General features: G+C 65.8%; 56 protein-coding genes (1 of these 56 cut by a window edge). 33 read left to right on the top strand and 23 right to left on the bottom strand.

All coding sequences use genetic code 11. From position 1 onward, the window contains the following. Positions 1-111: 111 nt before the first annotated feature. The 3 genes from N2605_RS35010 (at position 112) to N2605_RS35000 (ending at position 2,907) form a co-directional block, all read left to right on the top strand. Positions 112-804: a glutathione S-transferase family protein gene (locus N2605_RS35010; protein WP_036024387.1), complete on the top strand. Its 693-nt coding sequence runs from the start codon at positions 112-114 to the stop codon at positions 802-804. Continuing rightward, entirely contained in the window at positions 753-1,928 is a 1,176-nt protein-coding gene (queG, locus tag N2605_RS35005) for a tRNA epoxyqueuosine(34) reductase QueG (RefSeq protein WP_260345237.1), read from the top strand. The genes N2605_RS35010 and queG overlap by 52 nt, the downstream gene beginning before the upstream one ends. A gap of 181 nt (positions 1,929-2,109) precedes the next feature. Further along, a complete protein-coding gene (locus N2605_RS35000; RefSeq protein ID WP_260345236.1) occupies positions 2,110-2,907 on the top strand; it encodes a thioesterase family protein in 798 nt (265 codons plus the stop codon). 129 nt (positions 2,908-3,036) lie between these two features. Here the strand turns inward: N2605_RS35000 and N2605_RS34995 are convergent, their stop codons facing one another. After that, positions 3,037-3,504: a nuclear transport factor 2 family protein gene (locus N2605_RS34995; RefSeq protein ID WP_260345235.1), complete on the bottom strand. Its 468-nt coding sequence runs from the start codon at positions 3,502-3,504 to the stop codon at positions 3,037-3,039. 194 nt (positions 3,505-3,698) lie between these two features. Then, positions 3,699-4,487 (bottom strand): alpha/beta hydrolase, encoded by a 789-nt coding sequence (locus N2605_RS34990; protein WP_225114666.1) that lies wholly within the window; start codon positions 4,485-4,487, stop codon positions 3,699-3,701. 251 nt (positions 4,488-4,738) lie between these two features. Here N2605_RS34990 and infC point away from each other — a divergent pair, with 251 nt between their 5' ends. Then, entirely contained in the window at positions 4,739-5,278 is a 540-nt protein-coding gene (gene infC, locus N2605_RS34985; protein WP_074447655.1) for a translation initiation factor IF-3, read from the top strand. Between the two features lie 67 nt (positions 5,279-5,345). Here infC and N2605_RS34980 read toward each other — a convergent pair whose 3' ends face one another. Further along, positions 5,346-5,741, bottom strand: a complete 396-nt coding sequence (locus N2605_RS34980) for a hypothetical protein (RefSeq protein WP_036024380.1) — start codon at positions 5,739-5,741, stop codon at positions 5,346-5,348. Positions 5,742-6,016: 275 nt separating this feature from the next. Here N2605_RS34980 and rpmI point away from each other — a divergent pair, with 275 nt between their 5' ends. The 6 genes from rpmI to N2605_RS34950 all read left to right on the top strand — a co-directional run bounded on the left by rpmI (position 6,017) and on the right by N2605_RS34950 (position 12,400). Further along, entirely contained in the window at positions 6,017-6,217 is a 201-nt protein-coding gene (rpmI, locus tag N2605_RS34975) for a 50S ribosomal protein L35 (RefSeq protein ID WP_008539890.1), read from the top strand. 80 nt (positions 6,218-6,297) lie between these two features. Next, entirely contained in the window at positions 6,298-6,657 is a 360-nt protein-coding gene (rplT, locus tag N2605_RS34970) for a 50S ribosomal protein L20 (RefSeq protein ID WP_027550107.1), read from the top strand. A 214-nt stretch (positions 6,658-6,871) separates the two neighbouring features. After that, positions 6,872-7,954: a phenylalanine--tRNA ligase subunit alpha gene (gene pheS, locus N2605_RS34965; protein ID WP_260345224.1), complete on the top strand. Its 1,083-nt coding sequence runs from the start codon at positions 6,872-6,874 to the stop codon at positions 7,952-7,954. Continuing rightward, positions 7,951-10,359, top strand: a complete 2,409-nt coding sequence (gene pheT, locus N2605_RS34960) for a phenylalanine--tRNA ligase subunit beta (protein WP_260345222.1) — start codon at positions 7,951-7,953, stop codon at positions 10,357-10,359. Before pheS ends, pheT begins: the two co-directional genes overlap by 4 nt. After that, complete coding sequence (locus N2605_RS34955) at positions 10,356-11,126, top strand: sulfite exporter TauE/SafE family protein (protein ID WP_260345219.1); 771 nt, start codon at positions 10,356-10,358, stop codon at positions 11,124-11,126. The genes pheT and N2605_RS34955 overlap by 4 nt, the downstream gene beginning before the upstream one ends. A 323-nt stretch (positions 11,127-11,449) precedes the next feature. Beyond that, positions 11,450-12,400 carry an IS110 family transposase gene (locus N2605_RS34950; RefSeq protein ID WP_260345218.1) on the top strand — a complete coding sequence of 317 codons (951 nt, stop codon included), beginning with the start codon at positions 11,450-11,452 and terminating at the stop codon, positions 12,398-12,400. A gap of 217 nt (positions 12,401-12,617) precedes the next feature. Here N2605_RS34950 and N2605_RS34945 read toward each other — a convergent pair whose 3' ends face one another. Then, on the bottom strand, positions 12,618-14,006 hold the full coding sequence (locus tag N2605_RS34945; protein WP_260345216.1) for a flavin monoamine oxidase family protein: 1,389 nt from the start codon (positions 14,004-14,006) through the stop codon (positions 12,618-12,620). A gap of 188 nt (positions 14,007-14,194) precedes the next feature. Between N2605_RS34945 and N2605_RS34940 the strand changes: the two genes are divergently transcribed. Then, the gene (locus N2605_RS34940) at positions 14,195-15,160 is read left to right on the top strand and encodes a YiiX/YebB-like N1pC/P60 family cysteine hydrolase (RefSeq protein ID WP_074447580.1); all 966 of its coding nucleotides are present in this window, start codon (positions 14,195-14,197) and stop codon (positions 15,158-15,160) included. 153 nt (positions 15,161-15,313) lie between these two features. Here N2605_RS34940 and N2605_RS34935 read toward each other — a convergent pair whose 3' ends face one another. Beyond that, a complete protein-coding gene (locus N2605_RS34935) occupies positions 15,314-15,589 on the bottom strand; it encodes a metal-sensitive transcriptional regulator (protein ID WP_036003300.1) in 276 nt (91 codons plus the stop codon). 63 nt (positions 15,590-15,652) lie between these two features. Between N2605_RS34935 and N2605_RS34930 the strand changes: the two genes are divergently transcribed. The 3 genes from N2605_RS34930 to N2605_RS34920 all read left to right on the top strand — a co-directional run bounded on the left by N2605_RS34930 (position 15,653) and on the right by N2605_RS34920 (position 19,553). Next, a complete protein-coding gene (locus N2605_RS34930; protein ID WP_260345215.1) occupies positions 15,653-18,103 on the top strand; it encodes a heavy metal translocating P-type ATPase in 2,451 nt (816 codons plus the stop codon). A 124-nt stretch (positions 18,104-18,227) separates the two neighbouring features. After that, positions 18,228-18,674: a nickel-responsive transcriptional regulator NikR gene (gene nikR, locus N2605_RS34925; protein ID WP_109141916.1), complete on the top strand. Its 447-nt coding sequence runs from the start codon at positions 18,228-18,230 to the stop codon at positions 18,672-18,674. Positions 18,675-18,812: 138 nt separating this feature from the next. Then, positions 18,813-19,553 (top strand): sulfate transporter family protein, encoded by a 741-nt coding sequence (locus N2605_RS34920; RefSeq protein ID WP_036024354.1) that lies wholly within the window; start codon positions 18,813-18,815, stop codon positions 19,551-19,553. A gap of 20 nt (positions 19,554-19,573) precedes the next feature. Here N2605_RS34920 and nth read toward each other — a convergent pair whose 3' ends face one another. Continuing rightward, positions 19,574-20,326 carry an endonuclease III gene (nth, locus tag N2605_RS34915; protein ID WP_192893023.1) on the bottom strand — a complete coding sequence of 251 codons (753 nt, stop codon included), beginning with the start codon at positions 20,324-20,326 and terminating at the stop codon, positions 19,574-19,576. Between the two features lie 22 nt (positions 20,327-20,348). Between nth and N2605_RS34910 the strand changes: the two genes are divergently transcribed. Both N2605_RS34910 and N2605_RS34905 read left to right on the top strand, forming a co-directional pair. Next, positions 20,349-20,882, top strand: a complete 534-nt coding sequence (locus tag N2605_RS34910) for a DUF2244 domain-containing protein (protein ID WP_260345213.1) — start codon at positions 20,349-20,351, stop codon at positions 20,880-20,882. 54 nt (positions 20,883-20,936) lie between these two features. Next, positions 20,937-21,833, top strand: coding sequence for a methylated-DNA--[protein]-cysteine S-methyltransferase (locus tag N2605_RS34905; RefSeq protein WP_036024351.1), 897 nt, complete (start codon positions 20,937-20,939; stop codon positions 21,831-21,833). A gap of 151 nt (positions 21,834-21,984) precedes the next feature. On the opposite strand, the gene N2605_RS34900 is transcribed toward N2605_RS34905, so the two are convergent. From N2605_RS34900 to dnaK, 8 genes are all read right to left on the bottom strand, one after another. After that, positions 21,985-22,608: a 2,3-bisphosphoglycerate-dependent phosphoglycerate mutase gene (locus N2605_RS34900; protein ID WP_036003261.1), complete on the bottom strand. Its 624-nt coding sequence runs from the start codon at positions 22,606-22,608 to the stop codon at positions 21,985-21,987. A 26-nt stretch (positions 22,609-22,634) separates the two neighbouring features. Continuing rightward, positions 22,635-23,450, bottom strand: coding sequence for a 4-hydroxy-tetrahydrodipicolinate reductase (dapB, locus tag N2605_RS34895; RefSeq protein WP_109141920.1), 816 nt, complete (start codon positions 23,448-23,450; stop codon positions 22,635-22,637). A gap of 291 nt (positions 23,451-23,741) precedes the next feature. Next, positions 23,742-24,053, bottom strand: a complete 312-nt coding sequence (locus tag N2605_RS34890) for a DUF1330 domain-containing protein (RefSeq protein ID WP_036003256.1) — start codon at positions 24,051-24,053, stop codon at positions 23,742-23,744. A gap of 25 nt (positions 24,054-24,078) precedes the next feature. Then, a complete protein-coding gene (pyrF, locus tag N2605_RS34885; protein ID WP_036024347.1) occupies positions 24,079-24,789 on the bottom strand; it encodes an orotidine-5'-phosphate decarboxylase in 711 nt (236 codons plus the stop codon). Positions 24,790-24,795: 6 nt separating this feature from the next. Beyond that, a complete protein-coding gene (locus tag N2605_RS34880; RefSeq protein ID WP_260345212.1) occupies positions 24,796-25,374 on the bottom strand; it encodes an NADPH-dependent FMN reductase in 579 nt (192 codons plus the stop codon). 55 nt (positions 25,375-25,429) lie between these two features. Further along, positions 25,430-26,029 carry a class I SAM-dependent methyltransferase gene (locus N2605_RS34875; protein WP_225144152.1) on the bottom strand — a complete coding sequence of 200 codons (600 nt, stop codon included), beginning with the start codon at positions 26,027-26,029 and terminating at the stop codon, positions 25,430-25,432. A gap of 88 nt (positions 26,030-26,117) precedes the next feature. Further along, on the bottom strand, positions 26,118-27,254 hold the full coding sequence (gene dnaJ, locus N2605_RS34870; protein WP_225142479.1) for a molecular chaperone DnaJ: 1,137 nt from the start codon (positions 27,252-27,254) through the stop codon (positions 26,118-26,120). Positions 27,255-27,526: 272 nt separating this feature from the next. Continuing rightward, positions 27,527-29,428, bottom strand: coding sequence for a molecular chaperone DnaK (gene dnaK / locus N2605_RS34865; RefSeq protein ID WP_036003245.1), 1,902 nt, complete (start codon positions 29,426-29,428; stop codon positions 27,527-27,529). 394 nt (positions 29,429-29,822) lie between these two features. On the opposite strand from dnaK, the gene N2605_RS34860 reads away from it, so the two are divergent. Beyond that, entirely contained in the window at positions 29,823-30,764 is a 942-nt protein-coding gene (locus N2605_RS34860) for a hypothetical protein (protein WP_225186467.1), read from the top strand. 230 nt (positions 30,765-30,994) lie between these two features. After that, on the top strand, positions 30,995-31,717 hold the full coding sequence (gene pncA, locus N2605_RS34855) for a bifunctional nicotinamidase/pyrazinamidase (protein ID WP_036003240.1): 723 nt from the start codon (positions 30,995-30,997) through the stop codon (positions 31,715-31,717). A 151-nt stretch (positions 31,718-31,868) separates the two neighbouring features. On the opposite strand, the gene grpE is transcribed toward pncA, so the two are convergent. Together grpE and hrcA are read right to left on the bottom strand one after the other, a co-directional pair. After that, the gene (gene grpE, locus N2605_RS34850) at positions 31,869-32,486 is read right to left on the bottom strand and encodes a nucleotide exchange factor GrpE (protein ID WP_036003237.1); all 618 of its coding nucleotides are present in this window, start codon (positions 32,484-32,486) and stop codon (positions 31,869-31,871) included. Between the two features lie 94 nt (positions 32,487-32,580). Further along, positions 32,581-33,669: a heat-inducible transcriptional repressor HrcA gene (hrcA, locus tag N2605_RS34845; RefSeq protein WP_036003234.1), complete on the bottom strand. Its 1,089-nt coding sequence runs from the start codon at positions 33,667-33,669 to the stop codon at positions 32,581-32,583. 168 nt (positions 33,670-33,837) lie between these two features. Between hrcA and rph the strand changes: the two genes are divergently transcribed. From rph to hemW, 3 genes are read left to right on the top strand one after another with little or no spacing between them, the layout of a single operon-like run. Beyond that, complete coding sequence (gene rph, locus N2605_RS34840; RefSeq protein WP_036024340.1) at positions 33,838-34,551, top strand: ribonuclease PH; 714 nt, start codon at positions 33,838-33,840, stop codon at positions 34,549-34,551. 11 nt (positions 34,552-34,562) lie between these two features. Then, on the top strand, positions 34,563-35,198 hold the full coding sequence (gene rdgB, locus N2605_RS34835) for an RdgB/HAM1 family non-canonical purine NTP pyrophosphatase (protein ID WP_260345210.1): 636 nt from the start codon (positions 34,563-34,565) through the stop codon (positions 35,196-35,198). Continuing rightward, the gene (hemW, locus tag N2605_RS34830; protein ID WP_036024335.1) at positions 35,185-36,342 is read left to right on the top strand and encodes a radical SAM family heme chaperone HemW; all 1,158 of its coding nucleotides are present in this window, start codon (positions 35,185-35,187) and stop codon (positions 36,340-36,342) included. The genes rdgB and hemW overlap by 14 nt, the downstream gene beginning before the upstream one ends. Positions 36,343-36,442: 100 nt before the next feature. Here the strand turns inward: hemW and N2605_RS34825 are convergent, their stop codons facing one another. Further along, a complete protein-coding gene (locus N2605_RS34825; RefSeq protein WP_051056860.1) occupies positions 36,443-37,675 on the bottom strand; it encodes a penicillin-binding protein activator in 1,233 nt (410 codons plus the stop codon). 355 nt (positions 37,676-38,030) lie between these two features. Here N2605_RS34825 and rsmI point away from each other — a divergent pair, with 355 nt between their 5' ends. The 7 genes from rsmI (at position 38,031) to N2605_RS34790 (ending at position 45,025) form a co-directional block, all read left to right on the top strand. Then, positions 38,031-38,981: a 16S rRNA (cytidine(1402)-2'-O)-methyltransferase gene (rsmI, locus tag N2605_RS34820; protein WP_260345208.1), complete on the top strand. Its 951-nt coding sequence runs from the start codon at positions 38,031-38,033 to the stop codon at positions 38,979-38,981. Beyond that, positions 38,968-39,369, top strand: a complete 402-nt coding sequence (locus N2605_RS34815) for a YraN family protein (protein ID WP_036045010.1) — start codon at positions 38,968-38,970, stop codon at positions 39,367-39,369. The genes rsmI and N2605_RS34815 overlap by 14 nt, the downstream gene beginning before the upstream one ends. Before the next feature lie 10 nt (positions 39,370-39,379). After that, entirely contained in the window at positions 39,380-40,324 is a 945-nt protein-coding gene (gene gshB / locus N2605_RS34810; RefSeq protein ID WP_036024326.1) for a glutathione synthase, read from the top strand. A 284-nt stretch (positions 40,325-40,608) separates the two neighbouring features. Continuing rightward, positions 40,609-41,430, top strand: coding sequence for a Flp pilus assembly protein CpaB (cpaB, locus tag N2605_RS34805; protein ID WP_057030543.1), 822 nt, complete (start codon positions 40,609-40,611; stop codon positions 41,428-41,430). A 10-nt stretch (positions 41,431-41,440) separates the two neighbouring features. After that, positions 41,441-42,958, top strand: a complete 1,518-nt coding sequence (locus N2605_RS34800) for a type II and III secretion system protein family protein (RefSeq protein WP_225113139.1) — start codon at positions 41,441-41,443, stop codon at positions 42,956-42,958. Positions 42,959-43,007: 49 nt separating this feature from the next. Beyond that, complete coding sequence (locus tag N2605_RS34795; protein WP_260345207.1) at positions 43,008-43,739, top strand: CpaD family pilus assembly protein; 732 nt, start codon at positions 43,008-43,010, stop codon at positions 43,737-43,739. Then, the gene (locus tag N2605_RS34790; RefSeq protein ID WP_036003204.1) at positions 43,736-45,025 is read left to right on the top strand and encodes a CpaE/TadZ family protein; all 1,290 of its coding nucleotides are present in this window, start codon (positions 43,736-43,738) and stop codon (positions 45,023-45,025) included. Before N2605_RS34795 ends, N2605_RS34790 begins: the two co-directional genes overlap by 4 nt. 119 nt (positions 45,026-45,144) lie before the next feature. Here the strand turns inward: N2605_RS34790 and N2605_RS34785 are convergent, their stop codons facing one another. Together N2605_RS34785 and N2605_RS34780 are read right to left on the bottom strand one after the other, a co-directional pair. After that, positions 45,145-45,942 (bottom strand): tetratricopeptide repeat protein, encoded by a 798-nt coding sequence (locus tag N2605_RS34785; RefSeq protein ID WP_260345206.1) that lies wholly within the window; start codon positions 45,940-45,942, stop codon positions 45,145-45,147. 80 nt (positions 45,943-46,022) lie between these two features. Continuing rightward, positions 46,023-46,268, bottom strand: coding sequence for a PilZ domain-containing protein (locus N2605_RS34780; RefSeq protein ID WP_018644993.1), 246 nt, complete (start codon positions 46,266-46,268; stop codon positions 46,023-46,025). A 227-nt stretch (positions 46,269-46,495) separates the two neighbouring features. Between N2605_RS34780 and N2605_RS34775 the strand changes: the two genes are divergently transcribed. The 5 genes from N2605_RS34775 to N2605_RS34755 all read left to right on the top strand — a co-directional run bounded on the left by N2605_RS34775 (position 46,496) and on the right by N2605_RS34755 (position 52,927). Beyond that, on the top strand, positions 46,496-48,034 hold the full coding sequence (locus N2605_RS34775; protein WP_260345203.1) for a YifB family Mg chelatase-like AAA ATPase: 1,539 nt from the start codon (positions 46,496-46,498) through the stop codon (positions 48,032-48,034). 108 nt (positions 48,035-48,142) lie between these two features. Continuing rightward, on the top strand, positions 48,143-48,610 hold the full coding sequence (locus N2605_RS34770; RefSeq protein ID WP_036003195.1) for a hypothetical protein: 468 nt from the start codon (positions 48,143-48,145) through the stop codon (positions 48,608-48,610). A 228-nt stretch (positions 48,611-48,838) separates the two neighbouring features. Beyond that, the gene (locus N2605_RS34765; protein ID WP_225148195.1) at positions 48,839-51,106 is read left to right on the top strand and encodes a PAS domain-containing hybrid sensor histidine kinase/response regulator; all 2,268 of its coding nucleotides are present in this window, start codon (positions 48,839-48,841) and stop codon (positions 51,104-51,106) included. A gap of 61 nt (positions 51,107-51,167) precedes the next feature. Continuing rightward, positions 51,168-51,797 (top strand): histidine phosphatase family protein, encoded by a 630-nt coding sequence (locus N2605_RS34760; RefSeq protein WP_225113144.1) that lies wholly within the window; start codon positions 51,168-51,170, stop codon positions 51,795-51,797. A 71-nt stretch (positions 51,798-51,868) separates the two neighbouring features. After that, a complete protein-coding gene (locus tag N2605_RS34755; protein ID WP_036003187.1) occupies positions 51,869-52,927 on the top strand; it encodes an AI-2E family transporter in 1,059 nt (352 codons plus the stop codon). Positions 52,928-52,972: 45 nt separating this feature from the next. Here N2605_RS34755 and N2605_RS34750 read toward each other — a convergent pair whose 3' ends face one another. The 4 genes from N2605_RS34750 to hisF form a co-directional block, all read right to left on the bottom strand. After that, positions 52,973-53,212 (bottom strand): hypothetical protein, encoded by a 240-nt coding sequence (locus N2605_RS34750; protein ID WP_036003274.1) that lies wholly within the window; start codon positions 53,210-53,212, stop codon positions 52,973-52,975. A gap of 101 nt (positions 53,213-53,313) precedes the next feature. Then, entirely contained in the window at positions 53,314-54,270 is a 957-nt protein-coding gene (coaA, locus tag N2605_RS34745; protein WP_036003185.1) for a type I pantothenate kinase, read from the bottom strand. A 36-nt stretch (positions 54,271-54,306) separates the two neighbouring features. After that, positions 54,307-54,630 (bottom strand): phosphoribosyl-ATP diphosphatase, encoded by a 324-nt coding sequence (locus N2605_RS34740; RefSeq protein WP_036044993.1) that lies wholly within the window; start codon positions 54,628-54,630, stop codon positions 54,307-54,309. Between the two features lie 77 nt (positions 54,631-54,707). Then, positions 54,708-55,250, bottom strand: partial view of an imidazole glycerol phosphate synthase subunit HisF gene (hisF, locus tag N2605_RS34735; RefSeq protein WP_225135505.1) — the 3' portion only. 231 nt of this gene lie beyond the right edge of the window; 543 of the gene's 774 nt are visible here — the last part of the coding sequence; its start codon lies beyond the right edge, outside the window; the stop codon is at positions 54,708-54,710.

The raw sequence follows: 55,250 nt of genomic DNA, 5'->3' as shown, positions 1-55,250 counted from the left end.
CGCAATCGCAAAATGCCAAATCACGCCCTTGCTTCGAGGTTTTGAAGGACTAGTGTGGCGCCGCACAAACATTGATGGATTCTTAAGCACCATCACATAGTCAAAGGCTTCATGTTTACGCTGTTTCATCATCCGTTCTGTCCGCATTCGCGCTTCATTCGCCTGATCGCGGGTGAATACGGGCTCGACCTGAAGCTGATCGAGGAGCGCAGCTGGGAGCGGCGCGAGGCGTTTCTGCTGCTCAATGCGGCCGGCACCACGCCCGTGCTGGTGGACGACGAGCAGCCGCCGATTCCGGGCGCGGCCATCATCGCCGAATATGTCGATGAGGCCTATGGGGCCGGGATGGGCCCCAAGCGCCTGATGCCGGAGACGCTTGCCGAGCGTGTCGAGGTGCGCCGGCTGATGGCCTGGTTCAACGAAAAGTTCTTCGAGGAAGTCTCGCATCCACTCGTCACCGAGCGCATCTACAAGCGCTTCATGAGCGAGGAGAACGGCGGCGGGCCGCCTTCGGCCGACGTGATGCGCGCAGCGAAGGCCAATGTGCGCTATCATCTGGCCTATATCGGCTGGCTGGCGCAGACCCGCAACTTCCTCGCCGGCGACCGGCTCACCTACGCGGATCTCGCCGCCGCGGCGCACCTTTCGGCGATCGACTATCTGGGCGACGTGCCATGGAGCGAGGACGACGCAGCAAAGGCGTGGTACGCGCGGGTGAAATCCCGCCCGTCGTTCCGTCCGCTCCTCAGCGAATGGCTGGCCGGCGTGCCGGCGTCGCGGACCTATGTAGACCTGGATTTCTGAGCTGCGACCCGACTGAACTGAAGGCGGCGCTGGCGCGCGAAGCGCACGCGCTCGGCTTCGACTGCATCGGCGTCACCGCGCCGGGCTCGATCGATGCAGCCGGACAACACTTCCTCGAATTCATCGCCTCGGGCGGCCATGGCGACATGGATTGGCTTGCGAACCAGCCGGAGCGCCGCGTCGACCCGCGCGGGCTGTGGGCCGATGTGCGCAGCGTGATCATGCTCGGCGTCAATTACGGTCCCGACTCCGATCCGCTCGCGATCCTGAAGCAGCGCGCGCGCGCGGCGATCTCGGTCTATGCGCAAGGCGACGACTATCACGACCTCATCAAGAAGCGGCTGAAGGCGCTGGCGCGCTGGCTGGTCGCGACCGCGCCGAGCGAGGTGAAGGTGTTCGTCGACACCGCGGCAGTGATGGAGAAGCCGCTGGCGCAGGCCGCGCATCTGGGCTGGCAGGGCAAGCACACCAATCTCGTCTCGCGCGAGTTCGGCTCGTGGCTGTTTCTCGGCGCGATCTACACCACGCTGGAGCTGCCGCGCGACGAACCCGAGATCGATCATTGCGGCTCGTGCCGAGCCTGCCTCGACATCTGCCCGACCGCGGCGTTTCCAGCGCCCTACAAGCTAGATGCGCGGCGCTGCATCTCGTATCTGACCATCGAGAACAAGGGCCCGATCCCGCACGAGTTTCGCAAGAGCATCGGCAACCGCATCTATGGCTGCGATGATTGCCTTGCCGCCTGCCCCTGGAACAAGTTTGCGCAAGAGGGGCGTGAGGCAAAACTCGCCGCGCGCGACGAGTTGCGCGCGCCCTCGCTCGCTGAGCTGGCACGGCTGGACGACGCGGCATTCCGTGCGCTGTTCACGAAATCGCCGGTGAAGCGCATCGGCCGCGACCGGTTCGTGCGCAATGTGCTGATTGCGATCGGCAACTCAGGCGAGGTGGCGCTGGCTGAGGCGGCGCGGCGATTGTTGGATGACGCAAGTCCGCTGGTGCGCGGCGCGGCGGTGTGGGCGCTGGGCCAGTTGCTGGCGCGCGAAGAGTTTGAGGCGATGAAGGGTGCTGCGATCAGTAACGAGCACGACGAGAGTGTGCGCAAGGAGTGGCGCGCCGCTTCCTAGCTCACCGTAGTCATTCCCCGCGAAGGCGGGGAATCCAGTACGCCGCGGCCTATCGATTCAATCACAACTGCCGCGGAGTACTGGATCGCCCGGTCAAGCCGGGCGATGACACTCGTGTTGTGGCTGGCACATGCTCTCACCACCCTTGATTTCCCCGCCCATTCCCGCAATCTCGCGCGTCATGACAAGCATGCCTTTCTTCACCCGCGACGGCGATACATTCCATCCGACGGAAGTCGCCAACGGTCCATGGGATCCGAAATCGCTGCACGGACGCGTCATCGTCGGCCTGCTCGGCTTCGTCATCGAGGAGCGCCATTCCGGGCCCGAATTCGTGCCGGCGCGGCTCACGGTCGACATGTTCCGGCTGCCGACCATCGACAAGCCGATCGAAGTGACGACGCGGCTGGTGCGCGACGGCATGCGCATCCGCGTGGTGGAAGCGGAGTTCTTTTCCGGCGGGGTCAGCATGGCGCGCGCCTCGTGCCAGCTGCTGCGCAAGACGCAAAATGCCGATGGCAAGGTCTGGTCGCCGCCGAACTGGGACGCGCCGAAGCCGGCCGAGATCCCCAAGCCGACCGATCCCAGGCTCGGCATGAACGGCAAATGGGCGACGCGCCCGATCGTCGGCCATATGGGCTCGCTCGGCCCGCGCAGATTGTGGATGAGCGAGGTGCGTGAGCTCGTCGCGGGCACCCCGATGACGCCGTTCGTCCGCGTCGCCACCGGCGCCGATTTTGCGAGCCCGTTTGCCAATGCCGGCGACCAGGGGCTCGGCTACATCAACAGCGACGTCACGATCTATCTGCACCGCCTGCCGGCGACGGAGTGGATCGGCTTCGAGGTGGTGAACCACCACGCCACCGACGGTGTCGCGATCGGCGAATGCTGGCTCTATGACGAACAGGGTCCGATCGGCACCGCGACGGTGGCCGCGCTGGCGCAGCGCAAGCCGATGGTGAATCCGTCGAAGCGGTAGGAGCGCGCGCCTCTCTCCGGTCGTCATTCCGGGATGCGCCGTCAGGCGCAGACCCGGAATCCATCGGGCCGCAGGCCAAGAGTTGAAATGGATTCCGGGTTCGCGCTTCGCGCGCCCCGGAATGACGACCTAGTCCAAATGCCGCTGCATCTCCGGCCGCGCCTTCAGTTCGGCACCCTGCTTGGCGACGATCTTCGCGATCCGCTCCGGGGCGAAGTTCAAATCGACGAACGCCGGCGCGGTGTTCGCGACCTCGTGATAGCAGGCGATCCTGCCGCCCTTCAGCGTCATGATCGCAACGCCCTCGAACATCGCCCGCGCGCCGTTTGCTTCCGGCAGGGTCGATCTATAGCTGAAGGTGTAGCGCGCATAGAGCGTGGTGCCGTCGGTGACGGGATCATGCATGTCCCAGCGGAAATCGGTCGCCGTGCGGTAGAACCAGTCGTCGATCATCGCGGCGATCTTCGCGCGGCCGGCGAAGGCGCCGTAGAAGACATCGTGATAGACGCCGTCCTCGGTGAACAGCTGGGCGAAGGCTTCGCCGTTGCGCTGCTCGACGGCATCGCAGAAGGCGCGCAGCATGGCGGTGGTGGTCATTGGCGTTGCCTCCCAGTTGTTATGCCCTCTCCCCTTGCGGGAGAGGCCAGCTCCGCTCGTTGACGCGCATTTCGTTCGGGTGAGGGGTTGCTTCCGCGAGTCCAACTCTCATTCGGGCCCGTGGAGAGAACCCCTCATCCGACTTCGCTTCGCGAAGCCACCTTCTCCCGCAAGGGGAGAAGGAAGATGACACATCACCCGATCTCAGCCACCGCCGCAAGAATGCGCGCGATGTCCTGCGGGCGGGAGAGGCGGTGATCGCCGTCCTGAATCATGGTCAGCACCACGTCGTCGGCCGGCAGGCGATGGGTCAGCGCAAACGCGTGCTGCCAGGGCACATCAGGGTCCTTCGCGCCTTGCAGGATGCGGACGGGGCAGCCGAGATCGATGGCGCTGCCCAGCACGAGGTGGTTGCGTCCCTCCTCGATCAGGTTCCGCGTGATCGGATAGGGCGAGCCGTCGCCATATTCCGATGGGCGCAGCCAGAAGCCCTTGGTCTCGATCTCCTTCTTCACTGCGGGCGAAAAATTCTTCCACATCAGCTCTTCGGTGAAATCGGGCGCCGGCGCGATCAGCACGAGCCCTGCAAGCGACGCTTTGCCGGCACGCTTCCTGATCTCGCGGGCGAGCAGCAGCGCCATCCAGCCGCCCATCGACGAGCCGATCAGGATTTGCGGGCCGTCGCAGAAGCGTTCGAACACCGCAACGCTATCCTCGAGCCAGCTGCCGATCGTCCCAATGGCGAAATCGCCGCTGGATTCGCCGTGGCCGGAATAGTCGAACCGGACGATTGCGCGGCCGCGCTCGTGGGCCCAGGCATCCAGCGCCACGGCCTTGCCGCCCTGCATGTCCGACTTGAATCCGCCCAGCCAGACCAGGCCGGGGCCTTTTCCGGGACGGCGGCGCACCGCGATCCTGCGTGCGGACGGCCCCTCGCCCACATCGATGAACTCAAGCACGGCATCGGGAATTGCGTCGGTCATGGAACGTTTACTCTGGCTGTGCGGTTTGAGCTGTCCGGACCTGTTCCGAAAGCACGACCGGCATCGCTATTGGTCCTTTGGGACGCTTGCGGAACAGAGGCAAGGTGTCTATGTCGGTCAGCGTGCCGGGGGCCGTGACCAAAATGCCTCGCATTTGAGGGTTTTTCGCGCCTCGCACCAGCGACTTGCTTGCCGGCAAACGCATCTTCCTTCAAAATAGCCGCTTCTTTCACAACTTTGGAGAACCACCCATTCGCCGTCCTAATAAAGCTCCGCCCGCTGCCAGCAAAGACGGGCCGCGCATCAATGATGATATCCGCAATGCGCAGATCCAGCTGATCGACCAGACCGGTGACAACAAAGGTACGGTCGAGACCGTCGTCGCCATCCGCATGGCGCAGGAAGTCGGGATGGATCTGGTCGAGATTTCGCCGAATACCAGCCCTCCCGTCTGCAAGATCATGGACTACGGGAAGTATAAGTATTCCGCTCAGAAGAAAGCCGCGGAAGCCCGCAAACGGCAGAAGACCGTCGAGATCAAGGAGATCAAGCTCCGTCCGATGATCGACGACCACGATTACGACGTGAAGATGCGCGCGATGCAGCGCTTCTTCGAAGAGGGCGACAAGGTCAAGATCACGCTGCGCTATCGCGGCCGCGAAATGGCGCACCAGGAGATCGGCACCAAGTTGCTCGACAAGATCAAGACCGACGTCGCCGAGCTCGCCAAGGTCGAGCAGGACGCGCGGTTCGAAGGTCGCCAGGTCGTAATGGTGCTGGCGCCGCGCTGACGCGCAACGCTTTAGGACCTCGAGAATTCAACGGCCCGTCCGGATCCCCGGCGGGCCGTTTTGTGTGTCAGGTCCTCGTCGCCTGCCAGGTTCCGCTGCACTGGTCGCCGGAGATAATTCCCTTCCACGACCCGGCGCCGTTCACGCCGGCGAGCCGGCCGCCGCCACTGGCGTGGGAGGCGCCGACCGAGACCTGCACGGCGACAGCGCCGGAACGGTTGACCCGGCCCGAGACCCGGCCGCCGCCGGCGGAGGAGACGCGGGTGCCGGTCACGGTGAAGGGAACGCTGTAGCCCGAGCTGCAATTGCCGCGGGTGGTGGCGAAGGTGACGTTCCAGATGCCGTCATAGCCGCCGGCGCGGGCGTCAGCCGCCTGTGGCAGCGCAGCCGCGGCGAGCACGGCGAACAGCGCCAGAGGGCGCGGGCGGGCGAATGAAATCAGAAGTTGCGGGAAATGAGCCATTTTGGACCTGCTTCAGGCGAGAAGGCTTGGACATGAGGGGTGGCAGCGTTCAATAGTCGGCGGGCAGGTTGCGGCGGTTCATCGTTGCCAATTGGCCTCTCCTCTGTCATAAGCCCAGCCTTCACCGCCCGGCTGATTTACGGGCTGCCGTGGCGGTGTCTCGTGCGGGTTTCGCGCCTGTTCGCAAAACTTGAGCACAATCAACGCTCTAACGAGCATTTTTGACGGTCCAGCCGCCTTCGCGGGCGGATCTCTGTGGCCATTAGGAGAGCCAAATGCCCAAGCTGAAGACCAAATCGGGCGCTAAAAAGCGCTTCAAGGTGACTGCCACCGGCAAAGTGATGCACGCCCAGCGCGGCAAGCGTCACGGCATGATCAAGCGGACGAAGAAGCAGATCCGTCAGCTCCGCGGCACCCGCGTGCTGTTCAAGACCGACGGCGACAACGTCAAGAAGTACTTCTTGCCGAACGCCTGATCGGGTCCACGATCATTGCCACCTCTGCCGCGCATCCCGCGGCGATCCGATAACCAAAGTCATCTCTGAAGGATCTCGTCATGTCTCGCGTCAAACGCGGTGTGACCGCCCACGCCAAGCACAAGAAAGTCTACAAGGCCGCCAAGGGCTTCTATGGCCGCCGCAAGAACACCATCCGCGCCGCCAAGCCGGCCGTGGAGAAGGCCCAGCAATACGCCTTCCGCGACCGCAAGCGTCGCAAGCGCACCTTCCGCGCGCTCTGGATCCAGCGCCTCAACGCCGCGGTCCGTCCGTTCGGCCTGACCTACAGCCGATTTATCGACGGCCTTGCCAAGTCGGGCATCACCGTGGACCGCAAGGTGCTGTCGGATCTCGCGATCCGCGAGCCCGCCGCGTTCCAAGCGATCGCCGAGAAGGCCAAAGCCGCGCTGGCGGCGTAAGCCGCCCCACTGCGCGACTTGCGCAGCGTTCAGCTTGTGATGGCCCGGGCAGAGGCGCGTGTCGCGCGTTCATCGCCCCGGCCGTCATCTCTCGCGCATACACTTCTCCGACGTGGATGCCCGGCGAATCTAACGCGAAGATGCGCTTCGCGCTTTTGGCCGGGCGTGACGGGCTAGGATCATCGGCTCAGCATCCTGGCCAAAAGGGATTGCCATGACCGATCTTGCCCAGCTCCAAGCCCAGATCATCGCCGACATCGCCGCCGCTGCCGACGAGGCCGCGCTCGAGGCCGTGCGTGTTGCAGCCCTCGGCAAGAAGGGCTCGATCTCGGCGCTGCTCGCCACGCTCGGCAAGATGTCGCCGGACGAGCGCAAGACGCAAGGCGCGGCGATCAACCAGGCCAAGGACGAAGTCAGCCAGGCGCTTGCTGCGCGGCGCGACGTGCTGAAGTCGGCGGCGCTCGATGCGCGGCTGGCGTCCGAGACCGTCGACGTGACCCTGCCGCTGCGCGATGCGCCGGCTGAGGCCGGCCGCATCCATCCGCTGAGCCAGGTCTGGGACGAGCTCACCACCATCTTCGCCGACATGGGATTCTCGGTGGCCGAAGGCCCCGACATCGAGACCGACGATTACAACTTCACCAAGCTGAATTTCCCGGAAGGCCATCCGGCGCGCGAAATGCACGACACGTTCTTCTTCCATCCGAAGCAGGACGGCTCGCGCATGCTGCTGCGGACCCACACCTCGCCGGTGCAGGTGCGCACCATGCTGAGCCAGAAGCCGCCGATCCGCGTGATCTGCCCGGGCCGCACCTATCGCATCGATTCGGACGCGACCCACACGCCGCAATTCCACCAGGTCGAGGGCCTCGTCATCGACAAGAGCTCGCATCTCGGCCATCTCAAATGGATCCTGCACGAGTTCTGCAAGGCGTTCTTCGAGGTCGACCACATCAACATGCGCTTCCGGCCCTCGTTCTTCCCGTTCACCGAGCCTTCGCTCGAAGTCGACATCCAGTGCCGCCGCGACAGGGGCGAGATCCGCTTCGGCGAGGGCGAGGACTGGCTCGAGATTCTCGGCTGCGGCATGGTGCATCCCAACGTGCTGCGCGCCTGCGGCATCGATCCCGACGAGTACCAGGGCTTCGCCTGGGGCATGGGCATCGACCGCATCGCCATGCTGAAATACGGCATCGCCGATTTGCGCCAGCTGTTCGACAGCGACGTCCGCTGGCTGAGCCACTATGGCTTCAAGCCGCTCGAAGTGCCAACGCTTGCCGGAGGGCTCAGCACGTGAAATTCACCCTCTCCTGGCTGAAGGATCATCTCGAGACCGACGAGCCGCTCGAAAAACTCGCCGACAAGCTCACCATGATCGGGCTCGAGGTCGAGAACATCGAGGACAAGGCGAAGGCGCTGAAGCCGTTCACCATTGCGAAGGTGATCTCGGCCGAGCAGCATCCGAATGCGGATCGCCTGCGCGTCTGCATGGTCGACACCGGCGACGGTGGTGCGCCGGTGCAGGTGGTGTGCGGCGCGCCGAATGCGCGCACCGGGCTCGTCAGCGTGTTTTCGCCACCCGGCACCTACATTCCCGGAAAGGATATCACGCTCGGCGTCGGCACCATCCGCGGCGTCGAGAGCCGCGGCATGTTGTGCTCGGCGGCCGAGCTGCAGATCTCCAACGATCATGACGGCATCATGGAATTGCCGGCGGACGCGCCAATTGGTGCTGCCTACGCCGAATGGGCCGGCCTCGGAGATCCCGTCATCGAGATCAATCTGACGCCGAACCGGCAGGACTGCACCGGCGTGCACGGCATCGCGCGCGATCTCGCCGCCGCCGACATGGGCAAGTTCAAGGATCCCACGATCAAGCCGATCAAAGGCGAATTCCCCTGCCCCGTGAAGGTCACGGTCGAGGATGCCACGCTCTGCCCGGGCTTCGCGCTCCGCCTCGTGCGTGGCGTCAAGAACAAGCCGTCGCCGGAATGGCTGCAGAAGCGGCTGACCGCGATCGGGCTGCGTCCGATCAACGCGCTGGTCGACATCACCAACTTCATGACCTACGACCGCGCGCGCCCGCTGCACGTGTTCGACGCCAAGAAGGTGAAGGGCAATCTCGTCGTGCGCCGCGCGCGCGAGGGCGAGAGCCTGCTGGCGCTCGACGGCCGCACCTACAATCTCGATCCCGCCATTTGCGTGATCGCGGACGAGCACGGCGTCGAATCGCTCGCCGGCATCATGGGCGGCGAAGCGTCGGGCTGCGACGAGAACACGACCGATGTGCTGATCGAATCGGCGCTGTGGAACGAGATCAACATCGCCCAGACCGGCCGCAAGCTCGGCATCAATTCGGACGCGCGCTACCGCTTCGAACGCGGCGTCGATCCGGCCTTCATGGTGCCCGGCATCGAGCTCGCGACCAAGCTGGTGATGGAGATGTGCGGCGGCGCGCCCTCTGAAACCGTCCTGGTCGGCAAGACCTTTGGCGACGACCGCCTGATCGAATTCCCGATCACCGAAGTCAAGCGCCTGTCTGGCATTGAGGTGCCGCAGGTTGAGATGAAGCGCATCCTGACCCATCTCGGCTTCATGATGGCGGGTCCCGGCCCGGTGGTAAAGGTCGCGGTGCCGTCCTGGCGCTCCGACGTGCACGGCAAGGCCGACATCGTCGAGGAGATCGTCCGCATCTTCGGCGTCGACAAGGTGCCGATGACGCCGTTCGAGCGCGGCGACGAGCCGCGCAAGCCGGTGCTGACGCCGCTGCAGCTGCGCAACCGCCGCGCGCGGCGCGCGCTCGCGAGCCGCGGCATGGTCGAAGCCGTGACCTGGTCGTTCATCGCCAAGCCTGCGGCCGAATTGTTCGGCGGCGGACAGCGCGAGCTCGAGGTTGCCAACCCGATCGCCTCGGATCTCTCCGACATGCGCCCGACCCTGCTGGCCGGCCTGATCGCGGCGGCGCAGGCCAATGCCGATCGCGGCTTCGGCGATGTCGCGCTGTTCGAGGTCGGCCAGGTGTTCAAGGGCGATCGCCCGCAGGACCAGTTCATGGCGGCGAGTGGCGTGCGCCGCGGCCTTGCGTCGTCCGAAGGGCTCGGCCGGCACTGGACCGGCTCGGCGCAGGCCGATGTGTTCGACGCCAAGGCCGATGCGCTGGCCGTGCTGGCGGCCGCCGGCGCGCCGATGCAGGCGCTGCAGATCGTGGCGGGTGGTCCCGGCTGGCTGCATCCGGGCCGCTCCGGCACGATCCAGATCGGGCCGCAGAACGTGCTCGGATATTTCGGCGAAGTGCACCCCAGAGCGCTCGAAGCGCTCGGCGCCGACGGGCCGCTTGTCGTGTTCGAGGTGATCCTCGACCGCATCCCCGAGGCGAAGAAGAAGCCGACGCGCGCCAAGCCCTTGATCGAGCTCTCGGCGTTCCAGCCGGTGTCGCGTGACTTCGCTTTTATTGTCGACCGCGCCGTCAAGGCCGGCGACATCGTTCGCGCGGCGCAAGGCGTCGACAAGAAGCTGATCACCGGCGTCAATGTCTTCGATATCTACGAAGGCAAGGGCATCGATGACGGCAAGAAGTCGATCGCGATCGCGATCACGCTGCAGCCGCGCGAGAAAACCCTGACCGATCAGGAGATCGAGGCCGTCGCCACGAAGATCGTGGCCGAGGTCACCAAGAAGACCGGCGGCACGTTGCGCGGATGAGTCCTGCTGACTTCCTTCCGAAGGACGTCAGCCTCACGATCGCGGCGGCGCTCTGCGCCGTCGCTTTCGTTTCGGGCACAGCGCGCGGCTTCTCCGGCTTCGGTTCGGCGCTGATCTTCATGCCGCTGGCGAGCAGCATCGCGGCACCGCGGCTCGTTGCTGCCCTGCTTCTCGTCATCGATTTCGTCGCAGCCGCGCCGCTGCTGCCAGATGCATGGCGGAAGGCCGATCGCAAGGCCACGGCCGTGATAGTGCTGGGCGCGCTGATCGGCGTACCCATCGGCACCTATTTCCTCAGCGTGCTCGAACCCGTTACCACGCGCTGGATCATCTCCTGCTTCGTAGCGGCGCTGCTCCTTCTGCTGCTGTCGGGCTGGCGCTATCGCGGCAAGGACCATGCCTGGCTGTCGGTGGGCATCGGCGGCCTCTCCGGCTTCTGCAGCGGGCTCGCGCAAACCGGCGGCCCGCCGATCGTCGGCTACTGGCTCGGCCGCCCGATCGCGCCGATGGTCGCGCGCGCCAACATCGTGCTGTTCTTCGGCGCCTCGGATTTCTTCTCGATGATCAGCTACGCGGCGACCGGCCTGATCAGCCGCGAATCGCTGGTGCTGTCGCTGATCGTCGGCCCGGTCTATGCGGTTGGCGTTGCGTTCGGCAGCTCATTGTTCGGCCGCGCCAGCGAGAGGGTGTTTCGCGGCATCTGCTACGCGCTGATTGCGATGGCGGTGATCTTTGGATTGCCGGTGCTGGATGGCGTGCTGCGGTAACATCTCCGCTGTCGTCCCGGGGCGCGCGTAGCGCGAGCCCGGGACCCATAACCCCGGGGAGTGGTTATGGGGCAAGGTGGCAACTCCGAGTCTTCGCCAAACCACTCCCTGTGAGTATGGGTCCCGAATTGCATGTTGTTGGCGCCTTCCTGATGGAAGGTCAGACGCCGGCGGGACCTCGCGGTCCCGGAAGATCGTAACGATCGTGCAGATCTTGAGGCCCGCCGGCGCTTCTGGGTCCGGGCACGAACGGTAGAGAGGGCTATTCGCCCGTTTGCAATCCAGTGCTCGCTCCGGACCCATCGAGGATGATGGAGGTCGGTATGAACGGCAAGCGGGTAATTGGTGTCGACGTTGGCAAATCCTGGCTCGATGCGGCGGTTGAAGGTTGTCACCGCGTGCGACGGTACGACAACGATGCGGCCGGCATCGCGGCTCTGATCGAACATTTTGACCCGGCGCGGGATGTCGTGGTGTTCGAGCGCACCGGCGGTTGGGAACGGAACCTGGAGGCGGCGCTGGCGGAGAGGGCCATCACGTGGTCCGTCGTTCACTCGCAAGGCGTGAGGGCCTTCCGCCAGGCACAAGGGATCAAGGCAAAAACGGATCGGATCGACGCGCAGCTGCTGCGTGGCTATGGCCGCGACCGGCTCGATGCCGGCAAGCTGCGGCCTGGGCACAGGGAGGACGTGACGCTGGATTGCTTGATGGCGCGACAGCGGCAGCTCAAGGCCATGCGGCACGCGGAGAGTTGCCGCCTAGCCACCGCGGCACTGGAAGCAGTCCGCAGTTCTATTGAGCGTATGATTGCCGCTCTTGACGCGGCACTCGCCGCAATCGCGGCCGAGCTTGCCCGACACGAGAAAGAGCACACGGATTTGGTCTTCAAAGAGGAGATTCTGTGTGGCCAAATTGGTGTTGCCGAACAGACCGCCCGCGGCATCCTGGCGGAGTTGCCCGAACTCGGCAGGCTCGACCGCAAGGCAGTTACCGCGCTCGGCGGGTTGGCTCCGCGCGTCCATGAGAGCGGGAGCATTCGCAAGCGCCGCGGGCTGGCGCCCGGGCGTACGTCCATCAAGGTGATCCTGTTCAACCCGGCGCGTACGGCGATGCGGTTCGACCCACAGATTAAGGAGTTTTGCGGTCGGCTGCGGGCACGGGGCAAGCCCGGCAAGGTGATTATGGTGGCGGTAATGCGCAAGATGCTGGTGCGGCTGAATGCCCAAATGCGGGACGCAATGGCCCAGGCTTCAACCGGAGCTGCGGTTCAGTGAGGCGTCGATCATGGCAGCTCCTTGCGGCAGCGAGCGCAGGCCGTCAAGGCTGGCCGCAGGCCACCGCCGCAAGGCGGGGCGAAGCCGCCTTGACTGCCGAGCACGATGCCGCACACTGATCGCCGGTCGGCCACCTTGACAGCCACCACGGTAGATCTGCGCTCCGCTTCGCTGCGCCTGTCCGGACGACAGTGGAATTTATCGCGGCTTGATCGTCTTACTGCTTCGGCACGCGCCGCTTCTTCGTCGACTGGGTCGGCACGTCGGCCGGCTCGTCCTTCAGCGCGCCGATCTTGCGCAGGGCTGCATCGGCGGCGCGTTCACCGCTTTCCCAGGCGCCGTCGACGGTGCCCCAGAGCGTCTCGTGCGTGGCTTCGCCGGCGAGGAACACATTGCCGATCGGCTCGGCCAGGGTTCGTCGCGACAGCTGGCCGCCGGGCGCAGACGCCGACATCGCGCCCAGCACGTAAGGCGAGGCGTTCCAGCGTGTGGCGCTCGTCTTCTGCACCACGGAAGCGGCCTCGCTGCCGAACAGCTTTGTGATCCATTCCCTGGCGAAAGCCACCATGGCCTTCTCGCCCTGATCGGCGAGCTCGCGGCCGAACGAGCCGCCGACATCGATCGAGCACAGCGAGGAGCCGCCGATATTGGCGAACATCAGCGCCGTGCGGGTCGAATTGCTCTGCTCGATGAGGATGTCGTCGCGCGACAGGCCGAGCGGATTTCCCGGCAGCTGCAGCACGATACGATCGTAGCTGCCGAGGCTGAGCTTCGATGCCGCATCCAATGTCCGCTTGGGAATGTCGGGTGCGAACTTGATCGCGCCCGATGTCAGCACATTGGTCGAGACCGTGACGATGGCGGCGCGCGCGGCGATCTTGCCGGCTTGCGTCTCGACGCTGACGTCGCGGCTGCTCCAGGCGATGCGGCTCGCCGGCGTCGAGAGTGCCACCGGCGCCTGCTCGGCGAGCCTAGCGATCAGTGTGCCCAAACCCTGGCGGCAGGCGATCGCCGCGTTGCGGTCCTGCGCGCGTCCCTTGTCGATGGCGGACAGCTCCTTGAGGTCCTTGCCGGCGAAGCTCGCACCCAGCATGAACTCGGCCGCGCCGGCCCAGTCGCCGAGATCCTTCGGCAGCACCGATGCGCAGGAGGTGTCGAGCTTGCCCCGTCCGGCCTCGTCGATGGCGCGGTTGGCGCGCACCAGGGCGGCTAGGAATTGCTCGGTCTCGCCCGCGCGCGCGTTGCGGCGGCCAATGCGCATCTTCTGGCCCGAGGGCGCCGGCAGCACGTCCAGCCCGGCACTGCGCGCCAGCCGGATCATCGGGTTGGTGTCGGGATTGTACATCCAGCGCGCGCCCCGGTCGAACGGCGTGTCGAAGGTGGTGCTGTCGGTGATGCAGCGGCCGCCGACCTGCGCGGCCGCCTCCACCACGATGACCTTGCGGCCCGTCGCGATGATGCGCCGCGCCGCGGCAATTCCCGCCGCCCCCGCGCCAATCACGACGATGTCAGCCTCGCGCGGCAGGGGCGCGGCCGATGCGCGCAGCACCGGCATCGCCGCAAGGGCCGCCGACGCCGAAAGAAAGCCGCGGCGCGTGATTGTCATGTCATGGTTTCCGGGGACTTGCGGCGAACGTGAACAGCCCGCGAACCTTGCCGTATCCGATGTTGCGCAGCAACCAGGATGGTGAATCAACCATGCTTGATCTCACAGAGTGATGAACCGAATTGCAACACGTTTCGACCATGATAGAGAAGGGAAAAGACGGCCGGAAAAGGCCGTGGGGGGTTGAGATGGGGACGGTCCTGGATTCTGTCGGCAAGGTGATTGCCGCGTACCTCTCAAAGGAGGTGCCGGGCTATGAGCCGTTCACGCCGAGCGACCCCGAGCATCTGCGCGGCATCATCGAGCCCGGCGACGTGCTGCTGGTCGAGGGCAACAACCGCATCTCCGGCATCATCAAATACTTGACGCAGTCGACCTGGTCGCACGCCGCGCTCTATGTCGGTCCGATCGATGGGGCAGAGGAGTCCAATGGCGAGCCGCATGTTCTGATCGAGGCCAATATCGGCGAGGGCGTCACCTCGGCGCCGCTGTCGAAATATTTCCCCTATCACACCCGCGTCTGCCGCCCGGTCGGGCTGTCCTATGAGGATCGCACCACGGTGTGCCGCTATGCGATCAACCGCATCGGCTTCGGCTACGACACCAAGAACATCGTCGACCTCATGCGCTATCTGTTCCCGCTGCCGATACCGCAGCGCTGGCGCCGACGCATGATCGCGATCGGCTCGGGCGACCCGACCAAGATCATCTGCTCGGCGCTGATCGCGCAGGCCTTCGACGCCGTGCGCTACCCGATCCTGCCGAAGATCACCAAGGCCGGCAGCCGCGCCGCACGGCGCGAGATACTGCACATCCGCGATTCCTCGCTCTACATGCCCCGCGACTTCGACATCTCGCCCTATTTCGAAGTCGTCAAACCCACCATCGTGCACGGGTTCGACTACACCGCCTTGCACTGGGCCGACAAGCAGAAGCCGCTCGAGGAGGTGGCGGGCTCATTCAGTGTGTTTCCAGAAGCGCTCGTGGCGCCGCCGCTCGCTCCTGAAGCGGCTGACGAAGCGACGTCGGGTGAAATTCCGGCTCAAGAAGTGAGCGCGCCGCCTGCGCGAGCCAGTGTGGCTTTCTCCGAGCATTTCGTGCAGCTGAGCGAGCTCGCGATGTATCGCGCGCGGGCGCGGGAGAAGACGGCTTAGGTTCGCACGGTCTCGTAGGGTGGTCAAAGGCGCGAAGCGCCGTGCCCACGTTCGGGCGCGATCACTGACCGACGGTGGGCACGCTCCGCTTTGCCCACCCTACGAGACTTCGCCACGAGCGCAGCGAAGCAACGGCGGTGGAGAGAGCGCGCGCTACCGATCCGCCCGTCCGATCACCGCCATCAGCTCCGCGATCTTGGCGCGCTGGTCGGCCTTGTCGCCGCTCGCGATGGCGTGCTCGACGCAATGGGCGACGTGATCCTTCAAAACCTCTTCCTCGACCCGGCGCAGCGCGGCGCGCACCGCCGCGATTTGCGTCACGATGTCGATGCAGTAGCGGTCTTCCTCTACCATTCTCGAGAGGCCACGAACCTGGCCCTCGATTCGGCCGAGACGTTTTCCGACGGATGCCTTGATGTCCTTGCGCATGGGGTCTATATACCCCTACCGGGTATAGGTTTCAAGACCAAGCGCAAAGGCCGGAACATGGCAATGAACAACAACGAGCACGAGCATCGTCACAGCGCGGGAACGCATTCCGGATGCGGCTGTTCCACGAAAGCTGCAGCGCCGGCGGCGAAGCCCGAGGCTACCTCGTGCTGCGGCGGCCACGGCGATCATGCCGGCCACGACCATCATCACGGCGACGCCGCAACCAAGGTCAAAGATCCCGTCTGCGGCATGATGGTCGATCCCGCGACCTCGAAGCATCGCATCACACATCACGGCGAGACCTTCCATTTCTGCTCGTCCGGCTGCCGCACCAAGTTCGCCGCCGATCCCGCCAAGTATCTTGCCAAGGACAAGGCGCCCGAACCGGAGATGCCCGCGGGCACGATCTACACCTGTCCGATGCACCCGCAGATCCGCCAAGTCGGTCCGGGCACGTGCCCGATCTGCGGCATGGCGCTGGAGCCTGAGGTCGCAAGCCTTGAGACCGGCCCAAATCCCGAGCTCGCCGACATGACGCGACGGTTCTGGATCGGCGGCGTGCTGTCGCTGCCGCCGATCGCGCTGGAGATGGGCGGCCACCTCGCGGGCCCCCACAGCTGGATCGATCCGACCGTGTCGAATTGGATCCAGCTCGTCTTTGCAACGCCCGTGGTGCTGTGGGCCGGCTGGCCGTTCTTCGTTCGCGGCTGGCAATCGCTGCTGACGCGCAATCTCAACATGTTCACGCTGATCGCGATGGGTACGGGCGTTGCCTATGTCTACAGCGTGCTCGGCACGGTCACGCCGCAGATCTTCCCCGCCACCTTCCGCGGCCATGAGGGCGCGGTCGCAGTCTATTTCGAGGCGGCCGCCGTCATCACCGTCCTGGTGCTGCTCGGCCAGGTGCTGGAGCTGCGCGCCCGCGATGCGACCTCGGGCGCGATTAAAGCGCTGCTGCAGCTCGCGCCGAAGACCGCGCGCCGCGTCGACGCCGACGGCAGCGAGCACGAGGTCGAGATCGACACGCTGCACGCCGGCGATCGCCTGCGCGTGCGTCCCGGCGAGAAGGTGCCGGTCGACGGCGTCATCCTCGAAGGCCGCTCGTCGCTAGATGAATCACTCGTGACAGGCGAATCCATGCCGGTCACCAAGGAGACTGGCGCCAAGGTCATTGCCGGCACGCTGAACCAGTCCGGCAGCTTCATCATACGTGCCGACAAGGTCGGGCGCGAGACGATGCTGTCGCAGATCGTGCAAATGGTCGCGGATGCGCAGCGCTCGCGCGCGCCGATCCAGCGCCTGGCCGACCAAGTCTCCGGCTGGTTCGTGCCGGCCGTGATCGTCGTTGCCCTCGCCGCCTTCGGTGCCTGGGCCTGGTTCGGACCGGAGCCGCGGCTGGCCTTCGGCCTGGTCGCGGCTGTCAGCGTGCTGATCATCGCATGTCCCTGCGCGCTCGGCCTCGCGACGCCGATGTCGATCATGGTCGGCGTCGGCCGCGGCGCGCAAGGCGGTGTGCTCATCAAGAACGCCGAGGCGCTGGAGCGTATGGAGAAGATCGACACGCTCGTGGTCGACAAAACAGGCACGCTGACCGAAGGCAAGCCCAAGGTGGTGACGATCGCGCCGGCGTCCGGCTTCGCGGAAGAAGACATCCTCCGGCTGGCGGCCACCGTCGAGCGCGCCAGCGAGCATCCGCTGGCCGACGCCATCGTGCGCGCGGCCAAGGAAAAGCAGCTCACCCTCGGCCAGGTCGAGCAGTTCGACTCGCCGACGGGCAAGGGCGCGACGGGCAAGGTCGACGGCAAGACCATCGTGCTCGGCAATGCCAGATATCTGTCGTCGATCGGCATCGACACCGAGTCGCTCGCCGCCGAAGCCGAGCGGCTGCGCGGTGACGGCGCCACCGTGATCAACATGGCCGTCGACGGCCGGCTTGCCGGCCTGTTCGCGATCGCCGATCCGGTCAAGGCCTCGACGCCGGAGGCGCTGAAGGCGCTCGCGGCGGAAGGCATCAAGGTGATCATGCTGACCGGAGACAACCGCACCACGGCCGAGGCCGTGGCGCGCCGGCTCGGCATCGCCGAGGTCGAGGCCGAAGTGCTGCCGGACCAGAAGAGCGCGGTAGTGACCAAGCTGCAGAAGGCCGGCCGCAGCGTCGCCATGGCCGGCGACGGCGTCAACGACGCGCCGGCACTGGCGGCGGCCGAGGTCGGCATCGCCATGGGCACCGGCACCGACGTTGCGATGGAGAGCGCCGGCGTGACGCTGCTCAAGGGCGACCTCGTCGGCATCGTCCGCGCGCGAAAACTGTCGCAGGCGACGATGAGCAACATCCGGCAGAACCTGTTCTTCGCCTTCATCTACAACGCCGCCGGGATTCCGATCGCCGCCGGCGTTCTCTATCCGGCGTTCGGTCTGCTGCTCTCCCCGATCATCGCCGCGGCGGCGATGGCGCTGTCCTCGGTCAGCGTCGTCGGCAACGCGCTGCGGCTGCGTGCGACGCGGCTGTAAGGACGCTGTGTAGCCCGGATGGAGCGTAAGCGAAATCCGGGGGTCCTGCCGCATATTGCACCGTCCCGGATTGCGCTTCGCTCCATCCGGGCTACGGTTCAGAGGACATAAGCGGGAGCATCTGATGCAGCGGATTACCATCACGATCGAGGACGATCTCCTGGCGGAGATCGACGCCGCGGCCGAAGCGCGCGGTTACCAGAACCGCTCCGAGATCATCCGCGACCTCGCGCGCGCCGGCCTGCAGCAGAGCGCCGAGGACACCGCGCAAACCGGCCAATGCGTTGCCGGCCTCATCTACGTCTATGACCACGCAGCGCGCGATCTGTCGAAACGGCTGGTGCAGGAATTCCACGGCCACCACGACCTCGCGCTGGCGACGCTGCATGTCCACCTCGACGACAACAATTGCATGGAGATGACGGCGCTGCGCGGCGCGGCCTCCGAGGTCAGGCATTTCGCCGATCACATCATCGCCGAACGCGGCGTGCGCTACGGCCGCGTGGTGATGATCCCGACGGGGGACGGCAAGTCGGCGAAGGCGCGCAAGCACGGGCATAGACACGACTAGGCTGGATCTTACCCTCCCCCTCCAGGGGAGGGTGAGCAAGAGCTCGCGCCGCGTCCGCGGCCGAGGGCTGCCCCCGCCCTTGCCGAAGCCGCATTGGGTGTCTACCTCTCGCGAGGTGTTTATTTCAGAGGGTCCCCCATGCTGGATGCCGCCATCAAGGCGCTGTCGCAATTGATCTCGCCGCCGATGCGCTCGATCCTGTGGCGGTCGATCGGGCTCGCGCTGGTGCTGATCACCGTGCTGGCGATCGGCTTGCAGCGGCTGCTCAGCTGGTTTGCGACCTCCGGCGAGGTCTGGCTGGAAGGCCTGCTCGGGCCGGGCTGGCATTCTTCGATCGAGGTTCTCTCCTGGATCGTCTCGATCGCGACGGGTCTCGGCGTCGTGTTCGGCGGCATCTTCCTGATGCCGGCGATCACCTCGCTGGTGGCGAGCCTGTTCGTCGACGACGTCGCCGACATCGTCGAGCGCGAGCATTATCCGGCCGAGCGGCCGGGCGCGGCACTGCCGTTCAGCCGGGCGATGCTCGAGGGCATCAAGACCGCGCTCGTGGCCATCCTGGTCTATCTCGCCGCTCTGCCGCTGGTGCTGTTCGCCGGCGCCGGTTTCCTGATCTTCTTCCTCGCCGCCGCCTGGCTGCTGGGCCGCGAATATTTCGAGCTCGCCGCGATGCGCTTCCGCCCGCCGGAGGAAGCCAAGGCGATGCGGCGCGACAATGCCGCGACCATCTTCACCGCCGGCCTGTTCATCGCCGCCTTCGTCTCGATTCCGATCGTGAACCTGGCGACACCGATCTTCGGCATGGCCTTCATGGTCCACATGCACAAGCGCCTGTCAGGCCCGCGGCCCGAGCTGATCGAGCCGGCGCGGCAGGTGCGATAGCGGCCCGGGGCGGCGTTGCCTCACACCGTCTTCTCCGGCCAGCGACAGAGATCGTTGATCAGGCAGACTTCGCAGCGTGGCTTGCGCGCGAGGCACGTATAACGGCCGTGCAGGATCAGCCAATGATGCGCGTGCAGCATGAACTCGGCCGGGATCACCTTTTCCAGGCCAAGCTCGACCTCCAGCGGCGTCTTGCCGGGCGCTAGGCCCGTGCGGTTGCCGACGCGGAAGACATGGGTGTCGACCGCCATGGTGTGCTCGCCGAAGGCCATGTTGAGCACGACGTTGGCGGTCTTGCGACCTGCGCCGGGCAATGACTCGATCTCCGTGCGCGTGCGCGGCACCTCGCCGCCGAATTCATTGAGCAGCTTGGCCGACAGCGCGATCACGTTCCTGGCCTTGGTGCGGTAGAGTCCGATCGTCTTGATGTAGTCGCGCAAGCGCTCCTCACCGAGATCGAGCATCTTCTGCGGGGTGTCGGCAACGTCGAACAGCGCACGCGTCGCCTTGTTGACGCCGGCATCGGTCGCCTGTGCCGACAGCACCACCGCGACCAGCAGCGTGAACGGGTTGACGTGCTCGAGCTCGCCCTTGGGCTCCGGATTGGCCTTGCGGAAACGGCTGAAGACCTCGTGGACCTCGGCCGGCGTCCACGGTCTTGTGGCTTTAAGTGATTTCTTCGCGGGCGCTTTCGGCTTGGTCGCGACCGGTCTTGCCGTTCTCTTCGGCACCGCCGCTTTGCGCGGGACCGGCTTGCGGGTGATTTTCGCCATGATCGGGATATACTGATGGACGATGAGCACAAGCAACGAAATAGCGCGGTCGCGATCTGAGAGCGAGGATGAGCCTCAGATCTTCTCCGCGCTGCTGACGCCGCACCGCTCGCTGAACCGCACCGGCTTTCTCGCCGTGATGCTGTTCCTGAGCGCCGTCGGCTTCGTCACGGGCCTTGCTTTCCTGATGATGGGCGCCTGGCCGGTGTTCGGCTTCTTCGGTCTCGACGTGCTCGTGATCTGGTGGGCCTTCAAGGTCAATTTTCGCGCCGCACGGGCCAGCGAGGAAATCGTGGTGACGCCGTCGGAATTGCGGGTGCGGCGCGTCAGTCATCGTGGCCAGGTTTCCGAATGGACCTTCAATCCGCTCTGGGTCCGGCTCGACCAAGAGGTCGATGAGGAATACGGCATCGAGCACCTTTATCTGATCTCCCGCGGCCGCCGCCTGCTCATCGCGGGCTTTCTCGGGCCGGCAGAAAAGGCCAGCTTTTACAATGCCTTGGTGGGGGCTCTCAACGCCGCGCGGCGCGGCCCGACCTATCATCCGGCGACCTGAGCACAGTCGGAAATCGGGTGGTTTCGCGCCAGCGCCTCCCCTACATTTCCGGTCATGATGACCCTTGCGATACATGACCAGCGCCTGGCCAGGCCGGGCACCCAGAACGCCGCGTTGCGCGACTATGATTCGGTGCGGCGGGCGATCGCCTTCATCTCGGCGAACTGGCGCGCGCAACCGACCATCGAGGCGATGGCGGATGCCGCTGGCGTCACGCCGGATGAGCTGCACCATCTGTTCCGCCGCTGGGCTTCGATCACGCCGAAGGCTTTCATGCAGGCGCTCACCCTCGACCACGCCAAGAACCTGCTCAGGGATTCCGCCAGCATCCTTGACGCGGCGCTCGACTCCGGCCTGTCCGGGCCGGGCCGGCTGCACGATCTCTTCGTCACCCATGAAGCGATGTCGCCGGGCGAATGGAAGAACGGCGGTGCCGGCCTCACCCTGCGCTACGGCTTCCATTCCTCGCCGTTCGGCACCGCGATCGTGATCGCCACCGATCGCGGCCTGTCGGGCCTCGCCTTCGCCGACCACGGCGAGGAGAAGATCGCGCTCGCCGACATGACGCGGCGCTGGCCGAACGCCACCTATGTGGAAGATCATGAAGGCACCGCGCCGCTCGCGGCGCGCATCTTCGATCCAAAATTGTGGCGGCCGGACCAGCCGCTGCGCGTGGTGCTGATCGGCACCGATTTCGAAGTGCGGGTGTGGGAGACGCTCTTGAAGATTCCAATGGGCCGCGCAGTGTCCTATTCCGACATCGCCTGCAACATCAGGAATCCCAAGGCTTCACGCGCCGTCGGTGCCGCCGTCGGCAAGAACCCGGTCTCCTTCGTCGTGCCCTGCCACCGCGCACTCGGCAAGAGCGGCACGCTCACCGGCTATCATTGGGGCATCACCCGCAAGCAGGCGATGCTGGGCTGGGAGGCCGGGCAGCTGGGGCTGCAGTAGGCAAGATGCAGTAGGATTTCGCAGGGTGGGTTAGCGCAGCGTAATCCACCTCTCTGGTTTCCGCAGAACAGAAGTGGTGGGTTACGCCAGCGACTGCGCTTTGCGCAGTCGCCGTCTAACCCACCCTACGGCACCGCGCTTGCGGCAAAGTCTACCCCGCCAGATCCAGCTTCGAGGCCACGGTCGAATCCGCGTTGAGGCGGTAGATGATCGGCACGCCGGTGGCGAGCTCGCGCTTCAAAATGCCTTCGGGCGAGAGCTTCTCCAGCACCATGATCAGCGCGCGCAGCGAGTTGCCGTGGGCGGCAACCAGCGTGCGCTTGCCGTTGAGCACACCGGGCAGGATCTCCTGCACGTAGTACGGCAACGCGCGCGCGAGCGTGTCCTTCAGGCTTTCGCCGCCGGGCGGCGGCACGTCGTAGGAGCGGCGCCAGATCAGCACCTGCTCCTCGCCCCATTTCTTGCGGGCGTCGTCCTTGTTGAGACCGGAGAGATCGCCGTAGTCGCGCTCGTTGAGCGCGAGGTCCTTCGAAGTCGGCAGACCCTCCTGGCCGAGCTCAGCGAGGATGAGATCGAGCGTGTGCTGCGCGCGCGTCAGCACCGAGGTGTAGGCGACGTCGAACACCAGGCCCTGTGCCTTCAGCTTGCGGCCGGCTTCTTTGGCTTCCTTCACGCCGAGCTCGGTGAGGTCAGGGTCCTTCCAGCCCGTGAACAGGTTCTTCAGATTCCATTCGCTCTGGCCGTGGCGCACGAGCACGAGAAGGCGTTCGCTCATTGACTGCTTTCCGTTGCTTGATTGGATCAGATATCGTCGAGGCCGAGCACGTCGGCCATGGTGTAGTGCCCCGGCTTCTTGCCGTGCGCCCACAGCGCCGCCTTGAGCGCACCATGGGCGAACAGCATGCGGTCCTCGGCCTGATGCGACAGCGTCAGGCGCTCGAACGGGCCGAGGAAGGTCACGCTGTGATCGCCGGCCACGGTGCCGCCGCGCAAGGAGGCGAAGCCGATATTGCCCGGCCGGCGGGCGCCGGTGATGCCGTCCCGGCCGCGTTCGGAATGGTCATCGAGAGTAACCCCGCGGCCGCTCGCTGCGGCCTGCCCCAGCATCAGCGCGGTGCCCGAGGGTGCATCGACCTTCATGCGGTGATGGGTCTCGACGATCTCGATATCAAAACTCTGGTCGAGCGCCTTGGCAACGCGCTTGACCACGGCGGCGAGCAGATTGACGCCGAGACTCATATTGCCCGACTGCACCACCACGGCGCGATTGGTGACGCTCTTGATCACGGCATTGTCCGAGCCGGACAGGCCGGTCGTGCCGATGACGTGCACGAGGCCGCGTTCGGCGGCGATCGCGACATTGGCGATGGTCGCCGCAGGCACTGTGAAATCGAGGATGCCGTCGGCCTCCTTGCACATCGCCCAGAGATCGGCGGAGAGCTTGATGCCGTTGGCGGGCAGGCCGGCGAGCACGCCGGCATCCTTGCCGAGCAGCTGGGAGCCCGGCGCCTCCAGCGCGCCGGCCAGCACGGCGCCCTCGCTTTCAGCAATCGCCCGCACCAGCGCCCGGCCCATCCGGCCGCCGGCTCCCGCAACAATCAAGCGCATGTCGGACATGGTGTGATCCTCTTCGAGGCCGTTGTAGCGGGGGGAGGCAGTTCCGGCAACCGAGGGGCGATCGGGGGGCGCAGGCGCTCTTACTTTTTCCCTGGAGGGGCCCGGGACGAGCGTAGCTCGCCCGTGGGTCGGCACGCGATCGAGCAAAGCGAGATTGCGTGACGGGGTGGGGTGACGGTCTCTCCGCGACGAACAGTGCCCGGTGGAGAGATCACCCCGCCCCGCTCGCGCTGCGCGCGATCGACCCTTCCCCTCCAGGCCCCTCCAGGGAGGGTAAGACGGGATCGAGCCTCAGCCGTCCTGCGGCTGCGGGCCGTCGTAGCCTTCGATGACGATGAGGTCGGCGATCGAGTGCGGCTGGCGCACCTTGATGTTGGCCTGGTATTCCGGCGAGTTGTAGCAGGCGAGCGCGGTCTCGTAGTCAGGGAATTCGATCACGACGTTGCGGTTGCGGCTGGCGCCTTCGACGGCGGTGAACTTGCCGGCGCGGACGACGAAGCGGCCGCCCCATTTCTTGAAGATCGGGCCGTTGGCGATGGCGTAGGGCTTATAGCCCTCGTCATTGCTGACGTCGACACGCCCGATCCAGTAGCCTTTTGCCATTGTTCTTCTCCCTGTTGTTGATGGATTACCCGAGAGCTTGCGCGATCTCGGCGTGGATGGTGTCCGCGACCGCCTTGGGATCGGCGGCTTCCACAACCGGGCGCCCGACGACCAGATAATCCGCGCCGGCGGCGATCGCACGGCTAGGCGTCATGATGCGCTTCTGGTCGCCGCTGGCGGCGCCCGCCGGACGAATGCCGGGGGTGACGAGGCTCATCTGGTGGCCGACGATCTTGCGCAGGCTACCCACCTCCTCCGGCGAGGACACGAGGCCATCGACACCGAGCACCTGCGCCTGCTGCGCACGCGCCTCGACCAACTCCGACACGCTGAGCCGATAACCGGCCGCATGCAAATCGTCGTCGTCGTAGGACGTCAGCACCGTCACGGCGAGGATCTTCAGGCTGGCGCTGCCGCGGCCTTCGACGGCGCCTTTCATGGTCTGCGGATAGGCGTGCACGGTGACGAAGGTCGCGCCCAGCTTGGCGACGCTCTCCACGCCGCGCGTCACGGTGTTGCCGATGTCGTGCATCTTGAGATCGGCGAACACCTTCTTGCCCGCATCAGCGAGCTTGCCGATCAGCGGCAGGCCGCCGGCATAAGCGAGTTGATAGCCGATCTTGTAGAACGTGACGCTGTCGCCGAGCTTCGCGATCATCGCCTCCGCGGCATCAACGCTCGGCAGATCGAGCGCAACGATCAGGCGGTCCTTCGGGGCGATCTCGGCTGGCGTCATGTCACCTCACATCATGCGTTGGGAAACGTCGATCAATTGCGCCACCAGCTCCTTCAGCGCGGCGATATCGCCCTCGTTCTTCAGCCTGTCCCTATCGTCATAGGCCTGGTCGGCAAAGGCGAGCGTGAGCTGGCTGGCAATCACGTTGGCGTGGCAGGCGGAGAGGATCAGCCGCAGGGCCTGCAGCGCGCGAGCAGCACCTAACCGGCTCTGCGACGCGCCGGCAAGCGCGAAGACCCGGTTGCGGAACACCTCTCCGCGCGCCTCGTGCAGCTCGTGCACGCGGCTGACCCAGTCGATCGCGTTCTTCAGCAGCGGCGGCACCGAGGCGTTGTATTCGGGCGAGACGATGAGGACGCCGTGATGCGCGCCGATCATGCGCTTCAGATTGATCGCGTGCTTGGGCACGCCGGATTTGGCCTGGAGATCGCCGTCATAGATCGGCAGCGGAAAATCGGCGAGCGAGATGCGGGTGACGTCGACGCCGACCTGAGCAAATTCATAGGCCGCCACCGCCGCCAGCTTCGCATTGTGCGAGCCGGTGCGCAGCGAGCCGGGAATGATCAGGATCTTGGGGGCTGGCATCCAATCTCATGCATTCGGCGAAACGAGCCCGCCGCGCAAAGAGGAGCCGGCGGATTTAATGCTTGCGATACACCCAGACGCGGGCCGGCGGAAGGTTCATCCAGATCCGTTCCGAGGCCTCTGTGGACACGCCGGATAGCGATTTCGGGATCGGCGGCACCACCGCATAGGTGAACTGGATGAAGGGCGCACCGGGCGCGAGCGCGGTGAAGGCATCGCGGATGAGCCGCAGCCGCGTCAGCATCGGTTTGGTGACGAGCGGCAGGCCGGACACGACCGCGCTGGCCGGCGCGCTCAAGACATTCCAGAGCGTGTCGCGCAGGCGGTAGGCATCGCCCTGCACCACCTTGGCTTGCGGGTAGCGGTCGCGCAGCAGCGCGCAGAAGCCGGGATTGTATTCGACGAGAACGAGACGTTTCTGGTCGATCCCGCGCTCGATCAGCGCGGACGTGATGGCGCCGGTGCCGGGTCCGAGCTCGACTACCGGTGCGTCGGAATCGGGATCGACATAATGAGCCATGGTCCGCGCCAGCAGCTTGCCGGACGGCATCACCGCGCCCATGTGCAAGGGCTTTTCGATCCACGACCTGAGAAAGCGCACCTCGTCATCGAGACGAGGCTTCTTCAACGCACGCGCGGACGATGGCAATGGCATGTCGGGACCGGACGGAACCGCAGGACCGCGGCGTGTCAGAAAATGGTCATAAAGACGTATAGGCCGGAGGCGATACGGTCAAGACGCGTCAGTTCGCCCGATTGCCGAAGAAATCCTTGACCTTGGCGAAGAAACCCTCGGCTTCCGGCTGGGTATTGCCGGAGGAGAGCTTTTCGAACTCGGCCAGCAATTCCTGCTGCTTCCTGGTGAGGTTCTGCGGGGTCTCGACCATGACCTGAACGTACATGTCGCCCATCTGGCGCGACCGCAGCACCGGCATGCCCTTTGATGCAATGCGGAATCGGCGGCCCGACTGGGTGCCGGCGGGCACCTTCACCTTGGTCTTGCCCTTGTCGATGGTCGGCACCTCGAATTCGCCGCCGAGCGCGGCGGTCACCATCGAGATCGGCACGCGGCAATGCAGATCCGCGCCGTCACGCTGGAAGAACTGGTGCTGGGCCAGCGACAGGAAGATGTAGAGATCGCCGGGCGGCCCGCCGCGGACGCCAGCCTCGCCCTCGCCGGCGAGCCTGATCCGTGTGCCGTCCTCGACACCTTGCGGAATGTTGACCGAGAGCGTCCGCTCGCGGGTCACCCGCCCTTGTCCCGAGCAGGATGGGCAGGCGTCCTCGATCATCTGACCGCGGCCCTGACAGCCCGGGCAGGTCCGCTCCAGCGTGAAGAAGCCCTGCGACTGCCGCACGCGGCCGGCGCCGCCGCAGGTCGAACAGGTCTTCGGCTTGGTGCCGGCCTTGGCACCGATGCCCGAGCAGGCCTCGCAGGTGACCGAGACAGGAATCTCGATCTGCGCGGTCTTGCCGCCAAAGGCTTCCTCGAGGGTGATTTCCATGTTGTAGCGCAGATCGGCGCCGCGCTCGCGGCCGCCGCGGCCGCGCTGCCCGGCCATGCCGAACAGGTCCTCGAAGATGTCGGAGAAAGAGGAGGCGAAGCCGGCACCGAAACCGGCGCCACCGCCGAAGCCGCCGCCCTGCTCGAACGCGGCGTGGCCGTAACGGTCATACGCGGCCCGCTTGTCCTTGTCCTTCAGGACCTCGTAAGCCTCGTTGATTTCCTTGAACTTGACTTCGCTGGTCTCATCCCCGGGGTTGCGGTCGGGATGGAATTTCATCGCCAGCTTGCGGAACGACGATTTCAGCTTGCCTTCGTCGGCGTCGCGTTCGACTTCGAGGGTCTCGTAATAGCAGCGCTTGGTGGACGTGGACATGATGGGCTCGGTCTATCCAATCGCGATTCAAGTTGGCGCGGAACAACGCTGACATGCGGCGGTATGAGCGCCCTTCGACCTTGCGGCGGAGGGCAGCCTGGCAGCGCTGAGAATAACGGCTGGGAATTGATCGATCGTAACGGGGCCGACTTTGAAGGAGCCTTGAAAGGAGTCCTGGCCCGTCCGTCCCGACACGACGGCCTCCCCCGCAAGGGAGGAGGCCGGTAGCGTGTGTGGGGTCCAAGCCGTCCGCATCGTCACCCTCTCGGGGCTTAAGCGGACTTCTTGTTGTTCTTGTCGTCGTCGACCTCGGTGAATTCCGCGTCGACGACGTCGTCCTTGGCCGCATCCTTCTTGGCGTCGGCCTCGGCCTGCTGCTTGTACATGGCCTCGCCGAGCTTCATCGAAGCCTGCGCCAGCGTCTGGGTCTTGGCCTTGATCGCCTCGGCATCGTCGCCCTTCAGCGCTTCCTTGAGGTCGCTGACGGCATCCTCGATGGCGCGGCGCTCGCTCTCGGCAACCTTCGAGCCGTGCTCGGCCAAAGCCTTCTCGGTCGAATGCACCAGGCCATCCGCCTCGTTCTTGGCGGTGACGGCCTCGCGGCGCTTCTTGTCCGCCTCGGCATTGGCCTCGGCGTCCTTGACCATCTTCTCGATGTCGGCTTCCGACAGACCGCCGGAGGCCTGGATGCGGATCTGCTGCTCCTTGCCCGTGGCCTTGTCCTTGGCCGAGACGTTGACGATGCCGTTGGCGTCGATGTCGAAGGTCACCTCGATCTGCGGCATACCGCGCGGCGCCGGCGGAATGCCCATCAGGTCGAACTGACCAAGCATCTTGTTGTCGGCCGCCATTTCACGCTCGCCCTGGAAGACGCGGATGGTGACGGCGTTCTGGTTGTCCTCAGCCGTCGAAAACACCTGGCTCTTCTTGGTCGGGATCGTGGTGTTGCGGTCGATGATGCGGGTGAACACGCCGCCCAGCGTCTCGATGCCCAGCGACAGCGGGGTGACGTCGAGCAGCAGCACGTCCTTGACGTCGCCCTGGAGCACGCCGGCCTGGATCGCAGCGCCGATCGCCACGACTTCGTCCGGGTTGACACCCTTATGCGGCTCCTTGCCGAACAGCTGCTTCACGACTTCCTGGACCTTCGGCATGCGCGACATGCCGCCGACCAGCACGACCTCGCCGATCTCACCGGCGGTGACGCCGGCGTCCTTCAGCGCCTTGCGGCAGGGCTCGACGGTTTTCTGGATGAGGTCGTCGACCAGCGCCTCGAACTTGGCGCGGGTGAGCTTCATCGTCAGATGCTTCGGGCCGGTCTGGTCCGCGGTGATGAAGGGCAGGTTGATCTCGGTCTGCGTCGTCGAGGACAGCTCGATCTTGGCCTTTTCAGCGGCTTCCTTCAGGCGCTGCAGCGCGAGCTTGTCGTTGCGCAGGTTGATGCCCTGCTCCTTCTGGAACTCGTCGGCGAGATAACCCACGAGGCGCATGTCGAAATCTTCGCCGCCGAGGAAGGTGTCGCCGTTGGTCGACTTCACCTCGAACACGCCGTCGCCGATTTCGAGAATGGAGATATCGAACGTACCGCCGCCGAGGTCATACACCGCGATGGTGCCGGCCTTGGTCTTGTCGAGGCCATAGGCGAGCGCGGCCGCGGTCGGCTCGTTGATGATGCGCAGCACTTCGAGCCCCGCGATCTTGCCGGCGTCCTTGGTCGCCTGGCGCTGAGCGTCGTTGAAGTAGGCGGGAACGGTGATGACGGCCTGCTCGACCTTCTGGCCGAGATGGGCTTCCGCGGTCTCCTTCATCTTCTGCAGGATGAAAGCCGAGACCTGCGAGGGCGAGTAGGTCTGGCCGTCGGCCTCGACCCAGGCGTCGCCGTTGGAAGCCTTCACGATCTTGTAGGGAACGAGCTTCTTGTCCTTCTCGACCATCGGGTCGTCGTAGCGGCGGCCGATGAGGCGCTTCACTGCGAAGAAGGTGCGCTCGGGATTGGTGACGGCCTGGCGCTTGGCCGGCTGGCCGACGAGGCGCTCACCGTCATCCGTGACGGCGACGATCGAAGGCGTCGTGCGCATGCCTTCGGAATTCTCGATGACTTTGGCGTTCTTGCCATCCATCACGGCGACGCACGAATTCGTGGTGCCGAGGTCGATCCCAATGACCTTTCCCATGGTCCTGATATCCTTCTTTTTGCGGCAGGTTGGCTGGGCCCAAGAGGCACCCGAACCGAAACCCCCTAAGATCAAACATCCGCGATATTGCGATGATTGAGGCTCATATAGGAGGGGGGGAGGGGCCCGCAAGGACCGAAGCTAGGTTTCTGCCGCTAAAACATCGGGTTTTGGAAGGTGATATCCGGGCTCAACCGCCCTTGCGGGTGAGGAATTATTAACAGGTCCGGGCGTCGGCAAGCCCCCGCACCCGCAAGCCCGCCCGCCCTGTTGCGGCGAGGCCAAACCGGCTAAAAGGCGGACCGACCGCACAGCCAGCGCAGCTGCTTCGCGCGACAAAGCGGCCCGGTGGCCGACCATCGAACGGCCTCAATGTGAACCAATCAGAGTGGCCATGAAGCTGACCCGCCCCCTCGCCGCGCTCGCCCTCCTCGCCGTAACAGCGCTTCCGGCCTTCGCCGCCGACGTCGTTTTCCCACCCGGCTTGCGTCTCGGCATGGTGCCGTTGATCGGCCTCAGCACGGCCAAGACCTTTCCGGGCTTCGAGAGCGAGGACGGCAACGTCAAGGTGCTGGTCACCGAGCTGCCGCCGGCCGCCTATGGCGAGGTCGTGAGCGCCTTCAATTCCAATCCCGGCGGGACCGGCGGCGTCAAGCAGGACAAGGTCGAGACCCCCGCTGGCCTTGCCTATTTCACCACCGAAAGCGGCAAGGCCGGCGATACCCCGGTGAAGCGCTATTCGATGATCGTGCCCGGCGCCGGCTTCTCCGGCTATGTCGCGGTGCAGATCCCGGAGAATGCGACCAAGATCTACACGGACGAGGCGGTGCGACAGATGTTCGCGAGCGCCACCACCCGCAGGCAGGTCTCGGCCGAGGAGCAGATCGCGCTGCTGCCGTTCAAGATCACCGATCTCGCCGACTTCAAGGACATCAAGACCCTGGCACCGGGCTCGAGCATCATCCTGGCCGACGGCGATGAGAGCGTGGGCTACGAGGCGAGGCCGTTCATGATCCTCGGCCTGATCGGCGCCACCCCGCAAGCCGCCGACGACCGCGCCCGCTTCGCCCAGGAGGCGGCGCTCCAGATTCCCGGCGTGCGCGAGTCGCGCATCACCATGTCCGAGCCGATCCGCATCAACGGCCAGCAAGGCTTCGAGACCCGGATCGACGGCGTCAGCGGCAAGGACAAGGTCCCGGTGACGGTGGTGCAGTGGATCCGCTTCTCGAGCGGCGGCGCATCATTGCGCATCATCGCCAGCGCCCCGCGCGACCAATGGCAAGCCGCCTTCACCCGCTTCCGCACCGTACGCGACGGGATTCAGCCGAAGGGGTAGGGCGAAGCCGGCGCTAATCGTGGTTGGTCGCAGTTTCACGAAGAACCTTCGCCCAACTTCTCCCTGTGGTTATGGATCCCGGGTTCGCGCTTTGCGCGCCCCGGGATGACGGCGCTATGGGCTTTGTCAGCCCACGCGCTGGACAGAACCCGCTGCATTTTCAGGCTTCTGTTCGTATACGAACGGAACTAGGCTTCCTCCCGTTGGATCATCCTGGAGGGGAGGTAGACATGCTGGTTCGGCGACAGGTCTTGGCAATGCTTGGAACGACGGCGCTGGCGACGCTCGCGCCAAGCGCGCTGTTCGCGGCCGCACCGATCAAGCCGGACGAAGCGTCCGCGCTGCTCGTGATCGACGTGCAGAACTGCTTCCTGCCCGGCGGGAGCCTCGCGGTGAAGGAAGGCGAGCAGGTGGTGCCGGTCATCAACAAGATCTCGAAGGCATTTGCGAATGTGGTGCTGACGCAGGACTGGCACACGCCGGGCCACGTTTCGTTTGCGTCGGTTCATTCCGGCAAGAAGCCGTTCGAAACGGTCGACCTGCCCTACGGCAAGCAGGTGCTGTGGCCGGACCATTGCGTGCAGGGCACCGAGGGCGCGGCGCTGTCGAAGGACCTGTCGATCCCGCACGCCGAGCTCATCATCCGCAAGGGATTTCACAAGAACGTCGACAGCTATTCGGCCTTCCTCGAGGCCGACGGCAAGACCTCGACCGGGCTCGCCGGCTACCTGAGGGGCCGCAAGATCAAGCGCGTCTTCGTCGCTGGTCTTGCGACAGACTTCTGCGTCGCCTGGACCGCGCTCGACGGGCGCAAGGCGGGCTTCGAGGTCTATGTGGTGGAAGACGCCTGCCGCGGCATCGACACGCAGGGCTCGCTCGCCAAGGCCTGGGCCGACATGGCCAAGGCGGGCGTGAAGCGGATTCAGTCTGCGGATATCGCGGTGAGCGCGTAGGCGGCGCGCCATCTTCCGTCATTCCGGGGCGCGCTTCAGCGCGAGCTATGGTGCGCAATTTGCGCACCTGAGAATCCATTGTGCGGTTGTCTCTGCTGTTCGATGGATTCCGGGTTCTCGACTTCGCCGAGCCCCGGAATGACGCCAACACTCAGTTCGCCGCGCTGCTCGATTCGTTGTTGTTCGCCGCGGGCGCAGTCTTCGCGCCGCCCTTGGCGACGCCGACCAGCGCCGGGCGCAGCACGCGGTCACCGATGGTGTAGCCGGCCTGCATGATCTGCACCACGGTGCCCGACGGCACCGACGCGTCAGGCACTTCGTACATTGCCTGGTGGAAGTTCGGGTCGAACTTCTGGCCCTGAGGATCCAGCTTCTTCACGCCGTGTTTTTCCAGCGCGTTGAGCAGCGCGCGCTCCGTGAGCTCGACGCCCTCGATCAACGAGACCAGGCCGGGATCGGCCGCAGCACGCGCCTCCGCCGGAACGGCATCGAGTGCGCGCTGGAGATTGTCGGCGATGTCGAGCACGTCGCGCGCGAAGCCGGTGATGCCATAGAGGCGGGCGTCGGCAACTTCCTTGGCGGTGCGCTTGCGCAAATTCTCCATCTCGGCCAGCGTCCGCAGCATGCGGTCGCGCGCTTCAGCCGCTTCCTTTTGCAGGGTTTCGACCGAACCCGGCTCGGGATCGTCGGGCATGATGTAGGGTTTCGACACCACGGGCTCGCCGGTCGCTGCAGTCGTGTCTTGGGGTTGCCGGTCTTGCTCGGTCATCGGCTCTGATCTCGAACTCGTTTCAGGGATGTTGGCCCGGATATCGTGCTTAAGCCCGCGAAAATCAAGCGCCCGTGATCGACAGAAAGGCCGGTCAGCCCCCCAACAGGCGGCTGACGATGCGGGCGGCGTAGTCCACGGTCGGGATCACGCGGGCATAATTCAGCCGCGTCGGGCCGATCACGCCGAGAACGCCGACGATGTGGCCGGCGGCATCCCGATAGGGCGAGATGATGGTGGAGGACCCCGACAGCGAGAACAGCTTGTTCTCACTGCCGATGAAGATGCGCACGCCTTCGGCGGTCTCGGCCCGGCCGAGCAGATCGATCACGCCGCGCTTGGTCTCGAGGTCGTCGAACAACAGGCGAACCCGCTCCAGATCCTCCAGCGCGTGCAGATCTTCGAGCAGATTGGCGTGGCCGCGGACGATGAGCTGACGGTCCTCGCTCTCGCCGCCGGACCAGCTGGCAATGCCGGCCGAGATCACTTTCTGTGTCAGCTGATCGAGCTCGGCACGGGCCTCGCCGAGTGCGGTCTCGAGCTCGAGCCGCGCTTCGGCCAAGGTGCGGCCGCGGATCCGCGCATTGAGGAAATTGCCGGCCTCTGTCAGCGCCGAAGAGGGAACTCCGGGCGGCAGCGTCAACACGCGGTTTTCAACCTGGCCGTCTTCGCCGACCAGGATCACCAGCGCTTTTTCCGGTTCCAGGCGGACGAATTCGATGTGCTTCAGCCGCGCATTGGATTTCGGCGTCAGCACGACGGCGGCGGCCCGGGTCAGACCGGAGAGCCGCATCAAGGCCTGGTCCAGCGCCGCCTCGACCGATTGCGCCTCGCCGACGGACGAGAGCTGGCTCTGGATCGCCTGCCGCTCGGCCTCGTTGAGGTCGCCGACCTGCATCAGGGCATCGACGAAGAAGCGCAGGCCCAGTTCCGTCGGCAGCCGGCCGGCGGAGGTGTGCGGGGCATAGATCAGGCCGAGCTGTTCCAGATCGGCCATGACGTTGCGCACAGATGCCGGCGACAGCGGCATCGCAATCAGGCGGGAAATGTTGCGCGAGCCGACCGGCTCACCGGTCGCGAGATAGCTTTCGACAATTTGACGAAAGATGTCGCGGGAACGCTCGTTGAGCTGGGCAAGGCCTGCGCGCGGCGCGATCAGATGGATCGGATCGTGATGGGCCACAGACGGTAACTCCTCTCGGATCCTTATAATTTGTCCATCCGGGCCGCGTCTGACAAGCGTGGCGTTTGCAGGCCGACGGTCAGGGGGTGAATAAGCCCTTGCCGCCCACCCCCGCCCCACCTACAAGCACCGCGAACAGCCTATTCCCGTGAGTTTTGGAGATTTCCCATGCGGCCAAGCCGCCGTGCGCCCGACGAATTGCGCCCCGTGACGCTGGAGCGCGGCGTGGTCAAATATGCGGAAGGCTCGTGCCTCGTTAAATTCGGCGACACCCATGTGCTGGTCACCGCCACACTGGAGGATCGCCTGCCGCCGTGGCTGAAGGGGCAGGGCCGCGGCTGGGTCACCGCCGAATACGGCATGCTGCCGCGCGCGACCTCCGAACGCACCCGCCGCGAGGCCTCCGCCGGCAAGCAGAGCGGCCGCACGGTCGAGATCCAACGCCTGATCGGCCGCTCGCTTCGCACCATCGTCGATCTCGAAGCTCTCGGCGAGCGCCAGATCACGGTCGATTGCGACGTGCTCCAGGCCGACGGCGGCACGCGCACGGCCTCGATCACCGGCGCCTGGGTCGCGCTTGCCGATTGCCTCAACTGGATGAAGGCGCGCAACATGGTGAAGGCCAACGTGATGCGCGACAACGTCGCCGCGATCTCCTGCGGCATCTACAACGGCACGCCGGTGCTCGATCTCGACTATGCCGAGGATTCGGAAGCCGAGACCGACGCCAATTTCGTCATGACCGGCGATGGCCGCATCATCGAGGTGCAGGGCACCGCGGAACGCGAGCCGTTCACGCAGGACGAGTTCCTGAAACTGATCGCCCTGGCGCAGAAGGGCATTGCGCGTCTGGTGGACTTGCAGAAACTGGCCGTGGCGTAGTCAATAGGCCCATGCACCGCCGAATCACCGACAAGCTCGTCATCGCCACCCACAATCCCGGCAAGCTCGCCGAGATGAGGGAGCTGCTCGCGCCGTACGGGATCGAGGCGGTGTCGGCCGGCGAGCTCGGCCTAGACGAGCCCGAGGAAACCGGCAACGATTTCCGCAGCAACGCCGCGATCAAGGCGGTCGCCGCAGCGCAGGCGACCAAGCTGCCCTCCTTCGCCGACGATTCCGGCATCGTGGTCGATGCGCTCGATGGCGCGCCGGGAATCTACAGCGCGCGCTGGGCCGGCCCAACCAAGGATTTCAACGCGGCGATGGCGCAGATCGAGCGCCTGCTGCAGGAGCGCGGCGCCACCACGCCGGACAAGCGCAAGGCCCACTTCGTCTCCGCGCTTTGCGTGGCCTGGCCCGACGATCATCGCGAGGAGGTCGAGGCGCGCGTCGACGGCACGCTGATCTGGCCACCGCGCGGCACGGCCGGCTTCGGCTACGACCCGATGTTCCTGCCGGACGGGCACATCCGCACCTTCGGCGAGATGACCAGCATCGAGAAGCACGGCCTGCCGCCGCTTGGCCTCGGCCTGTCGCACCGCGCCCGCGCTTTTCGGAAACTGGCGGAGATCTGCCTTGAGCCGCGCTAACAAGGATGCGTTTGGCGTCTATGTGCACTGGCCGTTCTGCCTGTCGAAGTGCCCCTATTGCGACTTCAACAGCCATGTCCGCCATGCCGCGATCGACGAGACGCGCTTCGCCGCCGCCTTCGCGCGTGAGATAGCAACGACCGCGGAGCGCGCGCCCGGCCGCGAGGTCACCTCGATCTTCCTCGGCGGCGGCACGCCGTCACTGATGCAGCCCGCCACCGTCGGCGCGGTGTTAGACGCGATCGGCAAGCACTGGACCGTCGCAGGCGACGTCGAGGTAACGCTGGAAGCGAACCCGACCAGCGTCGAAGCCACGCGCTTTGCCGGTTATCGCATCGCCGGCGTCAACCGCGTCTCGCTGGGCGTGCAGGCGCTCGACGACGCCTCGCTCAAAGCGCTCGGCCGCATGCACAGCGCGCGCGAAGCGCTCGATGCCGTCGCCATCGCGCGCCGCGCGTTCGACCGCTATTCGTTCGACCTGATCTACGCCCGCCCCGACCAGACGCCGGCGATGTGGGCGGGCGAGCTGCGGCACGCCATCGATGAAGCGGCCGAGCATCTGTCGCTCTATCAATTGACGATCGAGGAAGGCACGCCCTTCTTCGGCCTGCACCAGGCCGGCAAGCTGAAGACGCCGGACGAAGCGGTCGCCCGCGCGCTCTACGACGTCACGCAGGAGACCTGCGACAAGCTCGGGCTGCCCGCCTACGAGATCTCCAATCACGCGCGGCGCGGCGCCGAATGCCGGCACAATCTGGTGTACTGGCGCGGCGAGGAATATGCCGGCATCGGCCCGGGCGCACATGGCCGTCTCGACATCGACGGCGTGCGCCACGCCACCGCCACCGAGAAGCGTCCCGAGGCCTGGCTGATGCGGGTCGAGACCAACGGCGACGGTGTCGTCAGCGACGAGCTCCTCAACAGCGAGGAGCGCGCCGACGAATTCCTGCTGATGGGTTTGCGTCTCGCCGAAGGCATCGATCCCGAGCGCTACAAGGCCCTCGCCGGCCGCCCGCTCGACCCCCGCCGCATCGCGCTCTTGCGCGAGGAAGGCGCGATCACCGTGGATGCGACGGGACGGCTGCGGGTGACCAGCAGCGGTTTTCCGGTGCTGGATGCCGTGGTCGCGGATTTGGCGGCTTAGCGGATCTCGTAGCCCGGATGGAGCGTAGCGCAATCCGGGACGGTCTCACCGCGTGGACAGAACCCGGATTACGCTGCGCTCCATCCGGGCTAAGAAACCATTACGCCCCAAAGCTCTTCGGCGAGCCCGCCACCGCAACGCCGCCGCCTTGCGTCACCTTCATCACGGCAAGTCCGCGTTCATTCGTGCCATCAGCACGGAAGCGGAACAGGCCGTCGATGCCGGCGAAGCCTGAGGGGTTGGTGAGCACGTCGGAGGAGAAGCGCTGGCCGCCTTGCGTGCGCGCCAGCGCGGCAACGAGCGCGACCGCGTCATAGGAAAGGGTCGCGGTGCGGATCGGCTCGGCGCCGTATTTCGTGCGGTAGCGGCCGGAGAAGGCGCGGAAGCCGGCCGGATCGGGCGCGGCGTAAAGGCCGCCCTGCAGCGCGGCGCTGGCATAGACGCGCGGATTGTCCCACAGGCCGGTGCCGAGCAGCTGGATGTTGCGCAGGTTCGCGCCCGCGGCCGTCATCGCATCCGCCACTGACACGACGGCATCGCCGTCATCGGCAATGAATAGCGCGTCCGCACTGCCGAGCTGCTGCGCCACGGTGCGCGCGGGCGTGGCGCGATCGGCACCGTATTTCTCGAACGCAACGATGCGCCCGCCGCGCCGCGGCACCGCCGCCTTCACCGCGGCCTCGACGACATTGCCATAGGCGTTGTCGGGCACCAGCACCGCGACGGAGCGCTTTCCGATGCCGGCGGAATATTCGACGATGCGGTTGACGTCGGACTCCGGCAGGAACGAGAGCAGATAGACGCCGCGTCCGGCGATGCTGGAATCGGTCGAGAAGGCGATGACGGAAATGCCGCGCGTGCGCGCGACCTGCGCCACCGCCGGCACCGATTGCGCGAACAGCGGCCCGAGGATGATCTCGGCACCCTCGTCGACCGCCTGCTGCGCGCCGGCCTGCGCGCCTTGCGGGCTGCCATTGTCGTCCTTGATCAGGAGCTGGATGTTCGGGTTCTGGAACTCGGCCAGCGCCATCTCGGCGGCGTTGCGCATCGATTGCGCGGCGAGCCCGGCATTGCCGGCCGCGGAGAGCGGCAGGATCAGGCCGACCTTCACGCCGCCGGTGCCGGCGGTCGTCGCCTGCTGCTGCGGTCCTGCCGGCTGGGCCGGCGGCGCGGAGCTCGAGAACGGGTTGGAGAACTGGCTGAGGCTTTGCTGCACGCCGGCGCAGGCCGACAGCACGGGCGCGCCGAGCAACAGGCCGAGCGCAGTCCGCCGGGTCGCCCCTGGCGATGGGGATCCCGGAAGGTGAGACTTTGGATGACGCGGGCCGACCATGGCAGCTTCTCTTCCGACCCGCCGTTCGCCGGCCGATCACGACATTGCTTTCCGCGACGGGGGGCCGCGGATTCAGGCAGTGTGTCGGCAAATAGTTAACCAAAACAAAAGGATAACAATCGCTTAACGCGGCCGCAATCCCGTCCCGGCTACTCTTCGCCGTCACTCATTCACTCATCAAGGCGGCGTTTCCGTCGCGAATATGGCGCGAGGGCCCCTCCTGCCTCCCGGCGCGATCTCGACCGATCACATTCCCGTCCGTTCCTCGCCCCTCACCTGGATACGATCTTTGGGCACGATCTTTTTCGGCGAGCCGGTTCCCAGCCTTAGCGATCGTGCCTAAGTTGGCTCCATTATGCGCGCAAAGCCGGCCCCGATAAATACGCCTGAAGCTCAAGACGCCGCCTCGCGCGGTTTCTCCATCGATGCCCATCGGCTCGCGGCGCCGAAGGCCGCGCCGGGCCTCCATCTGGTCGCGACCCCGATCGGCAATCTCGGCGACATCACCCTGCGGGCGCTGCAGACGCTCGCCGGCGTCGATGTCATCGCGTGCGAGGACACCCGCATCACGCGCCGCCTGACCGAGCGCTATGCGATCACGGCCCAGCTCAAGCCATATCACGAGCACAATGCGGAGGCCGCGCGTCCCAAAATCCTCGAAGCCCTCGGGCAAGGCGGCTCGGTCGCGCTGGTGTCGGACGCCGGCACGCCGCTGATCTCCGATCCCGGCTTCAAGCTGGTGCGCGAGGTCTGCGCCGCCGGCCATGCGGTGTATGCGCTGCCCGGCCCGTCCTCGGTGCTGGCCGCGCTGTCGGTCGCCGCGCTGCCGACCGACCGCTTCTTCTTCGAAGGCTTCTTGCCGGCGAAATCAGCCGCGCGGCGCAGCCGTCTCACCGAGCTCGCCCGCATTGACGCGACGCTGGTGATGTTCGAGTCAGGCAACCGCATGCAGGATACGCTGGCCGATCTCGCCGAGATCATGGGGCCGCGCGAGGCCGCGATCTGCCGCGAGCTGACCAAGCTGCATGAGGAGATTTCGCGCGCAACGCTGAGCGAGCTGGCGCGCGAGGCTGCAACGCTGGAGACACGCGGCGAATTCGTGCTGGTGATCGCTCCGCCCGCGGCCGACGCCGAGGTTCTGACATCGGACGCGCTCGATAGTCTGTTGCGCGAGCAGCTTGCCGCGCACAGCGTCAAGGATGCCGTGGCGCACGCGGTCGCGTTGTCGGGCCGTCCGCGCCGCGAGGTCTATGCCCGCGCGCTCGAGCTCGCAAAGGACTCGCGGGGCAGCGATGGCGAAGACTGAGATTCCTGCGGAACCGAAGGTCGCGTCGCCCGAGCGCGTCGCGGCGTTCCAGACCGGTATTTCCGCGGAGAGCCGCGCCGCCGCCTACCTCATGGCCAAGGGCTACCGCATTCTCGCCAAACGTTACCGCACCCCGCATGGCGAGATCGACATCGTGGCGCGGCGCCGCAACCTGATCGCCTTCGTCGAGGTCAAGGCCCGCGCCACGCTGGACGAGGCCGCTTTCGCCGTGACGCCGCGCCAGCAGCAGCGCATCATCGACGCCGCCCAAGGCTGGCTCGCAGCGCATCCCGAGCATGCCGAATTCGAATTGCGATTCGACGCCATGCTGATTGCGCCGCGCTCGCTTCCGCGCCATCTGTTGGCGGCATTCGACGCCTCGACCTGAAAGGCAGCCCATGAAACTGAACGTCGCCGTCCAGATGGACCCCATCGCCCGCATCAACATCAAGGGCGATTCCACCTTCGCGCTGCTCTTGGAGGCGCAGAAGCGCGGCCATGGCCTGTCTTATTACACGCCCGACAAGCTCTCGATGGTCGGCGAGGAGCTGGTCGCGCCGGTTCAGCTCCTGACCGTGCGCGACGAGCCCGGCGACCATTTCACCCTCGGCGAGCCCAGGCGCGAGGCGCTGAACGGGTTCGACGTGGTGCTGCTGCGCCAGGATCCGCCGTTCGACCTCGCCTACATCACCTCGACGCATTTCCTGGAGCGCATCCATCCGAAGACGCTGGTCGTCAACGATCCCGCCTCGGTGCGCAACGCGCCGGAAAAGCTGTTCGTGATGAATTTTCCGCAACTGATGCCGCCGACGCTGATCTCGCGCGACCTCGATGAGATCAACGCGTTCCGCGACAAGTACGGCGCGGTCGTCATGAAGCCGCTGCACGGCCATGGCGGCGCGGCGGTGTTCCGCGTGATGCCGCAGGACATGAATTTCGGCTCGCTGTTCGACATGTTCTCGGTGACGTTCAGGGAGCCCTGGGTGATCCAGCAATTCATCCCCGAGGTGAAACACGGCGACAAGCGCATCATCTTGGTCGACGGCGAGTTCGCCGGCGCGGTGAACCGCGTGCCGGCCGCCGACGACCTCCGCTCCAACATGGTGCGCGGCGGCGCGGCGCAGGAGACGGAGCTCACCCCGCGCGAGCGCGAGATCTGCGCCACGGTCGGCCCGGCGCTGCGCGAGCGCGGCCTGCTGTTCGTCGGCATCGACGTCATCAACGGCAATCTCACCGAGATCAACGTGACCTCACCGACCGGCATCCGCGCCATCGCACGGCTCGGCGGCCCGGATGTCGCGGCGAAGATCTGGGACGTGATCGAAGCGAAGCGGAAGAAGTAGAGCTCTGCGCGCAGCCCGGATGGAGCGTTAGCGAAGTCCGGGATGCTAACGACGTATTCACCATGACGCCGCGCGCGCCGTGCGAACGTACGTGCCCGCGTAGGTGAAACTACGGGGCTGTTGGCCGACCCAATAACGCCGCGTTCACCATCTGCCGAAAACCAGCATCGCGGCCGGCGATCACGTTCGGCCTCGCAACACCCCTTATACTTTTGCTGCCTACTCATCGATGCGGGGGAACACGCCAGGTGCGGTTCGAGTGCCCCGCGTAAGAGTAGAAGCGTATGAATACCGCACGCATTGTCGTTCTCGTCATCGCTCTCGGCGCCGGCGGCGTCGCTGCATATCTGGCGAGCGGCTATCAGAATCCGCCCGCGGCCGTCCTGCCCGTCGCCGAGAAGCTGCCGACGGTCGAGGTCCTTATCGCCAAGAACGACATCCAGCTCGGCCAGCCCGTCAAGCCCGAGGACCTGCAATGGCAGGCCTGGCCCGCGGCAACCGCCAGCAGCGCCTTCATCCGCCGCGACAGCAGGCCCGAGGCACCGACCCAGATCGCGGGCTCGATCGCGCGCGTGCCGTTGATGCAGGGCGAGCCGATCCGCGAGCAGAAGCTGGTCAAGGCCGAAGGCTCCGGCTTCATGGCCGCGATCCTGCCGTCCGGGATGCGTGCCGTCTCCACCGAGATTTCAGCCGAAACCGGCGCCGGCGGCTTCATCCTGCCGAATGACCGCGTCGACATCGTCCTGACCCGCCGGCTGAAGAATCCGGACGGCGGCAACACCAACGGCCCGACCGGCGGCAACGACCTCATCCTGTCCGAGGTCATTCTCACCAACATCCGCGTGCTCGCGATCGACCAGGCCCCGAAGGAAAAGGAGGGCCAGAACGCGGTGGTCGGCAAGACCGTCACGCTCGAGCTGCGGCCCGACCAGATCGCTACGCTTTCGGCCGCACGCCAGGGCGGCACTCTGACACTCGCGCTGCGCAGCATCGTCGATGCCAACGCAGTCGACGGCACGCCCGAGGACCAGGCGATCAAGCGCCCAGGCGGCGTGAACGTAATCCGTTACGGCGTCCAGGCACGGCAACTGACGTCACAGAAGTGATGGGGACAGCATGAACTACGGGGGTGATCGGACGGGCTTGCGCATTCGGGGGAAGCGCGTGCGCTCGGTTCTGGCGGGGACGATGTTGGTGCTGGGGCTGCTCGCGGCTTCCGGCGTCCTCAGTGCTGCGGAGGCGCCGGTCGGCGACCAGGCGCCGATGCAGGCGTCGGATCTCGGCTTATCGTCGGTTGGGACGATCGCACCGGCGCGGTCGCGCTTTCTGTCGCTCGGCATCGGCAAGTCCGTCGTCATCGACCTGCCGCGCGAGGTCAAGGACGTGCTGGTGGCCGATCCCAAGATCGCCAATGCGGTGATCCGCTCGGCCCAGCGCGCCTATATCATCGGCGGCCAGGTCGGCCAGACCAACGTCGTGTTCTTCGCGGCCGATGGCCAGCAGGTCGCCTCCTATGACATCGCGGTGAAGCGCGACCTCAACGGCATGCGTTCGGCATTGCGCCAGTCGCTGCCGGGCGTCCAGATCGAGGGCGTCGGCGACAGCGTGATGCTGACCGGCTCGGTGTCGAGCCCGGTCGAGGCCCAGCAGGCCGGCGACGTTGCCGCAAAGCTGGTCGGCGGCGCGGACAAGGTCGTCAACAACATCGTCGTGCGCGGCCGCGACCAGGTCATGCTCAAGGTCGTGGTCGGCGAAGTCCGCCGCGACATCGTCAAGCAGCTCGGCGTCGATCTCAGCGCCAGCCTGAATGCCGGCACGGCGGTGGTGAATTTCAACAATTCCAATCCGTTCTCGGTCTCTGGCGGACCGATCGTCAGCAGCAATGGGCTCGGCGTCACCGGCCTCGCCAAGGGCGTCGCCACCGTCAACGCCACGATGCGGGCAATGGAAAGCGCCGGCGTCATGCGGACCCTGGCCGAACCGAGTCTGACCGCGATCTCGGGCGAATCCGCCACTTTCATCGCCGGCGGCGAATTCCCGATTCCCGGGGGCTACGCCTGCGATCCCGTCACTCACGTCTGTACCACCCAGGTCACCTACAAGAAGTTCGGCATCTCGCTGAACTTCACCCCGGTCGTGCTCAGCGAAGGCCGCATCAGCCTGCGCGTGATGACCGAGGTCTCGGAGCTGTCGAACACCAACTCGATCACGTTGACGCAGGCCGTGACCGGGTCCTCGACCAACTCGATCACCATTCCATCGATCCAGACCCGCCGCGCCGAAACGACCCTGGAGATTCCCTCGGGCGGCTCGATGGCGATGGCCGGCCTGATCCAGCAGCAGACCAAGCAGGCGATCAACGGACTGCCTGGTGTCGACCAAGTGCCGATCATCGGCGCGCTGTTCCGCAGCCAGGACTTCGTCAACAACGAGACCGAGCTGATGGTGATCGTGACGCCTTACGTGGTGCGCGCGGTTGCCCAGAAGGAATTGTCGCGGCCCGACGACGGCTTCGCGCCGGCCTCGGACGCACAGAGGGCGCTGCTCGGCCGGGTCAACCGCCTCTATGGCATCGCGAGCCGTGTCGATCCGGTCGCCGGCACGCCGGGCGATTTCGGCTTCATCATCGACTGAGACGAACGGTTTGGGGACCGGGCAAGGCAGGGGCAGGAGGGATCAGGGGATGACGACAACATCAGCCGATCGACGGCGCAATTTGCGGCTCACGCTGGCACTGACGGGCCTCTCCGTTATGCTCGGCGCCTGCAACACCACCGAGATCGTCACCCAGACGGTGCCGACCGATTATCGCCAGCGCCATCCGATTGCGGTGCAGGAAGGCAAGAAGTCGATCGTGATCTTCGTCGGCAAGAGCAGAGGCGGCCTCTCGGCTGCGCAGCATTCGGACGTCGCGGGCATCGCGCGGGACTGGATGCGCGAAGGCACCGGCTCGGTCGTCGTCGATGTGCCGGTCGACACCGCCAATTCGCGCGCGGCTGCCGCAACCTATCAGGAGATCCGCTCGGTGCTCACGTCCGGCGGCGTGCCGTCGCGCGCCATCGTCCAGCGGCCCTATCAGCCCGATGATCCCGGGCTACTGCCCACCATCCGCCTGAGCTATTCCAAGATCACCGCGGTCGCCGGCCCCTGCGGGCTGTGGCCCGAAGACGTCGGCCCCAACATCCTCAACCCCGGCTACACCGAGAACCGGCCCTATTTCAATCTGGGCTGCGCCAGCCAGCGCAATCTCGCCGCGATGATCGACAACCCGGCTGACCTAGAGCAACCGCGCGCCGAGACGCCCGCCTATACCGCACGGCGCGAGATCGCGTTCGATCGCTATCGCAAGGGCACGACGACGACGACCACCTATCCCGAATCCGACAAGGCCAAACTCAGCGATACCGCCAAATGACAGGCATCCACGACGAAGACGCGGACGATCCGCAGCATCCCGAGGAACACATCGCCCCGGTTCCTCGCATTTCGGTGCAAGCCTTCTGCGAGACCGAGCAGACGCTCAAGGCGGTGACCGCGGCTGGCCAGGACCGCCGGCTCGCCAAGGCCCATCTCAGCGCCAAGGATGGCGGCCTCGCCGCGGCGATCGAAGCCTATGAATCGATGCCGACGCCGAACGTGATCGTCATCGAGTCCGACGGCACGCGCGACATCCTCGAAGGACTGGACGACCTCGCCGGCGTCTGCGATCCCGGCACACGCGTGGTCGTGATCGGCAGCCCCAGCGACACCGCGCCCTATCGCGAGCTGGTGCGCCGCGGCGTCAACGACTACGTGGTCGGCCCGGTCGAAACCATCGACGTGGTCCGCTCGATCTGCAGCCTGTTCTCGGCCTCGGAAGCCATCATCACCGGCCGCGTCATCGCCGTGGTCGGCGCCAAAGGCGGCGTCGGCGCGTCCACCGTCGCGCATAATCTGGCCTGGACCATCGCCCGCGATCTCTCGCTCGATTCCGTCGTGATCGATCTCGACCTCGCCTTCGGCACCGCGGGCCTCGACTACAACCAGGATCCGGTGCAGGGCATCGCCAACGCGGTGCTGTCGCAGGACCGGCCGGACACGGCGCTGATGGAGCGCCTGCTCGCCAAATGCACCGATCGCCTCAGCCTCCTGGCAGCGCCCGCCACGCTCGACCGCGTCTACGATTTCGGTGCTGAAGCCTTCGATGCCGTGTTCGACACGCTGCGCATGACGACGCCCTGCATCGTGCTCGACGTGCCCCATCAATGGTCCGGCTGGACCCGGCGCGCGCTGGTGAACGCCGACGACATCGTGATCGTGGCCGAGCCCGATCTCGCCAATCTACGCAACACCAAGAACATGCTGAGCGTGCTGAAGGCGGCGCGACCGAACGACCGGCCGCCGCTGTACTGCCTCAACCAGGTCGGCATGCACAAGCGTGCGGAGATCGAGGTCAAGGCCTTCGCCAAGACCATGGAGAGCCAGCCGATCGCGGTGATCCCGTTCGATTCGAAACTGTTCTCGACCGCGGCCAATAACGGCCAGATGATCGCGGAGGTCTCCAGGACCCACCGCACCACCGTTCTGTTCCAGAATATGGCGAACCGCCTCGCCGGCCGCGGCGAGGTGAAGAAGCCGAAGCGCTCGCTGCTCGAGCCGCTTTTGAAGAAGCTGAAGGGCAAGTCGGGGCGCAGCTCGGCCCCGCATCGCAAGGCGTCGTAGGCGCGGCTTATTTGAGCATGATCTCCGCGCAAACGCCTTCCGCGTTTGTCGCGAGGGAAAACCGCTTCACACTTTGCGCTGACGCGGCCCTTCGGGTCCGGATCATGCTCTAGGGCGGACTACCTGTCCGCCCGCTGCTGCTTTTTCGCCAGCAGCTGCTTCAGCGCCGCGACCTTGGCCGCGGCCTGGTCCGGCGGCAGATCTGCCTTGACGAGGATTTCGGCCTCGGCCTCGCGACCCTGCAATCCCAGCACGAGCGCCAGATTGGCGCGGATCCGCGCATCGTTCTGATTGCGCTGATGGGCGCGGCCGAGCACCTGTTCGGCCTTCGATAGATTATTCTGCAGCATGTAGGACAGGCCGAGATTGGACAGCACGGTCGGCTCGTTCGGCACGATCTTCAACGCCGCAGCGTAATATTGCTGGGCTTCCTCGTTGCGGCCGAGCTGGTCGAGCACAGCGCCCTGCGCCGACAGGATGCGCCAATCGGGATCCTCGGGCGAATGCGCCCGGCCGAGGACGTCGAAGGCCTGCTGGAAATTGCCGTTGTCGGCGAGCGCGCGGCCGTAGCCGGCGAGCAGCGCCTTGTTGCCAGGACGGGCGAGCACGGCCTGCTCCAGCACTGCGACCGCCTGCGCGCGCTGGCCGCTGCCACGCAGCGCCTTGCCGTATTCGAGAGCAATGGCGGGATCGCTCGGCTTGGCGCGATAACGCTCGCGAAGTGCGTCCATCTCCGGCGTGGGGTCGGCCTTGCTGTCGGACTTGCCGTCAAACTTGGCGGCGGACTCCCGCTTGCCGCCGAGCGCACCGGTGACGTCGTCGATGCCGGCCGTCTGACAGCCGCCGAGGGCGAGGATCAGGACGGCGGAACACAGATATCCCGCCGGGGATAAGGCGAGGAACGAACGCTTGGGCATACTCTGATCACTCGGCAACTGATCAGAGATGCTTACCCATTAACGCTAAAGTCCCGTTAAGGAGGCGCGCCTGTTGAGGTTCAGTCGACGAACTCGGCGCCGAATTCGCAGCCGATGCGCCAGCGCAGGCGGCATTGGCGGGAATAATCAGGCGCGAAGATGATGGTGAATTGCGGCGGCACTTCCAGAAATTCCGCCACCACTTTCACGCCGCCATCCGAAATGTCCGTGATCGTGCAATCCCGCGGCAGCGAGCCCGCGCCAAAATGAATCTTGGCGAGACGGCTGCACACCCGACGTTCGCTTCTCCGGCGATTTGCAAGCATTTGAACTGTTCACCCGTTAGACCACGGCCCATCCCGCAGCCCTAGGAGTAGCGGACATTCGTTGGAATGTGCTGAGGAGAGAAGCTGGCATTCGAGACGTAGTGTCGGGACCGCGTTTACGCCTGGTTAGGATTTGATCGGCCGCCAAGTGATTGTTCCCGTATTGTTCTTGCGGAAACGGCCGCGCTCTGCTACCCCTAATTGCAGCAATGGGCAGGCTGGTCGGCATGGTTCAGCGGGTTTCTACCGTCGCCTTTGAGGGGATCGAGGCCCGTGCGGTCGACGTGCAGGTGCAGGTCGCGCCCGGCCTGCCGGCCTTTGCCATCGTCGGCTTGCCGGACAAGGCGGTATCGGAGGCGCGCGAGCGGGTGCGCTCGGCGCTGATCGCCTCGGGGCTGGCGCTGCCGGCGCGGCGGATCATCGTCAATCTGGCCCCGGCCGACCTCCCGAAGGAGGGCAGCCATTACGACCTGCCGATCGCGCTCGGGCTGATGGCCGCGATCGGCGCGATCCCCCCGGATGCGCTGACCGGCTTCACCGTGCTCGGCGAGCTCGGCCTCGACGGCTCGATCGCGCCGGTGGCCGGCGTCCTTCCCGCCGCGATCGGCGCCAATATGCGCGAGGAAGGACTGATCTGCCCGGCGTCCTGCGGCTCCGAGGCGGCGTGGGCGAGCCCGGACATCCAGATCATTGCCGCACACTCGCTGATCCAGATCGCCAACCATTTCAAGGGCACCCAGGTGCTGTCGCGGCCGACGCCGAAGGTGCACGAGGCCGCCGCCTCGCCGCTCGACCTGCGCGACATCAAGGGCCAGGAAAGCGCCAAGCGCGCGCTGGAGATCGCGGCCGCCGGCGGGCACCACCTGCTCATGATCGGCGCGCCGGGCGCCGGCAAATCGATGCTGGCCGCGCGCCTGCCCTCGATCCTGCCGCCGCTGTCGCCGAGCGAGCTGCTCGAGGTCTCGATGATCGCCTCGGTCGCCGGCGAGATCGAAGGCGGCGCGCTGACGGCGCGGCGCCCGTTCCGCTCGCCGCATCATTCCGCCAGCATGGCCGCGCTCACCGGCGGCGGCGCGCGCGCCAAGCCCGGCGAGATCTCGCTGGCGCATCAGGGCGTGCTGTTCCTCGACGAATTGCCGGAGTTCGATCCGCGCGTGCTGGATTCGCTGCGCCAGCCGCTGGAGAACGGCGAGGTCGCGGTGTCGCGCGCCAATCATCGCGTCACCTACCCTGCCCGCTTCATGCTGGTCGCGGCGATGAATCCCTGCCGCTGCGGCAATGCGTTTGAGCCCGGCTATGCCTGCAAGCGCGGCCGCATCGACCGCTGCACCGGCGATTACCAGGCGCGCATCTCCGGTCCGCTGATGGACCGCATCGATCTGCGCATCGAGGTGCCGGCGGTGACGGCCGCCGACCTGATCCTGCCGCCGCCGTCGGAAGGATCGGCCGAGGTCGCTGCCCGCGTGGCGGCGGCGCGCGACATCCAGCTGGCGCGCTATGCGGATGCAGGCCTGCCCCATGTCCGCACCAATGCTGAAGCCTCCGCCTCCGTGCTGGAGGAGATCGCAAAGCCGGACGCGCAGGGCCAAAAACTGCTGCGCGACGCCGCGGAGACCATGCGCCTGTCGGCGCGCGGCTATCACCGCGTGCTGCGGGTGGCGCGCACGCTGGCCGACCTCGACCATGCCGACAAGATCGGCCGGCTGCACCTCGCCGAAGCGCTGTCGTACCGCGCACTCGCGGAGGATGTGCGCCAGCTGGCTTGATCATTCCGCGCATCAACCCGGCGGTAACGACTTTCCTTTACGCTCTGCAAACCATAAGGCCCGACGCGTTTCGGTTGTGAGTTCCCGGGGCCTAGCGAGTAGAGCGTCATGTTGCGTTTCAAGTTCCTGGCCTCGGCTGTTCCCCTGTTGGCGGCTGCGGTGTTCGCCCGCGCCGAGATCGGATCGGTGTCGCATCCCTGCATCGCGCTGGGCGACACATCGGTCGAGCTCACCTCGCTGTTCTGGACCGCCGGTGTGCATGTCGCCTTCACCGACGATCCCGCGCGGGCAACGGTGCGGGTTCAGATCACCGAGGATGCCGACGCCGCGGATTTTGCCGTGGTCGACGACGGCCTCGGCTCCGAGCCTGACACCTGCCAGGCTAGCCCTTCGACGCGTCTCGTCTCAATCGCCGCGCAGCCGGTCGACGGCGGCCAGGTGGTCTATCTCTCCAGCGAAGGACCGGCGGATTACCGCATCTATGTGCGCTCAAAGACGTTCTCGCCGCGCGAGGCGGCGGCGCTGATCGTCGGCGCCCGCGGCGGCCATGGCCGCTTCCAAGCGGCATCGCTTTAGAGCTTTGTGTTTGAGCATGATCTCCGCGCAAACGCGTTCCGCGTTTGTCGCGAAGGAAAACCGCTGCACACTTTTCGCTAACGCGGCCCTTCGGGTCCGGATCATGCTCTGACCCGTTAACGTCTCGTCAACCCTGTTCGGAGGCGGCGCCACCGCCGCAATTTGTTCGCAAGGTCGGCGGGCCATCGTCGCACGCGGCGGCGGGGTTTCAGGCAAGGGTCGGTTGCGATGGGTCGGACGTTCCGGATCAAAGTGCGCATGCGTCGTTTCAGGCGACGGCATCCGAGGCTCGCTTTCGCGATCCGCTCCTTCATGATCTTCTCGGCGACGTTCGGCGGCGCCTATGGTTTCGTCTCCGGCAGCCGGTCCGACAATTCCGGCTACGATCCCCACACCTTTGCGATCGGCGCCAGCTTCCTGTTCGCGCTCGCCTGCCTCGGCCTTGCGACGCTGAGCATGCGTCTGCGCTTCGTCAATAAGCGGCTGCGGACGCTCGCCGCCCACAACGAAGCCTTGATCGACCGCAATTGGGAGCTGAAGGAAGCGGAAGAGCGCGCCCGCAGCCTGTTCGAGCAGCAGGGCGACCTCATCGTGCTGCGCGCTACCGACGGCCGCGTCACCTTTGCCAACGAGGCCTATTGCGCGCTCGCGGGACAGGCGCGCAGCGCGCTGGTCGGCACGCGATTCGATTTCGACGTGCTGGAGCAGGGCGACAGTGCCCGCGAGAGCAGCGGCACGCGCATCCACGACCAGAAGATCGCAACCCCGCTCGGCGCGCGCTGGATCGCCTGGCGCGAGGGCTATGTCCGCCTCGATGCCGGCCAGCCCGCCGAGTTGCAGAGCGTCGGACGCGACGTCACCGACCGCACCGAGACCGAGCGCGCATTGTCCGACGCGCGCGACCAGGCCGACGCCGCCAACCGCGCCAAGTCGCGCTTCCTGGCGATGGCCTCGCACGAGATCCGCACCCCCCTGAACGGCATCATCGGTATGGGCGGCCTGTTGCTCGACACCGATCTGACGCCGGAGCAGGCGACCTATGCCAGGGCGGTGAAGACCTCGGGCGAAGCCTTGATGGCGCTGATCGAGGAGCTGCTCGACTATTCCAAGATCGAGGCCGGCAAGCTCGACCTCGATCAACGTCCCTTCGCGCTCTCGACACTTGTCGAAGAGATCACCGAGCTGCTCGCGCCGCGCGCGCAGGCGAAGTCGCTCGAGATCGCCGCCTATGTCGACGAGCGCCTGCCGCTCGAAGTGGTCGGCGACGCCGCGCGGTTGCGCCAGGTGCTGCTCAACCTCGCCGGCAACGCCATCAAGTTCACGAGCAGCGGCGGCGTGGCGCTGATCGTCGAGCCCGGCATCTGGCCGAACGAGATCAGCTTCCTGGTTCGCGACACCGGCATCGGCATCGCAGCCGAAGCCCAGCAGCGCATCTTCCGCGAATTCGAGCAGGCCGACGAGCGCGTCGCCCGCACCTATGGCGGCACCGGACTTGGCCTCGCCATCAGCGAGCGCATCGTCAAGCGCATGGGCGGCCGGATCACGCTCACGAGCGAGCCGGGCAGGGGCTCGACCTTCGAGGTCGCGGTGCCGCTTCCGCCGTCGCAAGGCGGCGCCGGGCAGACCGCATTTCCGAGTCCCGACCTCACCGGCAAGTCGATGCTCCTCGTCGCCGACGGCATCGAAGCCTCGCTCATCGCGCGGCGGCTCGAACGCTGGGGCGGCCAGACCTGCCTGGTTGCAGATGCGGCGGTCGCCGAAGCATTGCTGCCGGAACGCTCCTGGCACACGGTGCTGATCGATCGGGCGATCGGCCCAGCCGCGGCCGATCAGCTCGGTGAGGCCGCCCGCGCGCATGCCTTGCAGCGCCTCGTTCTGCTGACGTCGAGCTCGCGCCACGAGAAGCTGTCGCCGGCTTTCACCGGCTTTCTGGTGAAGCCGCTGCGCGCGGCCTCGCTCGCCGCACGCCTTGCCCTGACGCCGGAGGTCGCCTCGCCCGATCTCGCGCCGGAGCCGCCGCCGGCCTCCGCCGGCCCCGCACCGGCGAAAGGCCTGTCGATCCTCGTCGCCGAGGACAACGAAATCAACGCCTTGCTGATGCGCTCGCTGCTGACCAAGCTCGGCCATCGCGTCGTCATTGCCGTCCATGGCGAGGCCGCGCTGGAATCCTGGCTCGCCGCCTCATCGGCCGGCACGCCCTACGATCTCGTGCTGATGGACATCCAGATGCCGCAGCTCGACGGCATCGAGGCGACAAAGCGCATCCGCGCGCACGAGGCCGCGCTGGGCGATTCCCGGACGCCGATCCTGGCGCTCACCGCCAACACGCTGGTGGAGGATCGTTATGCCTGCTTCGAGGCAGGCATGAACGGATTTCTGATCAAGCCGGTCGACCGTGAGAAGCTCGAGGAGGCGCTGGCGGGCCTCGCCGCATCCCCGGCACCAGACGGTTCCGGATCTCACGGGAACCTGATCTCGTCTGACGATCGCAATTGAAATCGAGCGCGTTGCGCGTCACGATCCCACCGGGGGCATTTTGCAACCAAAGGATTTGCGCATGAACGTGCTTTGCCGCCTCGCCCTGATTGTTCTCCTGGCTGGAATCTCCCGCCACGCAGCCGCCGACACACCGGACCTCATCTCGTCGCTCAAGCAGGGCGGCTACGTCCTGATCTTCCGACACACCGCGACTGACGACAGCCAGAAGGATGTCTATCCCTTCAAGTTCGACGACATGAGTGCCCAGCGTCAGCTCAGCGAGAAGGGCAGGGACGCGGCGCGCCAGATCGGGACGGCGATCAAGGACCTCGCGATCCCCATCGGCGACGTCTACACCAGCCGCCTGAACCGCGCGGTCGAGGCCGGCAAGCTGATCTCCGGCCGTGAGGTCAAGCCGGTCGATGCCCTGACCGACAGCAGCAACGCCAGCGCATCGGGAATGGCAAACCCGACCGGCGCCAATGCCAAGGCCGGGCAGGCCGTGCGTCAGCTCGTCGATGCGCCGCCGCAGGCCGGCACCAACACCGTCCTGGTCACCCACAAGACCAACATCGCCGACGCCTTCGGCAAGGACGCCGGCAACGTCGGGGAAGGCGAGGCCTTCGTCTACAAGGCCGGCAGCTCGGGCCCCGCCACCTTCGCAGGGCGCATCACGCTTGCGGATTGGATCGCGAAAGCGGGCAGGTGAGGACCTGCCGCTCCGCCACGATGTTGTGCTACGGACATCATCTGGCGAACGAGCGAAGAGCTGGCGAACACGTGAGAACATCGGAGAACCGTTCATTCCTCATCCTGCTTGGCGCGATCTCCGTCGCGTTCGTCTGGGTGCTTTGGCCGTTCTCCGGTGCCGTGTTGTGGGCCACGCTGCTGGCCATCATCTTCGCCCCGTTCTATCGGCGGGTGCTGAGATCCGTGCCCGAAAAGCACAACCTTGCCGCCCTCGTCACCGTCATCGTGGTGGTCGTCATGGTCCTGATCCCCGTGGCGGTCATCATCGCGTCGCTGATCGACCAGGGCGGGGAGCTGTATCAGCGCGTTCAGAGCGGCGAGATCAGCCTCTCTCATCCCCTGCAGCAGCTGAAATCCGCGCTGCCCGCCTGGGCTGTGTCGCTCGGAGACCGCCTGGCCGGCATCGATTTTTCGGCCCTGAGGGAACGCCTGTCGGGTCTGGTCGTCCCTGCCGGACAACAGCTGGCCGGGCACGCGATCAACATCGGTCAGGTGACGCTGGAGTTCGTCGCAAGCCTGCTCGTGATGCTGTACCTGCTGTTCTTCCTGCTGCGCGACGGTGACGAGCTCAATGCCCGCATTCGCGAGGCGCTCCCGCTGAGCCCGAACCATACCGCGGAAATTCTCGATGTCTTCACCCTGGCGGTTCGTGGAACGATCAAGGGGATCGTTCTCGTCGCGTTGATACAGGGAGCACTCGGCGGGCTCATCTTCTGGCTGCTCGGCCTCACCGCGCCGCTGCTGGCGGGCGCGCTGATGGCGCTGCTCTCGCTGCTGCCGGTGCTCGGCTCCGCGCTGGTCTGGGTTCCGGTTGCGCTTTACCTGCTTGTGGCAGGTTCGGTCACGAAGGGACTCATCCTGCTCGCTTTCGGCACCTTCGTGATCGGCCTTGCGGACAATTTTCTCCGCCCGATCCTGGTCGGCCAGTCGATCCAGATGCCGAGCTATATCGTGCTGCTCGCCACGCTGGGCGGCCTTGCGACGTTCGGAGCGAACGGGTTCGTGATCGGCCCGCTCGTCGCCGCGATGTTTCTGACGACGTGGCACATCTTCGTCGTCTCGAAGTCGAAACAGGGGGCCCCGAAATGATCGTCATGCCGGGCCTGGAGCGGGCGATCCGGCCGATGCGCAATCTCATGCAGCAGAGACAATAAAGCGCGGTGCAGACAGCTTGTCCGGCGTCGTCTGGCCTCCCCGGAAGACGGTATTTGCCTGCGCGGCGCGCTTGCAATGGGGGCACACGAAGAGATGCGCGATGACCGGGGTCGGCTCGTCCGTGAGCAATTCCGAGCGGAACCACTTCATCTCGACATGGCAGTCCGGGCAGACCGGAGCTTCCAGCTGCTCCGCAGCGCTCCTGAGACGATCAACCATGGTGTGCCCCCGCCGTTTTCCAAGGAATAGCGGAATACCCATCGTTGGTCTGCATCAAAAGATACTCTGCGCGAATGGGCAGGGCCCGGGCACCAAGGCGATTACAGCCGCCTGAGCGCCACGCTCTCCACCGTGTGGTCGGCGCCCTTCTTGAGGATCAGCGTCGCACGGGGCCGGGTCGGCAGGATGTTGTCCTCGAGATTGGCGAGGTTGGTACGCTCCCAGATCGCGATCGCGGTCGCGGTGGCTTCCTCGTCCGACAACAGAGCATAGCGGTTGAAGTAGGATTTTGGATTGGTGAATGCGGTGTCGCGCAGCGCCAGGAAGCGCTTGATGTACCATTGCCGCAGCGCCGCCTCGTCGGCGTCGATATAGACCGAGAAATCGAAGAAGTCGGAAACCACCGGCACCGCCTTGCCGTCGCGCGGCAGCTTGCCGGTCTGCAGCACGTTGACGCCTTCGACGATCAGGATGTCGGGCTGGTCGATCTCGGCCCATTGGTTCGGCACGATGTCGTAGGTCAGATGCGAATAGACCGGCGCACGGACGTGGCGGCGGCCGGCCTTGATGTCGGAGAGGAAGTTGAGCAGCATCGGCAGATCGTAGCTCTCCGGAAAACCCTTCTTCTGCATGATGCCGTGCCGCTCGAGCACCGCATTGGGATAGAGAAATCCGTCCGTGGTGATCAGCTCGACTTTCGGCCGCGGCGACCAGCGCGCCAAGAGGGCCTGGAGCACGCGTGCCGTGGTGGATTTCCCGACCGCCACCGAGCCGGCGACGCCGATGATGTAGGGCACCTTGCGGTCCCTGATGTTAAGGAACTGGCGCTCGGCGTAGTACAGCCGCTGCATGGCATCGACGTAGATCGACAACAGGCGCGACAGCGGAAGATAGATGTCTTCGACCTCCTGCAGGTCGAGGCGATCGTGCAGCGAACGCAGCCGGTCGAACTCGCCCGGCTCGAGCGTCATCGGCGTATCGTCGCGCAGTCGCGCCCATTCCTCACGCGTATAAACGCGGTAGGGATTGTACTGCTGCTCGGGTGCGCGGATATCCATGACGCCGCCTTTCCGTTGCGATCTATTCGCCCTTGCCTAGCCGCCCTTGCGCGACGCCTTCTCTTCCAGCCCCGACATCGAGGTCCGCTTGTCCAACGCGGCCTCGACCTCTTCCAGCTTTATGCCGCGCGCCTTCAGCAGCACAAGGAAATGATAGAGCAGGTCGGCACTTTCAGCGATCAGATGCGCGCGATCGTTTTCGACTGCAGCGATTACGGTTTCGACTGCTTCCTCGCCGAACTTCTTGGCGCAATGCTCGGGGCCTTTGTCGAGCAGCTTGCGGGTATAGGATGCTTCGCCGCCGGACGCTGCGCGGGCGTCGATGGTTTCGGCCAGATCATGGATCGTGAAACGCGGCATCGGACTCACTCGGAAACACATGGGACCACGGCGGCCATCCCCGTCCGCCAATGTAGCATCGTTACGAACCGGAGTCGTCAGGCATCCAGGCGCATCGGCAGCCCACGCTGCGCCATGTGCTCCTTGGCCTCACGAATCGTAAATTCCCCGAAATGGAAGATCGAGGCCGCCAGCACCGCGGTGGCGTGCCCGTCGCGGATACCGTCGACGAGATGGTCGAGATTGCCGACGCCGCCCGAGGCGATCACGGGAACGGGAACGCTGTCGGCGATCGCGCGGGTCAGCGGAATATCGAATCCCTGCCTTGTGCCGTCGCGGTCCATCGAGGTGAGCAGGATTTCACCGGCGCCGAGCGAAACCACCTCCTGCGCGTATTCGATCGCGTCGATGCCGGTCGAGTTGCGCCCGCCATGGGTAAAGATCTCCCAGCGGTCGCCGCCCGGACGCTTGACGCGCTTGGCATCGATCGCGACCACCACGCACTGCTCGCCGAATTTTTCAGCGGCTTCCTTGACGAATTCGCGCCGCGACACCGCGGCGCTGTTGATCGAGACCTTGTCGGCACCGGCGCGCAGCAGCGTCTTGATGTCGTTGACCTCGCGCACGCCGCCGCCGACGGT

The sequence above is a fragment of the Bradyrhizobium yuanmingense genome (genome assembly GCF_025200905.1).
In the GTDB taxonomy this organism is placed as follows: domain Bacteria; phylum Pseudomonadota; class Alphaproteobacteria; order Rhizobiales; family Xanthobacteraceae; genus Bradyrhizobium; species Bradyrhizobium yuanmingense.
The sequence above is the reverse complement of the archived record's forward strand: the minus strand, read 5'-3'. Positions and strand labels throughout refer to the sequence as shown.

What these genes read in the sequence shown, in the direction of transcription:
- N2605_RS34800 (WP_225113139.1), top strand. Translation starts at nt 41,441, where the DNA reads ATGAACTACGGGGGTGATCGGACGGGCTTGCGCATTCGGGGGAAGCGC.
- N2605_RS34780 (WP_018644993.1), bottom strand. Translation starts at nt 46,268, where the DNA reads ATGCTTGCAAATCGCCGGAGAAGCGAACGTCGGGTGTGCAGCCGTCTC.
- N2605_RS34795 (WP_260345207.1), top strand. Translation starts at nt 43,008, where the DNA reads ATGACGACAACATCAGCCGATCGACGGCGCAATTTGCGGCTCACGCTG.
- dapB (WP_109141920.1), bottom strand. Translation starts at nt 23,450, where the DNA reads ATGTCCGACATGCGCTTGATTGTTGCGGGAGCCGGCGGCCGGATGGGC.
- N2605_RS34880 (WP_260345212.1), bottom strand. Translation starts at nt 25,374, where the DNA reads ATGCCAGCCCCCAAGATCCTGATCATTCCCGGCTCGCTGCGCACCGGC.
- N2605_RS34990 (WP_225114666.1), bottom strand. Translation starts at nt 4,487, where the DNA reads ATGACCGACGCAATTCCCGATGCCGTGCTTGAGTTCATCGATGTGGGC.
- N2605_RS34910 (WP_260345213.1), top strand. Translation starts at nt 20,349, where the DNA reads ATGAGCACAAGCAACGAAATAGCGCGGTCGCGATCTGAGAGCGAGGAT.
- N2605_RS34930 (WP_260345215.1), top strand. Translation starts at nt 15,653, where the DNA reads ATGAACAACAACGAGCACGAGCATCGTCACAGCGCGGGAACGCATTCC.
- rpmI (WP_008539890.1), top strand. Translation starts at nt 6,017, where the DNA reads ATGCCCAAGCTGAAGACCAAATCGGGCGCTAAAAAGCGCTTCAAGGTG.
- N2605_RS34940 (WP_074447580.1), top strand. Translation starts at nt 14,195, where the DNA reads ATGGGGACGGTCCTGGATTCTGTCGGCAAGGTGATTGCCGCGTACCTC.
- N2605_RS34995 (WP_260345235.1), bottom strand. Translation starts at nt 3,504, where the DNA reads ATGACCACCACCGCCATGCTGCGCGCCTTCTGCGATGCCGTCGAGCAG.
- N2605_RS34955 (WP_260345219.1), top strand. Translation starts at nt 10,356, where the DNA reads ATGAGTCCTGCTGACTTCCTTCCGAAGGACGTCAGCCTCACGATCGCG.
- N2605_RS34920 (WP_036024354.1), top strand. Translation starts at nt 18,813, where the DNA reads ATGCTGGATGCCGCCATCAAGGCGCTGTCGCAATTGATCTCGCCGCCG.
- N2605_RS34770 (WP_036003195.1), top strand. Translation starts at nt 48,143, where the DNA reads ATGTTGCGTTTCAAGTTCCTGGCCTCGGCTGTTCCCCTGTTGGCGGCT.
- pyrF (WP_036024347.1), bottom strand. Translation starts at nt 24,789, where the DNA reads ATGACGCCAGCCGAGATCGCCCCGAAGGACCGCCTGATCGTTGCGCTC.
- cpaB (WP_057030543.1), top strand. Translation starts at nt 40,609, where the DNA reads ATGAATACCGCACGCATTGTCGTTCTCGTCATCGCTCTCGGCGCCGGC.
- N2605_RS34875 (WP_225144152.1), bottom strand. Translation starts at nt 26,029, where the DNA reads ATGCCATTGCCATCGTCCGCGCGTGCGTTGAAGAAGCCTCGTCTCGAT.
- coaA (WP_036003185.1), bottom strand. Translation starts at nt 54,270, where the DNA reads ATGGATATCCGCGCACCCGAGCAGCAGTACAATCCCTACCGCGTTTAT.
- gshB (WP_036024326.1), top strand. Translation starts at nt 39,380, where the DNA reads ATGAAACTGAACGTCGCCGTCCAGATGGACCCCATCGCCCGCATCAAC.
- pheS (WP_260345224.1), top strand. Translation starts at nt 6,872, where the DNA reads ATGACCGATCTTGCCCAGCTCCAAGCCCAGATCATCGCCGACATCGCC.
- N2605_RS34775 (WP_260345203.1), top strand. Translation starts at nt 46,496, where the DNA reads ATGGTTCAGCGGGTTTCTACCGTCGCCTTTGAGGGGATCGAGGCCCGT.
- N2605_RS34760 (WP_225113144.1), top strand. Translation starts at nt 51,168, where the DNA reads ATGAACGTGCTTTGCCGCCTCGCCCTGATTGTTCTCCTGGCTGGAATC.
- N2605_RS34740 (WP_036044993.1), bottom strand. Translation starts at nt 54,630, where the DNA reads ATGCCGCGTTTCACGATCCATGATCTGGCCGAAACCATCGACGCCCGC.
- nth (WP_192893023.1), bottom strand. Translation starts at nt 20,326, where the DNA reads ATGGCGAAAATCACCCGCAAGCCGGTCCCGCGCAAAGCGGCGGTGCCG.
- N2605_RS34825 (WP_051056860.1), bottom strand. Translation starts at nt 37,675, where the DNA reads ATGGTCGGCCCGCGTCATCCAAAGTCTCACCTTCCGGGATCCCCATCG.
- N2605_RS34890 (WP_036003256.1), bottom strand. Translation starts at nt 24,053, where the DNA reads ATGGCAAAAGGCTACTGGATCGGGCGTGTCGACGTCAGCAATGACGAG.
- grpE (WP_036003237.1), bottom strand. Translation starts at nt 32,486, where the DNA reads ATGACCGAGCAAGACCGGCAACCCCAAGACACGACTGCAGCGACCGGC.
- N2605_RS34950 (WP_260345218.1), top strand. Translation starts at nt 11,450, where the DNA reads ATGAACGGCAAGCGGGTAATTGGTGTCGACGTTGGCAAATCCTGGCTC.
- N2605_RS35010 (WP_036024387.1), top strand. Translation starts at nt 112, where the DNA reads ATGTTTACGCTGTTTCATCATCCGTTCTGTCCGCATTCGCGCTTCATT.
- N2605_RS34790 (WP_036003204.1), top strand. Translation starts at nt 43,736, where the DNA reads ATGACAGGCATCCACGACGAAGACGCGGACGATCCGCAGCATCCCGAG.
- N2605_RS34785 (WP_260345206.1), bottom strand. Translation starts at nt 45,942, where the DNA reads ATGCCCAAGCGTTCGTTCCTCGCCTTATCCCCGGCGGGATATCTGTGT.
- rplT (WP_027550107.1), top strand. Translation starts at nt 6,298, where the DNA reads ATGTCTCGCGTCAAACGCGGTGTGACCGCCCACGCCAAGCACAAGAAA.
- rsmI (WP_260345208.1), top strand. Translation starts at nt 38,031, where the DNA reads ATGCGCGCAAAGCCGGCCCCGATAAATACGCCTGAAGCTCAAGACGCC.
- N2605_RS34945 (WP_260345216.1), bottom strand. Translation starts at nt 14,006, where the DNA reads ATGACAATCACGCGCCGCGGCTTTCTTTCGGCGTCGGCGGCCCTTGCG.
- N2605_RS34765 (WP_225148195.1), top strand. Translation starts at nt 48,839, where the DNA reads ATGGGTCGGACGTTCCGGATCAAAGTGCGCATGCGTCGTTTCAGGCGA.
- nikR (WP_109141916.1), top strand. Translation starts at nt 18,228, where the DNA reads ATGCAGCGGATTACCATCACGATCGAGGACGATCTCCTGGCGGAGATC.
- N2605_RS34935 (WP_036003300.1), bottom strand. Translation starts at nt 15,589, where the DNA reads ATGCGCAAGGACATCAAGGCATCCGTCGGAAAACGTCTCGGCCGAATC.
- N2605_RS34860 (WP_225186467.1), top strand. Translation starts at nt 29,823, where the DNA reads ATGAAGCTGACCCGCCCCCTCGCCGCGCTCGCCCTCCTCGCCGTAACA.
- N2605_RS34750 (WP_036003274.1), bottom strand. Translation starts at nt 53,212, where the DNA reads ATGGTTGATCGTCTCAGGAGCGCTGCGGAGCAGCTGGAAGCTCCGGTC.
- N2605_RS34905 (WP_036024351.1), top strand. Translation starts at nt 20,937, where the DNA reads ATGATGACCCTTGCGATACATGACCAGCGCCTGGCCAGGCCGGGCACC.
- dnaJ (WP_225142479.1), bottom strand. Translation starts at nt 27,254, where the DNA reads ATGTCCACGTCCACCAAGCGCTGCTATTACGAGACCCTCGAAGTCGAA.
- rdgB (WP_260345210.1), top strand. Translation starts at nt 34,563, where the DNA reads ATGCACCGCCGAATCACCGACAAGCTCGTCATCGCCACCCACAATCCC.
- N2605_RS34980 (WP_036024380.1), bottom strand. Translation starts at nt 5,741, where the DNA reads ATGGCTCATTTCCCGCAACTTCTGATTTCATTCGCCCGCCCGCGCCCT.
- N2605_RS34815 (WP_036045010.1), top strand. Translation starts at nt 38,968, where the DNA reads ATGGCGAAGACTGAGATTCCTGCGGAACCGAAGGTCGCGTCGCCCGAG.
- N2605_RS34900 (WP_036003261.1), bottom strand. Translation starts at nt 22,608, where the DNA reads ATGAGCGAACGCCTTCTCGTGCTCGTGCGCCACGGCCAGAGCGAATGG.
- N2605_RS35000 (WP_260345236.1), top strand. Translation starts at nt 2,110, where the DNA reads ATGACAAGCATGCCTTTCTTCACCCGCGACGGCGATACATTCCATCCG.
- rph (WP_036024340.1), top strand. Translation starts at nt 33,838, where the DNA reads ATGCGGCCAAGCCGCCGTGCGCCCGACGAATTGCGCCCCGTGACGCTG.
- queG (WP_260345237.1), top strand. Translation starts at nt 753, where the DNA reads ATGGCTGGCCGGCGTGCCGGCGTCGCGGACCTATGTAGACCTGGATTT.
- pncA (WP_036003240.1), top strand. Translation starts at nt 30,995, where the DNA reads ATGCTGGTTCGGCGACAGGTCTTGGCAATGCTTGGAACGACGGCGCTG.
- dnaK (WP_036003245.1), bottom strand. Translation starts at nt 29,428, where the DNA reads ATGGGAAAGGTCATTGGGATCGACCTCGGCACCACGAATTCGTGCGTC.